The following is a 54977-nucleotide window of genomic DNA, read 5'->3' on the forward strand; positions in this document are numbered from 1 at the left end:
TCGGGGGCGAGGATGGGTTCGGGCATTTCCACACTCTTTCGCTAACAATCAAACTTCCGACTATCCCGGCGAAAGCCGGGACCCAGTGTCCACTCGCGGAGCGGGGCTGGCGCTGATCAGAGCGGACCCTTACGCGGCCTGCCAGCTGGGTCCCGACTTTCGTCGGGATGATCGGAATATTGGGGGGGCTTACAGAATATCCCCACCCGCCGCCGCCGCCGTGGTGCCGTCGCGTTCGAAGGCCTTGATGACGTTGCGGCCGACCGTCCAGCGGTGGACCTCGTCCGGCCCGTCGACCAGCCGTTGGCTGCGGATGTGGGTGTACCAGCGGGCCAGGGGCAGGTCGGTGGAGTAGCCCAGCGCCCCGTGCAGCTGGATCGCCGTGTCGACCACCTTGTGGACCATATGGGCCAGGAAGACCTTGGCGATGGAGTTCTCCTGCCGCAGGTCCATGCCCTTCTCGGCCTTGTAGGCGATGTGGATGAGCATCAGCCGGGCCATGTAGAGCTCGCTGGCGCAGTCGGCCAGCATCCACTGGACGCCCTGGCGGTCCTTCAGCTTGCGGCCGAAGGTCTCGCGGGTGACGACGTGCTCGGTGGCCATGTCCAGCGCCCGCTGGGCCATGGCGACGTTGTGCATGCCGTGGCGCAGGCGACCGTAGGCCAGGCGGTGCTGGCCCATGTTGAAGCCCTGCCCCTCCCCGCCCAGCAGGTTCTCGGCCGGGACGACGAGGTTCTCGATGGCGATCTCGCTGTGGCCGCCGCCCATGATGTGGCTGAGCGGGCCCTCGGCGGCCATGGTGCCGATGTCGCGGATGATGCGGTAGCCGGGATTGGGCAGCTCGACGATGAAGGTCGAGAAGCGCTGGTGGCGCGGGGCGTCGGGGTCGGTCTTGGCCATGACCACGGCGATGTCGGCGGCGCTGGCGGCGCTGCTGAACCACTTCTCGCCATTGAGGATGTAGTTCTCGTTGCCGTCCTTGACCGCCCGGGTCTGCATGCCGGTGGCGTCGGCCCCGGCGGCCTTCTCGGTCATCGAGTAGCAGACGCGCTTGTCGCCGTTCAGCAGGGGTTTGAGGAACTTCTCCTTCTGGTACTCGGTGCCGTGGGCCAGCAGGGTCAGCATGGTGGCGTCGTCAGGGCCCTGGCTGTTCATGCTGAGAGCGCCAAGGTGGCTTTTGCCGAGTTCCATCTGCACCAGGGCGTTGGCCAGGGGCCCAAGGCCCATGCCGCCGTATTCCTTGGGGATGAAGGGCAGCCACAGGCCCTGGGCGCGGGCCTTGCCGCGCAGGTCGGCGAGGACGGATTTATAGCTGTCCTTGTCGTGGATCAGCTTCTCGGCCGGGATGCACTCATCGGCGACCCACTGGCGGACCTTCTCGCGGACGGCCTTGGCTTCGGCGGGGATTTCGAAATCGATGGCCATGGGTGTGTTTCCTCGGGCGTTGTTCTGTTCTTGGTTCAAACAATCGTTCGAAGATGGGGTATGGCGCAAGGGCTGAGTTGCGGCCGGACGAGCCGGGACGTTGAACAATCCTGGATTGAGGGTTTCGTTTTTTCGTTGCATTATCACATCCTGGGATGGTGGGCGTCCCCGGGGGTGTCTCATGACGATAGCGCAGGTCTGTGCCGCCGTGGCCGTGACGATTCTTGTCGCCGGCTGCGGCCTGATGAAGTCGCCAGAAGATCGGATGAAGGAAGGCTGCGGCGACAAGGGCGGTGGATCGGCTACCGCCATCCTGGACCTGCGGACCGGAATGTCCCTGCCCGACGCGATCAAAATCCTCAAGTGCTACGATTCAGACGCTGCGATCGAACTTGGAACCGCCGGGAAATTCTACAGCGATGTCAACAAGTTCTTGAAGGAAACGGACTCGAACGGTCCCGGCTACAGCAATATGGTGATCTGGACTCGTGGGGAGGAACGGCCCTGCCCGGCCGCGGGGACGAGCGGCTCGGATGCGCTGTCGGATTCGATGAAACCCGACGATGAACGGTTCTCCGGCATGGTTGTCAGCGGCGCCAATGGCTTCAAATGTTTCAAGACGATCAAGGACCACATCGTCCTGCGACTTGCCGGGCCGCCGGACGCGCGGGCCGTGGTCGGCCTCTGGCGACTGACCCTGCCAGCCGAGGGCAGCCGGCCAATGATGACTGACCTGACCCAGACCCTGACGTCGAAATATCCTGCGATCGTCCTGCCGGAAGGCCCGCTGACCGCTGGCTTCTGGGCCTCCGGCTTCCAGGACCAGAGCGGCGCGGCGCTCAACGCGGCGCAGATTTACGAGGACTTCAGGTCTCTGAAAGCGCCCGTCGAACCCGCGCCGCTGAATCCCACGGAGCCCTGTGGCCTGTTGTGGCTGAGCAGCTGCCCACGCGATCCTACACAGGCCGAGATCGACGCCTATGAGTCCGCCAAGGCCAGATACGAGGAAGACATCAAGACCTATCAACCTCGCCGCGACCTTGCGGACAGGTTTGGCCCTTGCGTGTCCAGCCCGCCCCGCAATCCAGGAACGGCCCCCCTTGACGAAGGGGTCGACAATGCCTGTGGCCCCTCCTTTTTCGTCGCCGCATCGCCCTATCCCGGCGGCTTCGCGGAGAGCATCTATGTCGGCGTCTACGACCCGGCCGAGGAGAGGAAAGGCCGGGTGAAACTGGAGGACTATCTCAGGTCACGAGGCGGCGGGCCGGCCAGAGGCTCGACGCCGGCCCTGTAGGTCACGAAGCATTGGGCTCGCTGACAGCTGCGGCTCGGCGGCGGGGATCACGGCTCGGGCCACGGGCTGAGCCGCGGCCCGGCGGAGTCTGACGGGGCGGGAGCGGTCAGGGCCGGAAACCGCCAGCCGGCCCCCGCGGCATCCGCCATACATCCCCCCTCACAAGGAGATGGACAGATGGATGCGAAATCAGCGGCGATGGCGGTGTGGGCGGCGTTCGGGTCGCGGGACGAGGCGAAGATCCGGGCGGTGCTGACGCCGGACGCGACCTGGATCGCGCCGGCCGGCAACGCCACGGCGGTGGCCAGCGGGGCTTCGGCCGACATGCTGGAGACAGTGGACGGGATGGTGCAGTTCCTGACCCGCGACTTCCGCCGGCTGTTCCCGGACGGAGCCAAGTTCGAGTTCACCAAGGTGGTGGCCGAGGGCGACACGGTGGTGTTCGAGCAGCGGATGCAGGCCGTCACCATCGAGGGCCGGACCTACGACAATCGCTACTGCTGGGTGTTCGAGATGCAGGACGGTAAGGCCCGGATGATCCGCGAATACATGGACACCCTGGGCGGCCAGCGGATGATCTTCGGCGACGAGGCGCCGCGCAAACTGGTCGCCTGACGGGTCAGGCCCGGCCGATCGCGGCCAGGACGGCGGCGACCCGCCCGGCCGGCGGGCCGGGCGGGATGTCGACGAGGGTGAAGCCGAACTCGCGGTAGACCGCGCGGTGCAGCTCGCCGAACAGGCGGGCCTCGTCGAGGCTGATGCGGCGGGCGGCGGTGCCGACGATGAAGTCGAGGCCTTCGACGAAGAAGACCTCCGGCGCGTAGGCCTCGCGGGCCGCTTCGGCGGCGGCCTGCAGGGCTGGCGACGGGCTGTGGCCGAGCGCGCGGGCCAGGGCGACAGTGCAGACCGGCGAGCGGTCGAAGACGATGGGGCCGGCGGGGGCGGTGGCCGCCCGCTGCTGCTGCAGGGTCAGGATGAGGTCGGTGAAGTCCGGCTGTTCCCAGGGGGCGTCGACGCCGGTGGCCTGGGCCCAGGCGATGACGTCGGTCGCCGCCTCCTCGACGACGGCGAGGCCGGCGCGTTCGAGGCCGCGCAGGAGGACGGTCTTGCCGGCGCCGGGGGCGCCGGTGAGGATGTGACGGGGCATGGAGGTCCTTCTTTCAGTGGAATGATGATACGCCCGGCGCGGGCGGCATTCTGTCGCGCCTGACCGCCCATTCGTGGCCTCCGTCGTGCAGGCAACGGAAGAGCAACCTATGAGTTGTAGTAGAGTTGTTTCAATTTGACCGGGTTGGCGTCGCGAGACCCGCGTTCCGGTCAGCCCAGGAGATAACGATTTGCCCCGTCCCCAACACGCCGCGCCCGACCCCATCGACATCGCCGTCGGCGCCCGGATGCGCATGCGCCGCAAGGCGCTCGGCCTGACCCAGACCGACCTGGCCGAGGCCCTCGGCCTGACCTTCCAGCAGGTCCAGAAATACGAGCGCGGCGCCAACCGCGTCTCCGCCTCGATGCTGGTCCGCGCCGCCAAACGGCTGGAGTGCCCGGTCGCCTTCATGGTCGGCGAGGAGCCGGGCGGCTTCCCGACCGACGAGACCCTGCTGACCATGCTGGCCTACCCCGGCGCCATGGAGCTGCTGCGCGCCTATTCGACCATCGAGGAAGCGGCCTCGCGCAATGCGGTGGTCACGGTGGCCAGGGCCCTTGCGCCGGGCGGGAAGCAGGACATCGCGGCGGCGGCCTAGGCCGCCCTCCCCGTCCTCAGCCCATCGGCCGTTCGGCGCCCTCGACGCTCGGGCAGGCCCGCAGCGCCGCGATGATCGTCGTGATGTGGCGGTTGTCGGTGACGTCCAGGTCGACGTCGACGTCGAAGACGTCTTCCTGGCGATGGGTCATCTTCAGGCCGGTGATGTTGCCGCCGGCCTCGCCCATGATGGTGCAGACCTCGCCCAGCACGCCGGGCGTGTTGAGGATGGTGACCCGCAGCTTGGCGTGGCTGGTGGTATTGCGTTCGGCTTCCGGGGTCCAGGCGAGGTCCCGCCAGCGGTCGCCCTGGTCCTCGAACTGGGCAAGCGTGCGGCAGTCGATGGTGTGGATGTCCACCTCGTTGACGCCCTCGCGCATGATGCCGACGATGCGGTCGCCGGGCACCGGGGTGCAGCAGGGGGCGAAGTGCAGGGTGACGCCGGGGGCCAAGCCGGCGCCGCGCACGAAGATACGGGCCCCGACGCCGTCCTCGATGGCGCGGCGGGCGACGGCGGCGGCGCGGGCGGTGTCGTCCAGGCCCGGGAAGACCACCTCCATGACCTGCATCGGGATGATGCGGCCGCGGCCGATGGCGTCGTAGAGGTCGTCGTCCGTCGGGATGCCCAGCCGCTCCAGGGCGGGGCGCAGGGAGACGCCGGTGCGGCTCTTGCCGACCCGCTCGAAGGACTGGAACAGGGCCGCCTTGCCCAGCCGCAGGAACTCTTCCTTCTCGGTCTGGCGGATGTGGCGGCGGATGGCGCTGCGGGCCTTGCCGGTGACGGTCAGGCTGCGCCAGTCAGGGGGCACGGCCGGTTTCGCGCCCTTGATGATCTCGACCACGTCGCCGTTGACCAGCGGGGTGCGCAGGGGCTTCAGCTCGCCGTTGATCTTGGCGCCGATGGTGCTGTCGCCGACATCGGTGTGGACGGCGTAGGCGAAGTCGAGCGGCATGGCCCCGCGCGGCAGACTGACCAGCTTGCCCTTCGGCGTGAAGGCGAAGGTCTGGTCGAGGAACATCTCCAGCTTGGCGTGCTCGACCAGGTCCTCGGCGTCGCCGCCGTGTTCCAGCACCGCCACCAGCTGGCGCAGGTTGATCAGCGGGTCGCGGCCGCCCTCGGCCTCCATGTGTTCGGCGTCGAAGCCGTAGGACTTGTTCTTGTAGCGCCAGTGGGCGGCGACGCCGTCCTCGGCCACGCGGTCCATGGCCTCGGTGCGAATCTGCATCTCGATGCGCATGCCCTTGGGGCCGATCACCGTGGTGTGGATCGAGCGGTAGTTGTTGCGCTTGGGGGTGGAGATGAAGTCCTTGAACCGCTCCGGCACGCAGGGCCAGGCGCGGTGGATCAGGCCAAGCGCCCGGTAGCAGTCGGCCTCGGAGTCGACGATGACGCGGAAGGCATAGATGTCGGAGAGCTGGGAGAAGCCGACCGATTTGCGCTGCAGCTTGCGCCAGATCGAGAAGGGGTGCTTCTCGCGGCCGAAGACGCGGTTGGAGATGCCGTCGCCTTCCAGCAGGCGGGTGATCTCGCCGCTGACGGTGGAGACCGCCTTGCCCTGTTCGCCACGCAGCACTTCCAGACGGCGGATGATGGCGGTGCGGGCCATCGGGTTGAGCTGTTCGAAGGCCAGCTCCTCCAGCTCCGAACAGATGCGGTGACAGCCGATGTTGCGGGCCAGCGGGGCGTAGATGTCGAGCGTCTCGCGGGCGATGCGCTCACGCTTGGCCGGCTTCTGGATGAAGTGCAGCGTCCGCATGTTGTGCAGGCGGTCGGCGAGCTTGACCAGGAGGACGCGGACGTCCTTGGAGATGGCCAGGATGAACTTGCGCAGGTTCTCGGCCTGGCGGGCATAGTCGGCGGTCAGCTCCAGCTTGGAGAGCTTGGTGACGCCCTCGACCAGCTCGGCGACCTCGGCCCCGAACAGGTTCTCGATGTCCTGGCGGGTGGCGCTGGTGTCCTCGATGACGTCGTGCAGCAGGGCGGTGATGATCGAGGCGGTGTCGAGCCGGTATTCGGTGAGGATGCCGGCCACCTCGACCGGATGGGCGAAGTAGGGATCGCCGGAGGCTCGGGTCTGGCTGCCGTGCATGCGGACGGCATAGACGTAGGCCTTGTTGAGCAGCGCCTCGTCGGCGTCGGGCTCATAGGCGCGGACGCGCTCGATGAGCTCGTACTGGCGCATGTATTTGGGCCGCGCCGCCACCTTCTGGGCGGCGGTCGGTTCAGGCCTTGTAGGCGTGGAAAGTTCGGGGGCGGCCGTTTCGGCCGCCTCCAGAATGAGGGGTTCTGAGCCTTCGGGGCTCAGTACCGCTCCTCCTGACCGCCGTCGCGGTCGCTCTGCAGCGCGCGGATCAGTTCCGCCTCGCTCATCTGCATGTGGGTCGGATCCGACAGCAGGGCGACGGTTTCGGCCTCTTCCTCGGCCTCGGTCCGCTCATCGACGCGTTGCAGCGTGGTGATCAGATGTTCCTTCAGGCCGTCGTTGTCGACGACGTCGTCGGCGATCTCGCGCAGGGCGACGACGGGGTTCTTGTCGTTGTCGCGGTCGACCATCAGGGCCGCGCCGGCCGAGATGCCCCGGGCGCGATGGGCGGCCAGCAGGACCAGACCAAAGCGGTTGGGAACCTTCTCGATGCAGTCTTCGACGGTGACGCGGGCCATGGATATCTCTTCAGCGGTGCCGGTGGAACCGGGCTACATAGTGTTTTGCGCGCTATTGTGCAACGCCGCAAGGTGACAGGCGAAGGCGGCGGCAGTTGGGCGCGGTTCCTTCTCCCGCTTGTCGGGAGAAGGTGGCGGCCGCAGGCCGACGGATGAGGGCAGCGCCGGCCCTGGAGGATTGCTCTCAAATACGGACCAAAAAGCCTTCAACCGCTGGTGCTGCCCTCATCCGACCCCTTCGGGGCCACCTTCTCCCGACAAGCGGGAGAAGGGATTCGGTAGGCGTCGGCGCCCACCTTCGCAGAGTCGGCAAGGTCCGTCGCCGTCCGGCCAATGACCGGATGGGTCCAGTGCGGCGCAACATCGGCCAGCGGCCCCATGACGAATCGCCGCTCATGGGCGCGGGGGTGCGGGACCTGCACGCTCCCCTCCCCGGTCACCGTCCGGCCATGAGCGATCAGGTCGAGGTCCAGGGTGCGCGCCGCGTTGGCCTCATGCCGCACCCGGCCGAAGTCCGCCTCGATGGCGTGCAGGGCGGCCAGGGTCTCCGCCACCCTCGCCTGCGTCTCGACAATGACGACGCCGTTCGTATAGGCAGGCATCGCCGGATCGGGCCAGGCGGTCGAGCGCCACCAGCCTGACCTGGCGACCACGGTCAGGCCGTGGGCGGGGAACGCCTCCAGCGCCGCCTCCAGCAGGGCCGGAACGTCGGGATAGTCACCGGGAAGATTGCTCCCGAGGGCGACGATCACGGCGTCATCGAAGTCAGATATTTTATCCAAGGATTTGAAACCGTGACCTTTTATTCGACCGAGAAGCTGGCCCTGTTCATCGACGGCGCCAATTTCTACTCCCAGGCCAAGGCCCTGGGCTTCGACATCGACTACCGCAAGCTGCTGGACGAGTTCCGCCGGCGCGGGGTGCTGATCCGGGCCTACTACTACACCGCCATCGTCGAGGGCGACGACTACAGCCCCATCAAGCCGCTGGTCGACTGGCTGGACTACAACGGCTTCACCCTGGTGACCAAGACGGCCCGCAAGTTCACCGACAGCCAGGGCCGCGACCGCTGGCGCGGCGACATGGATGTCGAGATCGCCGTCGGCATGATGGAGATGGCCGAGAAGGCCGACCATCTGGTGCTGTTCTCGGGCGACGGCGACTTCCGGGCCCTGGTCGAGGCCATCCAGCGCAAGGGCGTGCGGGTCAGCGTCGTCTCGACGGTGAAGAGCCAGCCGCCGATGATCAGCGACGACCTGCGCCGGCAGGCCGACCACTTCATCGACCTCGCCGATCTGGGCGACGTCATCGGCCGTCCCTCGCGCGGCCCCGCGCCACGCGGCGGCGGCTACGACAACCGCACCCGGGCGGAGATCGAGGCCGAGGACGAGCTGTAGGTTCCTCCCCCATCGGGGGAGGGGGACCGCGCGCGAAGCGCGTGGTGGAGGGGGTCCCCACCGACAGGGGCCTCATCGTTTACCCGCCGACCGTTGCGGTAACCCCCTCCGTCAGCCGCTTCGCGGCTGCCACCTCCCCCGAGAGGGGGAGGAACTGCCGCTCCACGACTCGCGCTAGGTGAAGCCATGTCCACCGTAGACCTGACCTCCCCCGAGCCGCCGCGCGACTGTCCGCTCTGTCCCCGGCTGGTCGAGTACCGTCGCGAGAACCAGCGGCAGAACCCCGACTGGTACAACGGCCCCGCCCCGTCGTTCGGCGACTGGAACGGCCGGCTGATGGTCGCCGGCCTGGCGCCGGGACGCACCGGGGCCAACCGTACGGGGCGGCCGTTCACCGGCGACCACGCCGGCTGGCTGCTCTACGAGACCCTGAAGAAGACCGGCTTCGCCACCGGAACCTACGAGGCGCGGCCCGACGACACGCTGCAACTCGTCGACTGCATGATCACCAACGCCGTCCGCTGCGCCCCGCCGCTGAACAAGCCGGCGACCTCGGAGGAGAAGGCCTGCCGGCCATTCTTCGTGAACACCCTGGCCGCCATGCCGAACCTGAAAGTCATCGTCACCCTGGGCGACGTCTCGCGGCGCAGCCTGTTGCGGGCGCTGAACCTGAAGGGCTCGACCGGGGCGCCGGGGCATGGGTCGGAGTTCGACGCCGGGCCCTACCGGGTGATCAACAGCTACCACTGCTCGCGGCTGAACACGAACACCGGGCGGCTGACGCCGGCCATGTTCGAGGACATCTTCAAGCGGGTGCGGACGCTGATCGACTAACCCTCGCTGTCATCCTTCGGTCGGCGTAGCCGATCCGGAGGACCCACCCGTAAGCCTGGCTGCTGGCGTGGAAGGTCGGGCGCGAGCGGGCGTGACGCTGTTCCGGCTCCAGCTGGTTCCGCCCTCTCCGTGGGTCCTCCGGATTCCGCTTCGCGGAACCGAAGGATGACATCGGATGGTCGATCTACCCGTGGTCCTTGAGCAGCCGGGCCTTGTCGCGCTGCCAGTCGCGTTCGGCCGTGGCTTCGCGCTTGTCGTGCAGCTTCTTGCCCTTGGCCAGGCACAGTTCCAGCTTCGCCAGGCCCTTGTCGTTCCAATAGAGCCGGGTCGGGATGATGGTGCGGCCTTCGCGCTGCACCGCCCCGATCAGCTTGCTGATCTGCTTGCTCTTCAAGAGCAATTTGCGGGGCCGCCTGGGCTCGTGGTTGAAGCGGTTGCCGCCGGCGTAGGGCGGGATGTCGGCGTTGATCAGGACGATCTCGTTGTTTTCGACCGCCGCGTAGGACTCGGCGATGTTGGCCCGGCCGTTGCGCAGGCTCTTCACCTCGGTGCCGAGCAGCATGATGCCGGCCTCGATCGGGTCCTCGAGGAAGTAGTCGAACTTGGCCCGCCGGTTCTCGGCGATCAGGCCTCCAGCTGTTGTCTTGGGGGCCATCAGAGCACGCCGGCGGCGCGCATACCGTCAAGAACGAGGCTGCGGGCGGCTTCCGAACAGGGGCTGATCGGCAGGCGGCACTCTTCCGAACACAGGCCAAGGGTCGCCAGGGCGAACTTGGTCGGGCTGGGCGAGGCGTCGGCGAACAGGGCCTTGTGCAGCAGGATCAGGCGGTCCTGCCAGTAGCGGGCGGTTTCGAAGTCGCCGCTCTGGCAGGCGTTGTACATGGCCGCGCAGGCTTCCGGCGCGACGTTGACGGTCACCGAGATACAGCCGTGGCCGCCCTGGGCGACATAGCCGACGCCGTTGGGATCATCGCCGGTCAGCATGATCCACTCTTCGCCGCAGGTGACCCGCTGGTGCGAGAGGCGGCCGAGGTCGCCGGTGGCGTCCTTGATGCCGACGATGTTGGGCAGCTTGGCGAGGCGCTCCAGCACCTCGTTGGACATGTCCGAGCCGGTGCGGCCGGGCACGTTGTAGACGATCACCGGCAGCTGCACGGCGTCGTTGATCGCCTTGTAGTGCTGGTAGATGCCCTCCTGGCTGGGGCGATTGTAGTAGGGCGAGACGATCAGGGCGGCGTCGGCGCCGACCGCCTTGGCATGCTGCGCCAGCTCGATGGCCTCGGCCGTCGAGTTGCTGCCCGCGCCGGCGATCACCGGCACCCGGCCGCGGGCGGTCTGGATGCACAGTTCGACGACCCGCCGGTGCTCCTCATGGCTGAGGGTCGCGGTCTCGCCGGTGGTGCCCACGGGCACGAGCCCGTGCACGCCGCCGGCGATCTGGCGCTCGACGAGCTCGACGAAGGCTTTCTCGTCGACCTCGCCATCGCGGAAAGGGGTCACCAGGGCGGGAAGGACGCCCTTGAAGGGGGATTGGAACATGGCGTGTAAAAAGGCCGTCAGATCGCCGCATTCGCTTGCGGCTATGGATTGGGGGCGGACAATATGAGCGGCCCTGTTGCTTCGCAATGGGCGGGGGACGTGATTGTTCGGGAGGAATTTGGTTGAGGTTCGGCGCAGGCAGGCTCTGGCTGGCGGGTGGATGCGCGATTCTGGCGCTGGCGACGGCTGGCGCGGCCCTGACCCAGGCGCCCGCGCAGCTCAGCGCCCCGCCCCTGCCCGGCTACCAGATGGCCAGCGAGGGCGACGCCCAATACCTGTCCATGGCCCTGACGGCGGCCAAGGCCGGCGATGGCGCCAGTGTCCGCACCGCCATGAGCGGCATCAACGATCCCCTGGCCCGCAAGATCGCCGTCTGGGCCCTGGCCGACGGCGCGCCCGATTCGATGAGCTTCTTCGAGGCCGACTCGGCGCGGCGTGACCTGGCTGGCTGGCCGCGGGCGCAGGGTCGGCAGATCGCCGCCGAGAAACGGCTGGAGACCAGCGGCCTGCCGCCGGCCAAGATCATCGACTGGTTCGGCGGGGCCGAGCCGATGACCGCCGAGGGGGCCATGGCCCTGGCCGGGGCCTACCGCGCGACCGGCTATGAAACCCAGGCCCGGGCCCTGATCCAGCGCTGGTGGAGCACCAGGCTGTTCGAGCTGGAGCCGCAGATCGCCATGCGGACGCGATTCGGCGGTTACATCAGCGAGACCGAGAACCAGGCGCGGGCCGACCTGTTGATGTGGGCGCCGCAGGGGCCTGCCGCGCAGGAGCTGGTCGGGGCGCTGACGGGGCCGGACAGGGCGCTGGCCGAGGCGCGGATGGCGCTGCGGTCGGGCCGCAGCGACGCCAACGACAAGGTCGCCCAGCTGACCGACGAGCAGCGGCGCCATCCGGGCGTGGTCTGGGAACAGGCGCTGTACTTCTACAAGCGCGGCATGACCTCGCTGGCCTTCTCGCTGTCGGCGGGGATCAAGGGGGCGCCGACCGAGGACGCCGCCGCGCGCAGCTGGCCCGACAAGCGCAGGATGATCGTCACGGCGCTGCAGGAGCGGAATTACCGGGCCGCCTACAACATCGCCCGCGACTGCGGCATGACGGTGGGGGCCGACGCGGCCGAGGCGGAGTTCTACGCCGGCTGGCTGGCGCTCACCAAGCTGAACGACCCGCAAGCCGCCGAGCGGCATTTTGCCAGGCTGGCCGGGGCCGGCGTCTCACCGATCACCCAGGGCCGCGCCCTCTATTGGCAGGGCCGGGCCGCCGAGGCGCTAGGCAAGACGGCCGAGGCCCAGGCCTTCTACAGGCAGGGCGCGCGGCACATCACCGTCTTCTACGGCCAGCTGGCGGCTGAGAAGGCCGGCCTCTCGACCATCACCCTTGGCAAGGACCCGCAGATCACCCAGGCCGACCGCAGCCGCTTCGATGGCCGCGAGATCGTCCGGGCCGCCCGGATGCTGAACGGATTTGGGCTGAAGGACCAGTTCCGCACCTTCGTGCTGCACATCGACGACGTGCTGCCAACGGCGGCGGAGTCGGCCCTGCTGGTCGACCTGGCGCGATCGGCCGGCGACCAGGACCTGGGCATGCGGGCGGTGCGGACGGCGGCCCAGCGCGGCTTCATCCTGCCCGAGCGCGGCTATCCCATCCTGCCGGTGCCCCAGGTTCCCGGCGCCGCCGAGCCGGCCTTCGTGCTCAGCATCGCCCGCCAGGAAAGCAACTTCGACCCCAAGGCCCGCTCCGGCGCCAAGGCCATGGGGATGATGCAGTTGCTCGACGGCACGGGGCGCGACACCGCCCGGCTGCTGGGCGAGACCTACGCCACCGACCGGCTGTACGAGGCTGAGTTCAACATGAAGCTGGGCTCGCGCTACCTCGGCGACATGACCGGCAATTTTGGCGGCAGCTACGCCATGGCCGCCGCCGGCTACAACGCCGGTCCCGGGCGGCCCGGCCAGTGGGTGACCAGTTGCGGCGATCCGCGCGGCGGCGATCCGCTGAACTACATCGAATGCATCCCGTTCAGCGAGACCCGCAACTACGTCATGCGCACCCTGGAGACCATGCAGGTCTACCGCGCCCGGCTGAACGGCGGCGCGACGCCCCTGATGCTGTCGGCGGACCTGCGCCGCGGCGGGTACGGGACGCCCTAGTGCTGGACGAAGCCACGCCTGTGACGCCGGGTTGGCGGCTGGTCGGCCGGATCATCGGCGACGGCGAGCCGATGCTGCTCGATGGCCTCGATCCGTGGAAACACGAATGGCATTCGGTGAAGGTTCCGCCCATCGTCGTGGCGCATCCGCAGTATCCCAGCCAGCGGCACAGCTTTTCGGTCAGTGAGATCCGCGCGGACCGCGTGGTGCGCTTCGCTGCCGGGGAGTTCTCGAACGGGGCCTGGGGCTTCTACTTGCCGGAATAGGGCTCAGGGCCTGACGCGGATTTCGTACAGCTTCGGCCACAGCTTGCCCGTCACCAGCACGCGCTTGCCCTTGGCGTCGTAGGCGATGCCGTTAAGCACGTCCTCTGCCCCCGTGCGGTCGGCGGCGGGCAGCAGGCCGGTCATGTCGATCCAGGCCTTCACCCTGCCCGTCCCTGGGTCGATGCGGGCGATGTAGTCGGTCTGCCAGATGTTGGCCCAGACCTCGCCCTCGATCCATTCGATCTCATTGATGTTGAACACCGAACCGCCGCCGTCGGTGACCCGCACCCGGCCGGTCTCCTTCAGGGTCTCGGGATCGAGGAAGCGCAGTTCGTCGGTGCCGTCGCTCATGATGAGGCGGGCGCCGTCATGCGTCAGGGCCCAGCCTTCGCCCTGATACGTAAAGGTGGACTTCGGCGCGAAGGTCTTGAGATCGTAGGTGAAACCGACCTGATCCTGCCAGGTCAGTTCGACCAGCTTGTCCTTCCAGGCGACGATGCCCTCACCGAAGTATCGCGCCTCGACGTCGCGTTTCTGCAGCACCTTGCCGGTGGCGGGTTCGACCTTGCGGATCGAGGAGCGGCCGTGCAGGCCGGTGCTCTCGTAGATGACGCCGTCCTGGAACAGCAGGCCCTGGGTGAAGGCGCCCGGGTCGTGCGGGAAGCTGGCGACGACCTCGTAGGACTGGATGGGCGCGCGAGCGGCTTGTGCTCTGGCGGCGGCGGGGACCAGAAGCAGCAGGACGGCGAGGACGCGGGCGAGCGGCAAGGGCGGATCCTTCAGGCGGCGCGGCGGGTGACCAGGACGGGGCCATCCTCGGTGTCGATGAAGGCGCCGTCGAGGCCGAAGACGACGCGCAGAGTGGCGGGGGTCAGCACCTCGCGCGGCGGGCCGTCGGCGGCGACACGGCCCTGGTGCAGGACGACGAGCCGGCCACAGACGCGGGCGGCCAGGGCCAGGTCGTGCAGGGTGAGGACGACGGCGGCGCCGCGCGCGGCCTCCTGGGCCAGCAGCTCGAGGGCCAGGAACTGGGCGTCGGGGTCGAGGCCGGCGGTCGGCTCGTCGGCGACCAGCAGGGGCGCGCGGGTGGCCAGCAGGCGGGCCAGCAGCACCCGGGCTCGCTCGCCGCCGGAAAGGTCGAGCACGCCCCTGCCCTCGAAGCCGGCGAGGCCGACGCGGGCCAGGCAGGCGGCGGCGAGCGCCTGGGCCTCGCCTTCGGGAAGATCGGGCGCGCCGAGTTCGACGATGCTCAGGGTCGCCAGGTTCCAGCCGACCCGGCGCTCCTGGGGCAGATAGCCGGCGGCGCGGGCCCGCTCGGCGGGCTTCAGGTCGGCGACGGGCTTGCCCGCGAGGCGAACCTGGCCGGCCTGCAGCGCCAACAGGCCGAGGCCGGCGCGCAGCAGGGTGGTCTTGCCGGCGCCGTTGGGGCCGAGCACCCCGACCATCTCCCCGGGGGCGACGGCGAGGCTGACGCCCTTGAGCACCGAACGGCCGGCCGGGCCGGCGTGGACGTCTGCAAAGGACCAGCTCATGCCCGCCAGCTCCGAGAGGCGCGCCAGGCGACCAGGGCGAACAGCGGGGCGCCGACCAGGGCGGTGACGACGCCGAGCTTAAGCTCCTGCTCGCTGGGCAGAACGCGGCTGATGAGGTCGGCGGCGGTCAGGAGGATCGCGCCGGCCACGGCCGAGGGGATCAGCAGCTTGCCGGGATCATCGCCGGCCAGGCGGCGGACCAGATGCGGCGCGGCCAGGCCGACGAAACCGACCACCCCGGCCGCGGCGACGGCGGCCCCGGTCATCAGGGCGGCGCCGGCGACGGCGGCAGTGCGCAGGGAGGCCATCGGCAGGCCACTGAGGGCGGCCGTTTCCTCGCCGAGGGTCAGCATGGTCAGGCCCCGCGCCGACCACAGGCAGAGGCCGGCGCCCAGCGCCATGGGAACGAGGGCCCGCAGGATGTCGCCGAAGTCGCGATTGGCGACCGAGCCGAGCAGCCAGTTCATCACCTCCGCCGTGGCCACCGGCGAGGGCGAGAAGTTGAAGATCAGCGCCGTCAGGGCCCCGCCGAGCGAGGACAGGGAGACGCCAAGCAGGATCAGCGCCTCCGGCTCACGGAAGCGGGCGGCCAGCCCCGAGACCAGCAGGCCGGCGGCCAGGGCCCCGACCAGGGCGCCCGCCTCGACCGCGCCGGTGACGGCCGAGAGGCCGAGCGCGATGGTCAGGGCGGCCCCGAGGCCGGCGAAGGCGGAGACGCCGAGCACGCCGGGGTCGGCCAGGGGATTGCGCAGCAGGCCCTGCAGCGCCGCGCCGGCCAGGCCCAGACCGCCGCCGATCAGGGCGGCCATCAGGGCGCGCGGCAGGCGGATGGTCCACAGCACTTCGCCCGGCGGCGAGGCCGGTTGGGCGAAGGCCTGGACGTACTGGGCGGCGCTGAGCGTCGTCTCGCCGAGCAGCAGGCCGGCGAGGAGAGCAAGGATCAGAAGGCCGCCGAGGGCGAGCGTTGCGGTGCGACTCATTTGGGCGCCGCCCTGGCCAGGGTCTCGACCCCCTCGGCGGCGAACCAGCCGGGGCAGCTCAGCACCGAGGCCGGCAGGCTGGCCAGGGTGCGGCCCGGCAGCCGCTTCTGCAGCGCCCGATGGCGGCCCATGCCCCAGCGCTCGAAGGCGGCCGACAGCTGGTCGAAGAAGCCCAGCACATAGCCGCGCGGCGGCCCGAGCACGACATCTTCCAGGCGAACGGGTGCGAACCCGGCCTGGGGCGCGGCATTGGCGATGCCGGCGGCGGCGAGGATGCGATCGATGAAGGTGCCCTGCCCGGCCGTGTAGCCGCTGGGCGTCAGGTAGAGGCCGGGCCGGCCCTTCCAGGCGTCCTTCGAGGCGGCCAGGCGGCCGTCCATGTCGGCGACGATGGCCTCGCCCCGCGCCGGCTGGCCAAGAGCGGCGGCCACGGCGCGGACATTGGCGCGGATGCCGTCGAAGTCGGTGGCGTCCTCGATCCTGACCACCTGGACGCCATGGGTCGCCAGGGCGGTTTCAAGCCGCGTGTCGCCGCCCCAGTAGCGGACCACCAGGGTCGGGCGGGCAGCGAGGATGCTTTCGGTGGTGATGCGGCGCTGCGGCAGGCCCTTGGCGAGCGCGCGCAGATGGGAGTCGGCGTCGTCGGCGCGGTAGCTCAGGCCGACGATGGTCTCGCGCGGGCTGAGGGCGAGGACGTACTGGTCGGCGCATTGGTCGAGGGCGACGACGCGGGGGGAGGCGCTGGCCGGCGTCATGCAGAGGATCGCAGCGGCGAAAGCCAATCCTCCCGCAGTCGCAGCTTTGCGCGCCATGGCTTCACCCCGAGGCCGGTATCGACCGGCTGCCTAGCCCCGGCTGATAGCCAAAGGATGGTCTGGCGTCACCTGTGGGATTTTCCCCCAGTCCGATCTCCCCGACGAAAGTCGGGGTCCAGTGCCCACTGGCCGAAGGGGCCCTGCTCTGAACAGCGCCGGCCCATCTTCTGGTTTGCCAGCTGGGTCCCGACTTTCGTCGGGATGATCGGATTTTGGGGATGAAGCGGGCTAGTCCGCCACCAACCCATGCAGCATGCCGTCGAGCAGCACCTGGCGCAGCTCGTCGTTGTCGGCCCAGTTGAACTTGGGCTTGGTGATGATCAGCGATGCCAGCCCATGGCAGGAGGCCCACAGCACCTGGGCGGCGCTCTTGGCCGAGCCGGTGCGCAGCCGCCCCGACGCGGCGATCTCGCTGACCACGTCGATAAACTTCTCGAAGCACCGGTCGCCCAGTTCGGCGGTGGCCTCCGTCTTCTCCTCGTTCATCAGACCGGTATTGGCGCAGAACACCAGCTGGTAGGTGTTGGGGTTCTCCAGCGCGAAACCCATGTAGGCGTCGAGCATCATCCGCACCCGCACCACCGGGTCGATCGGCCGGGCGGAAATCTCGCTGTTGATCTGCAGCAGGCGGTTGATGGCCCCGTCGCTGATCTCCAGCAGGATCTCGTCCTTGTCCTTGAAGTGCATGTAGAGGGCGGTCGAGGAGACCCCGACCTCATCGGCGATCTTGCGGATCGTCGCGCCCTGGTAGCCCTCGGCCAGGAAGATGCGCTGGGCCGCCTCGAGGATTTCTCCCCGGCGCATGTGCCCGTCGCCCTTGGGCTTGCGGGCGGACCGCTGCGGCTTCTTGAGCGCCGTCGTCATGTGCCTGTTTCCCCTCGCTTCAGTCCCCGAACCGGATACTAAACGGGAATCACTTAACGCGCGCAACATCTTGAGGATACTGGACCTTCCAACCCCCTGCGGCTAATGCCCGCCCATGAGCAACCCGCGCGTCGCCGACGCCCCCATCCTGCTGACCACCAAGGGCTGGGCGGACTATGGCCTGATCGACAGCGGCCACGGCCGCAAGCTGGAACGCTATGGCGCCTTCAAGGTGGTGCGGCCCGAGCCGCAGTGCCTGTGGGCCCCTCGCCTGCCGCAGGAAGAGTGGGAGAAGGCCGACGCCGTCTTCGACCCGACCGACGAGGACGAGAACGGCCGCTGGCAGTTCGCCGGCAAGCCGCCGGTGCTGTTCCCGCTGTCCTGGCGCGAGGCCAAGTTCAACAGCCGCTTCACCAACTTCCGCCACCTGGCCTTCTTCCCGGAGCAGGCAGCCAACTGGGAATGGCTGGACGCGCGCATCCGGAGCTCCAAGCGGCAGCTGACCATCCTCAACCTGTTCGGCTACACGGGCGTCGCCAGCCTGGTCTGCGCGGCAGCCGGGGCCAAGGTGACCCACGTCGACGCCTCCAAGAAGTCGGTGGCCTGGGCCCGCGAGAACGCCATCCTCTCCAAGCTCGACGAGAAGCCGGTGCGCTGGCTGGTCGAGGACGCTCGCAAATATGTGCAGCGGGAGCTGCGGCGCGGGGCGCTTTACGACGGGGTGATCCTCGATCCGCCGAAGTTCGGGCGCGGCCCGACCGGCGAGACCTGGCGACTGTTCGAGGACCTGCCGGAGCTGTCGCAGATGTGCGCGCAGCTGCTCAGCCCGGATGCCTCCTTCATGCTGATGAACGCCTATGCGGCGCGGATTTCCGGGGCCTCGCTGTCGGGCCTGATGGCCGACCAGCTCAAGGGGCGCGGCGGCGTCATCGACTGGGGCGAGCTGGCCCTGGAACAGGAAGACGGCGAGCGGCGGATCGGCCTTTCCTTCTTCGCGAGATGGGCGAAGTGAATTTCAGACAGGTCACCTCCCTGTCCAACGAGACGGTCAAGCACGCCCGGGCGCTGCACATGCGCAAGACCCGGGAGGAGAGCGGCCAGTTCCTCGCCGAGGGCCTGAAGATCATCACCGAGGCGGTCGACCAGGGCGTCGCGCCGCAGGTGCTGCTGTTCGGCAAGGCCGCCGCCAGCCACCCGCTGCTGATCCGCGCCGCCGAGGCGACGCTGGCGGCCGGCGGCGAGGTCATCGAGGTGACGCCGGAGATTCTTGAGAAGATCGCCCGGCGGGACAACGCCCAGCCGGCGCTGGCGATCTTCCAGCAGCGGTTTGTCGAGCTGTCGAGCCTGCGGCCGACCTCGAATGTCTGCTGGGTGGCGCTCGATCGGGTGCGCGATCCGGGGAACCTGGGGACGGTGGTGCGGACCGTGGATGCGGCCGGCGGCGGCGGGGTGATCCTGGTCGGCGACTGCTGCGATCCCTATTCGGTCGAGGGCGTGCGAGCGACCATGGGCTCGATCTTCGCCGTGCCGCTGGCGCGGGCGACGGTGGAAGAGTTCCTGGCCTGGCGCGGCGCCTGGCCGGGGTCGGTGGTCGGGACCTTGCTGACGGCGACGGTCAACCACCACAACGCCGACTATCGGGCGCCGACCCTGATCCTGATGGGCAACGAGGCGCAAGGCTTGCCGCCCGAGCTGGCGGGGGCCTGCGACGTGAACGTCAAGATTCCCATGCGCGGCCGAGCCGACAGCCTGAACCTGTCGGTGGCGACGGGGATCATGATCTACGCGGTGACGGACCGCCTCCTCTGATCCCTTCTCCCGCTTGTCGGAAGAAGGAACCGCGCTTACGTCCCTCGCGGCTTAGCCCGCGTCGTCGCCTGCGCCTTCCACGGCTCCTCCGGCCACACGTGGCGCGGATACCGCCCCTTCATATCCGTCCGCACGTCCTTCCACGACCCTCGCCAGAAGGCCGGCAAATCCCTCGTCACCTGGATCGGCCGATGGGCCGGCGACAGCAAGGCCAGCACCAGGGGGACGCCGCCGACGCTGGGGTGAACCTCGACGCCGTAGAGTTCCTGCACCCGCACCGAGATCGTCGGCCCCGCCTCAGCGGCGTAGTCGATGGCCAGGCGGGAGCCGGTCGGGGCGGTCCAGCGGGCCGGCGCGGCGGCGTCCAGGCGCTTCTGGACGTCCCAGGGAATGAGCGTCCGCAGGGCGTTTTCGAGGTCATTGTCGGTCAGGCTGGCGAGGGTGCGGCGGCCCTCCAGAATCGGGGCCAGCCAGTCGTCGAGGCCGGCGATCAGGGCCGGTTCGGAGAGGTCGGGCCAGGTCGCGTCCTGGGCGTGCAGGAAGCGCACCCGTTCGAGCAGGGAGCCTGCCCCCTCCCCGATCGGCAAGGCCGAGAGACCCTCGCGGCGGACGTGGCCGGCCAGGGCGGCGGCGATCATCGCCTTGTCGGGCTTGTCGACCAGGCGGTCCTCCAGCACCAGGCGGTCGAGACGGACCAGGCGGCGGGCGCGGACCTTGCCGTCCGGCTCGATCTCCAGACGGTCCTCATTGGTCAGGCGCGCGGCGAAGGCGGTCCGCAACAGCTCCGGATCGAGGGGCGCGGCCAGCAGGATGCGGTCGCGGGCCGCGCCGCCGCCGAGTTCGCCGACCGCCAACCAGGGTTCGCGCGCCAGGGCGTCGGTCGGTTCAAGGTGGGCGCCCCGGCCGCTGGCCAGCTGATATTCGCCCCCCTTGCCACGCGCCTTGGCGACCCGCTCGGGGAAGGCCTCGGCCAGCAGCAGGCCAGGGTCGAGCGGCGGCTGGGCCGGCGGACGGCCGGCGGCGCGGGCCCAGCGGTCGGCCAGGGTGCGGGCGTCTCTGGCGCGAGGGGAACGGTCGCGCTCGAACTGTTCGAGGCGGTGGCGCAGGTCGGCGTCACGGCCGCCCAGGCCCCGCTCGGTCAGCAGGGCGGCGATGCGGGCCGCCAACGCTCCCTGCCCGCCGGCCGCGCCGCGGATGACCATGTGGGCCAGGCGCGGCGGCAGGGGCAGGTCCGACAGCAGGCGGCCGTGGGCGGTCAGGCCGCCGGTCTCGTCCAGCGCTTCGAGCCGGGCCAGCAGATTGCGCGCCTCGGCAAACGCCCCGGCCGGCGGCGGGTCGAGGAAGGCCAGGTCGCCCGGATCGCGGGCGCCCCAGCGGGCCAGGTCGAGGGCGAAGCCGGAAAGGTCTGCTTCGAGGATTTCGGGCCGGGCGAAGGGGACCAGGGCCCTGGTCTCCGGCTCCTCCCACAGGCGGTAGCAGACACCCGGTTCGGTGCGGCCGGCCCGGCCCCGGCGCTGGTCGGCGGCGGCCCGGGAGACGCGCACCGTCTCCAGCCGGGTCAGGCCGCTGGCCGGGTCGTAACGGGGCACGCGGGCGAAACCGCTGTCGATGACGACGCGGACGCCCTCGATGGTCAGGCTGGTCTCGGCGATGCTGGTCGCCAGCACCACCTTGCGACGTCCCGCCGGCGCTGGGCTGATGGCGGCGTCCTGCTCACGGGGGTCGAGCGCGCCGAACAGCGGGCAGAGGTCGACGTTGGCCGGCACGCCGGCCTCGGCCAGCCGGTCGCGGGTGCGCAGGATCTCGCCCTGGCCCGGCAGGAAGACCAGCAGGCTGCCGCTTTCCTCCGCCAGCGCCTTGCGCACGGCGCGGACGACCTGGTCCTCCAGCCGGGCGGCCGGGTCGCGACCGAGATATCGGGTGTCGACCGGCCAGGCGCGGCCCTGGCTCTCGATGACCGGCGCCCCGTCCAGCAGCCGGGCCACGGCCGCGCCGTCGAGCGTGGCGGACATGACCAGCAGGCGCAGGTCCTCGCGCAGCAGGCTCTGGCTGTCGCGAGCCAGGGCCAGGCCGAGGTCGGCGTCGAGGCTCCGCTCGTGGAACTCGTCGAACAGCACCGCCGAGACCCCATCGAGGCCCGGGTCGTCCTGGATCATGCGGGTGAAGACGCCCTCGGTGACCACCTCGATGCGGGTCTTCGCCGAGACCTTCGAATCCATCCGCACCCGATAGCCGACCGTCTCCCCCACCCGCTCGCCGAGCGTCGAGGCCATGCGGGCGGCGGCGGCGCGGGCGGCGAGCCGGCGGGGCTCGAGCAGAATCAGTTTGCCGCTCGCCCAGGGTTGATCGAGCAGCGCCAGCGGCGCGCGCGTGGTCTTGCCGGCCCCGGGCGGGGCGACGAGCACGGCGCTGGGCCCGTTAACCAGGGCCGCCTTCAGGGCGGGCAGGATTTCCTCGATCGGCAGCATTGTGCAGTGCGTTTAGTGCCCGAATGCCGCGCCGTCACCGCAAGCCGTTGCGCGAGCCAACTTTACTGCTAACGTCCGCCGCTTGTGACGCCGGCGGGGAGCCGGCCTTAGGGGAGCGAGACGCATGTCCGCAGAGGGCGCCCGACCGGGCAACCGGCTATTTCTGAAGAAGTCCATCGCCAACATTCAGAAGGAAGCGGCCAAAAGTGAGCTGAAACGCTCGCTCGGGCCGATCAACCTGATGAGTCTGGGCGTCGGCGCCATCATCGGCGCCGGTATTTTCGTACTGACCGGCCAGGTGGCTTCGGCCAACGCCGGCCCGGCCATCATGCTGTCCTTCGTGGTCGCCGGCATCGCCTGCGCCCTCGCCGGCCTCTGCTACGCCGAACTGGCCTCGACCATGCCGGTCTCCGGCTCGGCCTACACCTACGCCTACGGCACCATGGGCGAAGTCTTCGCCTGGATCATGGGCTGGCTGCTGCTGTTGGAATACGGCATCGCGGCCTCGACCGTGGCGGTCGGCTGGTCGGGCTATGTGGTCAGCATGCTGCATGATTTCGGGGTCAACTTCCCGTCCATCATGGTTCTCGGCAAGGAAGCCCCGCAGTGGGCGACACCGCTGATCCAGGCCGCGCCCAACGAGGCCGGCAACCTGGTGTTCTCGATGACGGGCACGCTCAACGCGGTCGCCGCCGTCGGCATCCTGATGGTCTGCGCCCTGCTGGTGCTGGGCGTTTCGGAATCGGCAAACGTCAACAACGTCATCGTGCTGATCAAGGTGATCGTGCTGTTCACCTTCATCGCCGTCGGGGTCACCTACATCAACCCCGACAACTGGCACCCCTTCATTCCGGAAGCCACCGGCAAGTCCGGCGAGTACGGCTACGGCGGCATCTTCCGTGGGGCGGCGATCATCTTCTTCGCCTACGTCGGCTTCGAGGCCGTCTCGACCGCCGCGGCCGAGGCCAAGAACCCCAGCAAGGATGTCCCCATCGGCATCCTCGGCGCCCTGGCCATCTGCACCGTGATCTACATGGCGGTCGCCGCCGTGATGACCGGCGTGGTGCCCTACAAGGAGCTGGCCAGCCCGGCCCCGATCGCCGTCGCCATCGACCGCATGGGCCTGGAATGGGCTGACATTCCCCTGGCCACGGCCGAGGGCGGCAAGCTCAACCTGATCGCCTTCCTGATCAAGGTCGGGGCCATCACCGGCCTCTCCTCGGTCATGCTGGTGCTCTGCTACGGCCAGACCCGCATCTTCTACACCATGGCCCGCGACGGCCTGCTGCCGAAGGTGTTCGCCGTCATCCACCCGAAGTTCCGCACCCCCTGGATGGGCACCATCCTGCTGGGCGTGGTCATCGCCGTGGCGGCCTCCTTCCTGCCGATCAGCCTGCTGGGCGACCTCGTCTCCCTGGGCACGGCGGTGGCCTTCTCGATCGTCTGTCTGTCGGTCATCTACCTGCGGGTGAAGCACCCCGACCTGCCGCGGCCGTTCAAGGTTCCGGGCGGCATCGTCACGGCGGTGCTGGGCATTCTCGCCTGCCTGTTCCTGGCCTGGCAGAACTTCAAGCCGATGATCGAACGGGCCATGAACGACGACCCGGTGCCGATGACCATCCTCGGCTGCTACGCCGTGGTCGGCGCCCTGGTCTATGCCCTCTACGGCTTCTGGCACTCCAAGCTGGCCAAGGGGATCGACATCACCGAGGACAGCAGCCTGCCGAGCCCGGCCGAGGCTTTCGCCCACGGCGTGGACGACGTGAAGGACTGATCGGTCCCTCCACAACGACGGAAAGGCCCGGGAGCGATCCCGGGCCTTTTTCGTATGCGGGGTTTCAATCGGCCGTTTGAACACCGATCATAGGGCGAAACCTCTTAGCCAGGAGCGCCCCTTGAGCGTCCCCCCAATCCAGGTGGCCATCGCCCCGGTCACCCCACTGCAGCAGAACTGCACCATCGTCTGGTGCACCAAGACCAAGAAGGCGGCGATCATCGATCCCGGCGGCGAGGTCGACCGGCTGATGAAGGGTCTGGAGACCTACGGCGTCACCCTGGAAAAGGTCCTCATCACCCATGGCCACATGGACCACGCCGGGGCGGCCGCTGCGATCAAGGAACGCACCGGCGTCCCCATCGAAGGCCCCCACCCCGACGACCAGTTCTGGATCGACCGCATCGAGGCCAGCGGCAAGCAGTACGGCATCCCCGACGCCAAGGTCTTCACCCCCGACCGCTGGCTGTACGACGGCGATGTGGTGACCTTGGGCGAGACGCAGTTCGAAGTCATCCACTGCCCCGGCCACACGCCGGGCCACGTGGTCTTCTTCCACCGCGAGGCGCGGTTCGCGCAGGTGGGCGACGTGCTGTTCAAGGGCTCGATCGGTCGCACCGATTTTCCGCGCGGCAACTACAACGACCTGATCGAGGCCATCGCGACCAAGCTGTGGCCGCTAGGCGAGGACGTCAGCTTCGTGCCCGGCCACGGGCCGATGAGCACCTTCGGCTTCGAGCGCAAGACCAACCCCTACGTCTCGGACCTGGCCCTGGCGTCGAACCGGGCCGAGCCGACCAGCGACCTGGCCGAACGCTTCAGCTAGCCGCCGCGATTGGCCCGCAGGGTCGCCTGCTCGGCGGCGTCCAGCTTGCCGTCGCCATTGGCGTCCGCCTGGTTGAAGCGGAAGTTCGTCGCCTTGACGAACTCCTCCTTCGACACCTTGCCGTCCTTGTTGAGGTCGGCGGGCGCCAGGATGTTCTTGCCGCCCATCATCTTGGCGATCCTGGCCTGTTCGTCGGCGCCGATGACCCCGTCCTTGTTGGCGTCCATGCGGGCAAACCCCCGGTCCGAGGCGGCCAGGTGCTCCGCCCGGCTGACGACGCCGTCGCCGTTGGTGTCCGGGTTGGGCCGCTGGGCGGCGGCGGCCGTCGCGCTGAGGGCCAGCAGAAGGGAGGCGACGGCGAGGCGGCGGATCATGTAGTCACTCACAAAGGTTTCTTCGGGCCGGCCTCTTTGAACGGCCCGCGGATTGCACCCGTATGTCGGCCCTGCAATCGTGTCGAGACAAGGGCCGGCCAGAATGCCGGGATGGAGCAGACCATGACCCTCGAGGCGCAGAACCCGTCTGAAGCGCCCGCCCGCATCCTGATGGTCGACGACGACCCGGGAATTCGTGATGTCGTGTCCGAATTCCTCGGCCAGCACGGCTATCAGGTGGACACCGCCGGCGACGCGCGCGGCATGGAACAGGCCCTGGCCAAGGGGCCGGTCGACCTGATCGTGCTCGACGTCATGATGCCGGGCGAGGACGGCCTCTCCATCTGCCGCCGCCTGACCGCCCAGCCCGGCGGGCCGGCCATCATCATGCTGTCGGCCATGGGCGAGGACACCGACCGCATCGTCGGCCTGGAGCTCGGCGCCGACGACTACCTGCCCAAGCCCTGCAATCCCCGCGAGCTGCTGGCCCGCATCCGCGCCGTGCTGCGCCGCCGGGCCGAGCCGCAGCCGAGCCTGGAGGACGGCCTGTCCGCCACCTGCCACTTCGCGGGCTGGAAGCTGGACCTGGTTCGTCGTGAACTGCGCTCGCCCGAAGGCGTGGTGGTCAACCTGTCGAGCGGCGAGTTCTCCCTGCTGCGCGCCTTCGTCGAGCGACCACAGCGCATCCTGACCCGCGACCAGCTGCTGGACATGGCCCGCGGCCGCGACTCCGACGCCTATGACCGCGCCATCGACGTGCAGATCAGCCGGCTGCGCAAGAAGCTGGACGACGGCTCCGGCGGCGGCGAGCTGATCCGCACGATCCGCAGCGAAGGCTATATGTTTGTGCCCAAGGTCACCCGCAGCTGATGCAGTCCCGCATACGCAGCGCGCCGCTGTTCGCTCAGGTGATGGCGCTGGCGCTCATCAGCCTGATCGCCGTGCCGGCGATCAGCGCCGCCATGCTGCTGGCCCTGCCGCCGCCGCAGCCGGAGGTCTATCGCCTCAGCGAGCTGGCCCATGCCCTGCGCCAACAGGGCGTGGTCGAGATCAGCGACGGCCGCCCGCTGGTGGTCAAGCTGAAGACCGAGGCGCCCGAGGAGTCCTTCCGCCGCTCGCGCTGGCGCGAGGACTTCCGGCGCATCCTGGCCCACGACCTGGGCGTGCCGACCGACCGCATCCGCATCGAGACGGTCGGGCCGGTGCGGGTGCTGCTGCGCACCGAACACCGGGTCGAGACCCGCATTTTCCGCATCGGTCCGCCGGGCGGCGAACCGCCGCCGCACGGGGGCCGGCCGCCCGGCGGTCCCGGCGCCCATGAGTTCCGGCCCGACGAGCGGGTCATCTTCGCCCCCTTCAAGGTCGGCGTTCGCCAACCCGACGGCCATTGGCTGGTGGTCAAGCCTAAGCCGACCTTCCGCTGGGACGCCTGGCAGACCCGGCTGATCTTCACCTTCCTGCTGTCGATCCTGATCATCGCCCCGCTGGCCTGGCTGCTGGCCCGGCGCCTGGCCGCCCCGATCGCCGCCTTCGCCGCCGCCGCCGACCGCCTGGGCCGCGACCCCCGCGCCGCGCCGCTGGAGATGCGCGGCTCGACCGAGATTCTCGCCGCCGCCACCGCCTTCAACCAGATGCAGGAGCGCCTGCGCCGTTACGTCGACGACCGCACGGCCATGGTCGGGGCCATCGCCCACGACCTGCGTACGCCGCTGACCCGACTGAAGTTCCGCATCGAGGCGGCGCCCGAGGACCTGAAAGCCAAGCTGGCCGCCGACATCGACCAGATGGAGGCGATGATCGCCGCCACCATGGGCTTCGTCTCCGACGCCACCCGGCCGCGCGAGCGGACCAGGCTGGAACTGGCCTCCCTGGTCGAGAGCATCGTCGACGAGATGGCCGAGACCGGCGCCGCCGCCACCGTCGACACCACCGAGAAGCTGGTTGTCGAGGGCGATCCCATCGCCCTGCGCCGGCTGGTCGCCAACCTGGTCGAGAACGCCCTGAAATACGGCGGCGCGGCCAGGGCCCGCGTCTACGCCAGTGGAGGCGACGCCGTGATCGAGGTCGACGACGACGGCCCAGGCATTCCCGACCATGAGCGCGAGCGGGTCTTCGAACCCTTCTTCCGCGGCGAGCCCTCCCGCAACCGCGAGACCGGCGGCATTGGCCTGGGCCTGGCCGTGGTCCGCTCGGTGGCCCGCGCCCACGGCGGCGACGCCGAGCTGGTCAACCGCGAGGGCGGTGGCCTGACCGCCCGGGTGCGCCTGCCGCTGTAGAGAAACACCGCCGCAACCGGCGCGCCTTATCCCGGCCACGCGCCGCCTCCAGACAGGTCCCCGGACCGGAGACCCCGATGATCGTACGCTTGGCCCTTCTCGCCGCCCTGCTGGCCGCTCCGGCTCCCCTCTCACTGGCATGGGCGCAGCCGCCGCCGGGTCCGCTGCCAGAGGGCGCCCCTCCGCCCGAAGGCGGGCCGGCCGGCCAGGAGCCGCCGCGCCGCCAGCAGCTGTTCATCAGCCCGGCCGGCGAGCCCTTCCGGACCCCGCGCGGCCAGCCCTATCCGGTCGCCGCCTGGTTCGCCCAGGCCGACGCCAACCACGACGGCGCGATCAGCGCTGAGGAGTTCACCGCCGACGCCCTGGCCTTCCACGCCCGCCTCGACGCCGACCACGACGGCCTGGTCGATGGCTTTGAGATCGCCGACTACGAAAAGAACGTCGCCCCGGAAATCCTCAGCCCGCTCGACCGGGGCGAAGAGGGCCCCAGAGCCGTCATGTACAACGAAGGCGAGACCAAGTTCATGGGCGGCCCAAGGCGCGTCGACAACGGCCCCTACGGCCGCACCCGCAACGGCGCCGGCCTCTACGGCCTGATCAACGAGGTCGAGCCGGTGGCGGCCCAGGACACCGACCTCGATCGCCGCTTCAACACCAAGGAGGTGCGCATCGCCGCCAAGGATCGCTTCTCCATCCTCGACAAGGATGGCGACGGCAAGCTGACCCTGGCCACCCTGCCCAAGACCCCGTTCCAGACCATCCTCGAGGCGCCGCCGCCCAAGGATGGCGGCAAGCGCGGCAGGCCGCCGCGCCAGCGGTGACCGATCTTGCCAGCGCCCCGGCGGAGGGGCACATCCGCCTCTTCTAAGTTGGAAAGGTCAGTCATGAAGCTTCGCCTGGTCCTCGCGCTCAGCCTGATCGCCCTGCCGGCCCCCCTCTCGCTGGCATGGGCTCAGCCCAGGCCCGACCTGCAGATCTTCATCAGCCCGGCCGGCGAGCCGTTCCGCCAGCCGCTGGACCAGCCCTACCCCGTCGCCGACTGGTTCAAACAGGCCGACGCCAACGCCGACGGCGCCCTCACCCGAGATGAACTGGTGGCCGATTCCCTGGCCTTCTTCGACAAGCTGGACGCCAACAAGGACGGGACCGTCGACGGCTTTGAGAACGGCGACTACGAGACCAAGGTCGCCCCCGAGATCATGTCGCGCGCGGCCATGGGCGTGGCCAAGCCCAACGAGGGCGCCCGCCCGCTGGGGGGACGGCGCCGGCCCAACCTGCCGCCCAACGACCTGGCCCAGTCCAACGGCGTCAAGCAGACCTACGACCAGGGTCGCGCCGGGGCCGGCCTCTATGGCCTGGTCAACGAGATCCAGCCGGTCATGGGCCAGGACGGCGACTTCAACCGGCGCATCTCGAAGGTCGAGGCGACCGCCGCCGCCAAGGACCGTTTCGCCATCCTCGACAAGGACAAGGACGGCAGGCTGACCCTCGAAACCCTGCCCAAGACGCCTTTGCAACGGGCGCTCGAAGACGCGCGTTGATTGCAGGCGAAAGCCGCCGCCTGCAAAACAGTGAAATGCGCCTGCAAACTGGCGCCGGTACCTGACGTGGCCTGCAGACGAGTCACGTGAGTCCCATGAGCCTGAACACCGCCCCGCGTAAGACGTCGAAATTTCCCTGGGTCCCCGTGGCCTGGGCCGTCGGCGCCGCCGTGGTGCTGGGCGGGGGCGGCTACATGCTGTTCAAGCCCAAGGCCGACAAGGACCCCTACCGCACCGAACAGGTGACGCGCGGCGACGTCACCAAGTCGGTCTCGGCCTCCGGCTCGCTGCAGGCGCTGGTCACCGTCCAGGTCGGCTCGCAGATTTCCGGCCAGATCACCAAGGTGCTGGTCGACTTCAACGACACGGTGAAGGCCGGCCAGATCATGGCCGTGCTCGACCCGCAGACCTATGTCAGCCGCGCCCAGCAGGGCCAGGCCCAGGTGGCCTCCAGCCAGGCCAACGTCGCCCAGCTGCAGGCGCAAGCCGACGTCGCCCGCGCCAACTACAACCGCACCAAGACCCTGTTCGACAAGGGCATCACCGCCAAGGCCGCCCTCGACGCCGATCTGGCCACCTGGAAGGCGGCTCAGGCCAGCGTCGCCGCCGCCAAGGCCAACGTCACCTCGGCCCGCGCCTCGCTCAGCGCCAACGAGGTCGATCTGGGCCGCACCAACATCATCGCCCCGATCAGCGGCGTGGTCACCGACCGCCAGATCGAGCCCGGCCAGACGGTCGCCGCCAGCCTGTCGGCCCCGGTCCTGTTCCAGATCGCCCAGGATCTGAACCGCCTGGAGGTCAAGATCAGCGTCGACGAGGCCGACATCGGCAGCGTCCGCGAAGGCCAGCGGGTCAAGTTCACCGTCGACGCCTTCCCGGACGATAACTTCACCGGCGTCGTCACCCAGGTGCGCAAGCAGCCGGAAACCAGCAACAACGTCGTCGCCTACACGGTGATCGCCGAGGCCGACAATCCGGGCGGCAAGCTGCTGCCGGGCATGACTGCCAACGCCGACATCGTGCTGGAAGAGCGCCGGAACGTCCTGCGTGTGCCGGCCGCCGCCCTGCGCTGGAGCCCGCCCGACACTTCGGCCAGCAGCCAGCGCACCACCATGGGCGGCCCGCCCGGCATGGGCGGTCCTCCCGGCGGCGGCGGTGGCGGCCAGCGCCAGCAAGGCGGTGGACGCCAGGGCGGCGGCGGCAACCGCATGGCCCGCATCGCCGAGCAGCTCGACCTCGACGCCGGCCAGAAGACCAAGGCCGACGCCATCTTCGCCGAGGCCCGCACCAAGGCGGCCGCCGCCGAGGGCCCCGAACGGCGCAAGATCATGGACGAGGCCTTCGCCAAGCTGGATCCCATCCTCAAGCCGGACCAGAAGACCAAGCTGGTCGCCCTGCGCGCCCGCATGGGCCAGGGCGGACGCGGCGGCGGCCAAGGCGGCATGACCAGCGGCGTGGTCTGGATCCTCAAGGACGACAAGCCGACCCCCGTGCCGGTCATGGTCGGGGCCACCGACGGCAGCTTCACCGAAGTCGTCGACCGCTCGGGGACCATCAAGGAAGGCGCAACCGTCATCACCGGCGGCGGCCCCAAGGCCAAGGTCAAGGCGCGCAATCCGATGACCGGCGGCGGCGGCGTCCGGGTTCGGGGGCTCTAGTGATCCAGTTCGAAGGTCTGACCAAGACCTACGTCATGGGCGAGGAGACCGTCCACGCCCTGGCCGGCGTCTCCCTGACCATCGACCGGGGCGAGAGCGTCGCCATCATCGGTCCTTCGGGGTCGGGGAAGTCGTCGCTGATGAACATCCTCGGCGGCCTCGACCGGCCCTCGGCCGGCCGCTACCTGTTCGAGGGCGATGATGTCGGCGCCTTCGACGACAACGCCCTGGCCGCCTTCCGCAACGAACGGATCGGCTTCGTCTTCCAGTCCTTCCAGCTCTTGCCGCGCCTGACCGCCCTGCAGAACGTCGAGCTGCCGATGATCTACGCCGGCATAGAGCCGCGCGAGCGCCGCGACCGCGCCGCCGCCCTGCTCGACAAGGTCGGCCTGGGCGCGCGCATGGGTCACCGTCCGACCCAGATGTCCGGCGGCCAGCAGCAGCGGGTGGCCATCGCCCGCAGCCTGGCCAACCAGCCCGATCTGCTGCTGGCCGACGAGCCGACCGGGGCGCTGGACACCCAGACCGGCCAGGACGTGCTGACTCTCTTCAAGGAGCTCAACGCCGAGGGCCTGACCCTGGTCATCGTCACCCACGACCTGGACGTCGCCGCCGAGACCCGCCGGCGGGTGGCCTTCCGGGACGGCCATATCGTCAGCGACGACCACGGCGCCCCAGCTCCCGGCGGGGCCGCGTCATGATGAAGCCCATCGAGCTCGCCCGCTTCGCCACCGGGGCCATCGTCGCCCACCCGATGCGCAGCGCCCTCACCTCCCTGGGCGTGGTCATCGGCGTCGCCGCCGTGGTGATGATGACCTCCATCGGCCTGGGCGCGCAGCACATGGTGACCAGCGCCATCGGCGGCCTGGGCTCCAACATGCTGATCGTCAGCCCTGGCGCCGCGCGCGGCGTCGGCGGCGGCTTCGTCAGCCAGGGGGCCGGCACCGGCGTCTCCCTGACCGACGAGGACGCCGAGGCCATCAAGGCCCAGGTCGAGAACGTCGCCGCCGTCGCCCCGGCCGTGCGCGGCGGGGCCCAGCTGACCGCCGAGGGCGCCAACTGGAACACCCGCGTCGAGGGCGTCACCCCCGACTACCTGACCGCCCGCGACCTCACCATCGCCTCGGGCCGCATGTTCGACGACCGCGAGGCCCGCCAGGGCAAGAAGGTGGTCGTCATCGGCGAGACCATCGTCAAGGAGCTATTCGGCGACAGCGACCCGATCGGCAAGCGCCTGCGGGTCGGCACCGTGCCGTTTGAGATCGTCGGCGTGCTGGCCTCCAAGGGCCAAAGCGGTTTCGGCCAGGACCAGGACGACATCGTGCTCGGGCCGCTGCAGGCGGTGCGCTCGCGCATCGTCGGGCGGCGGGTGCGCGGCGACAACGTCCAGACCATCTATGTGAAGGCCGCCACCGCCGACGACCTCGACACCGTGCAGGAGGATGTGACCAACCTGCTGCGCGAACGCCACCGCATCCGCCAGGGGGCCGACGACGACTTCAGCGTCCAGAACATGGCCTCGATCATGGAGGCCATGAGCGCCTCGACCAAGACCTTCACCGGCCTTCTGGCGGCGGTGGCGGCGGTGTCGCTGCTGGTCGGCGGCATCGGCATCATGAACATCATGCTGGTGGCCGTGACCGAACGGACGCGGGAGATCGGCCTGCGGATGGCGGTCGGGGCGCGGCGGGCCTGGGTGCTCTACCAGTTCGCCCTGGAGGCGGTGGTGCTCAGCTTCGCCGGCGGCGTCATCGGGCTGCTGATCGGCCTCGGCGGCGCCTTGCTGATGTCCACCCTGGCCGGCTGGCCCATGGCCATCGCCAGCTGGGCGGCGCCGACGGCGCTGGGGTTCTCGATGCTGGTCGGACTGGTGTTCGGGGCCTACCCCGCCTGGCGCGCGGCGCAGCTGGACCCGATCGAGGCGTTGCGCAGAGAGTAATCCTTCTCCCGCTTGTCGGGAGAAGGTGGCCCCCGAAGGGGGTCGGATGAGGGCAGCGCCAGCGTCAGCCGATCCGCCCCCTCAACCTTCAAAAGCCGGCGCCGCCCTCATCCGTCGGCCTCGGCCTGTCCTCGGGTCGGCCTTTGGCCGAACCCGGGGGCCGCCACCTTCTCCCGACGAGCGGGAGAAGGAACGGTGGGTGTCACACCAACCCCGCAATGATGTTGATCCCCAGCGCCAGGATCGCCGTGTTGTAGAAATACGCCGCCGCCGCGTGCGCCGTGATCAGGTTCCGTAGCCGCGTGGTGTTCACCGTCATGTCCGACACCTGGAACGTCGCCCCGATACAGAACGACAGGTAGACGAAGTCCAGGTAGCTCTTCGGCGGATCGCCCGAGAAGCCGAACACTTCCTTCTTGGCCCCGCCGAAATGCCGGTGCGCATAGTGGATGACGAACACCGTCTGCAGCACCAGCCAGCTGCTGACCAGGGTCAGGCCGGCCAGCCCCGCCACCAGGCTCTTTTCGAACGTCGTGCCCGATTTGCTCTCGATCATCGCCATGACAATGCCGGCCAGGCTGGCCAGCACGGCGGCCAGGATGACCACCAGGATCACCGGCGTCTTCTCGTCTTCCAGCGCCGCCCGGGCCTTCACCCGCGCCTCGTCGGCGGTGAGGAACAGTCGCCAGGTCAGTCCCAGGAACACCACCGCCCCGCTGACCCAGGCGGTCAGCAACGGCGTCGCCCCCGGCCAGGCGATGCGGGACGCCGCCAGCCAACCGGCGATCCCGCCAACCACCCCCGCCCCAAGCCGCCAGTGCCGGGTTATGCCACTCGCGTCCATGTCGCCTCTCCTGCGCCGGCTGGAAGTCTAGGACCAATCGACGGTCACAGCAGGCGCTTTGTGAGTTCGCCTCTGGGCTCCCTTCTCCCCTTGTGGGAGAAGGGACCTCTCACGGCGGCTGACCCAATCTTGGACGCCCGCTCCGACGGTCGATAGCTCGAACCCTGAACGGAGAGGAGCCCCGGGCCACCCCCTTTTTTGGGCTTTTGGCAAAACGCCGGTCCCCTCAAAACAGGCACAGTCAGCCGGGGAGTGGGCGGATGCGTATCTGGATTTGTGTTCTGACGGCCGCCGCGATGCTGATCGCCGCGCCAGCCATGGCGGCGTCGAAACAGCCTTCCGCCTACGACGGAGTGCGCGACGGCTTCCTCTACAACGGCAAGCAGAACATGCCGTTCAAGCTGCACGGCGTCGCCAACGACTGGCACCGCGCCTGCCTGCAGGGCAAGGTCCCCATGTGCCTGAAGATGGCCGACGTCTTCGAGAAGGGGGCCGGCGACATGGCCCCCGACATGCGGGTGGCCATCGCCTACCTCCTGAAGTCCTGCGAGCTCGGCTCCGGCCCCGCCTGCGCCCGCGCCGCCGCCGTGCTGCGCGAGGGCAGCGCCAACTTCACCAACACCGACCTGGCCCAACAGGTCGCGGAGCGCGGCTGCAATGTGCTGAAGGACCAGTCCGCCTGCGCCGCCTCGGCCAGCGGAACCAAAGACCCGACCCGGAAGGCCGAGTTGATCGAGACCGCCTGCGCTTCGGGCGCCGACGACGGCTGCCGCCAGAAGGCCAACCGGCTGTTCTACGAGGTCGCCGACGCCGCCTTGCGAAGCCAGGCGCTGACGATGTACGACCAGGCCTGCAAGGCCAAACGCGCCTGGGGCTGCCTGGGCGTCGCCGACGCCTATGGCCAGGGGATCGGCGTCGCCAAGGACCCGGCCCGCGCCAACGACGCCGCCCGCATCGGCTGCACCCAGGCCCAGGGCGACCGCCTGCGGCTCTGCACCCTGCACGGCATGACCCTGGCCCGGGCGACCAACGACAAGGCCAGCCTCAACAAGGGCGAGCTGTTCCTCGACACCAGCTGCAAGGGCGGCGACGCGATCGCCTGCAACCGCATCGGCATGATCGGCCTCAACCAGCTGCCGAACGCCACCACCACCCTGGAGGAAGGCCTCTACTACCTGCGCCGGGGCTGCGACTTCGACTTCGGCGAGGCCTGCGCCAACCTCGCCTGGGCCTACGTCGGCGGCATGAACGTCAATACCGACAACGCCGTCGCCCTGGCCCTGTTCGACAAGGCCTGCCGCCTGAAGGACGCCGGCGGCTGCACCGAGGCCCGCAAGCTCAGCGGCGAGCGCGGAAGCATCCCCTCCATCGATCCCTCCTGGACCGTCGAGAAACAGCTGCGCCTGGCCAAGGCGGCGGCCGAGGGCGGCGACAAGATGACCGGCGTCGGCGCCGTCGTCCGCCTGATGCAGGAGGGCAACGAGGACGCCGCCTGGCTGCTCGGCGGCTGGCTCTACTATGGCCTGCCGGGGGTGTTCGACACCTCGCGCCGGGCCGACGGCCTGATCCTGTTCGAGAACGCCGCCCGGGTCGGCCATGTCGAGGCCGCCATCTACATGGGCATGGCCTACTGGTACGGCGACGGCGTCGGCGAGGATCGCGCCAAGGGCGAGCGCTACATGCTGATCGCCGCCAACCGGGGCAGCCAGATGGCCGGGGCCATCTACCGCTCGATGAAGGCCGAGCCGATCCGCCAGGAGAACGCCCGCCGCCAGAAGGAATACGAGGAATGGGCCGCCGCCCGCCAGAACGACTGGTCCTCCAGCTGGGCCAGCTGGACCCCGAGCAGCTCGGCCTACTCGCCCAGCCCGCCGGCCTGGAGCGGCCCCAGCGTCTCCTCGATCATCGACAATTCCAACTGGAACCAGCGGATCAACTACCTGTCTGGGTCGACGACCGCCTGCCCGTCATCCAACCCCTACTGCTAGGAGTCTTCCCATGCGTATCGTCCTGCCGGCCACTGTCGCGGCCCTGAGCCTGGCCGCACTGGCCTCGTCGGCCTCGGCCCAGACCCAGTACAATTTCACCCCCAGCGAGCGGAACGGCGTCTGCTACGTCGAATTCCCCGGCCCCAACCTGCCGGGCGAGGACAAGCCCTTCTCCATCGAGTTCAGCTACCGGGTCCGCGACGGCAACCTCGGCGCGACGATCAAGGTCAACGGTTGGGACAAGGCCCAGAAGGCCGATCCCGAGAAGAAGATCCCGATGACCCTGGTGTTCGACACCGGCACGTCGGCGCCCTCGCGCTCTGGCGGCTACGAGAGCGGCTTCAACGACACCGCCTGGGCCGGCTTTGGCCCGGAGCCTTCCGTGCCGGTCTTCGCCCTGATGGAAAAGGCCAAGACCGTGAAGGTGAAGTTCGACGGCATGACCCTCGGCCCCGTCGACCTGCAGATGAAGGGCCTGGCCCACACCTCGCTCAGCATGTGCGCCGACCGGGTGCGGGCGGGCGGCTAGGCCCCCGCCGCCAAGCCTGCCGGCGTTTCCGGCGGGTTGATCAATATGTCTAGACATATTCATCGGAGGAAATGGGGACACATTGAATTGCCGCCGCTCCGGCGCGACCGCCCGCTCCGGCGGCGCGTGGCAATTCAATGTGTCCCCTCTGCGTAGACCCGTCCGCCTCACCGATCCGTCAACATTTCCGGCCCCAGCGCCTACGCCCTGTCAACGCCGGCGCCAACGTCCACAGCGCCCGCATCACCTGAAATGTCACGTCAGATCAGGGACTTGCCGCAAGCCAGCTCTTTCACGGCCCGCAACGCGGTATAATCGTTGACCGCTTCGATAGGCCTAGTACGGCCGGTCGCCGATGATGGTCGCCCGCTCCATCCTGCGCACCGCCGGCCAGTAGTCGCTGGCCGCATAGTGCTGGCTGGCGCGGTTGTCCCAGAAGGCGATGGAGTGCTGCTCCCAGCGGAAGCGGCACTGGTATTCCGGGATCGCCGCCTGGGCGTAGAGGTGGGCCAGCATGCGGGCGCTGTCGTCCTCGTCCCAGCCGACAATGTGCTGGGTGAAGGCGGCGTTGACATAGATGCAGCGGCGGCCGGTCTCCGGATGGGTGCGCACCACCGGATGCTCGACCATCGGGTACTGGGTGTTGAAGGCCTCGATCTGCTCCTCGGTCATGCCGCGCTTGCGCATGCGGGTGCGGAAGTGGGCGAAGTCGTGGATGGCGACGGCGTGGTCGATCCGCTCCTTCACCTCGTCGCTCAGGCCGTCGTAGGCGGCGTACATGTCGGCGAACAGGGTGTCGCCGCCGACCGGCGGGACCTCGATCGCCCGCAGCACCGAGCCCAGCGACGGCTCCAGTCGCCAGGTGACGTCGCTGTGCCAAGTGTTCTCGCGGCCCTTGTTCTCACGGTTGTGGGTGATGGCGAGGATTTCGGGGTAGCCCGGCTTATGCGGCGCGAAGGGATGCACCTCCAGTTCGCCGAAGTTGCGGCTGAAGGCCAGGTGCTGGTCGGTGTCGATGTCCTGGTCCCGGAAGAACAGCACCTTCCAGTCGAGCAGGGCCTGGCGGATGGCGGCCACCTGCCCGGCCGGCAGCGGATGGCGCAGGTCCACCCCGCCCACCTCCGCCCCGATGGTCGGGGTCAGCGGCGTCAGGGTCAGGCTGTCGAGGGTGAGGCAGCGAACCAGTTCGGTCATGGAATCCTCCGCGCCGGCTCCGTCGCCGGATCGGGCAGTATGTTACCTTGCGGTTTCATTTGACAAGCCCCCATGCGAAAGGCCCCCTTACGCCGATGGCAGACGGTTCCGCCCCGCAACGCAAACCCCGAGTCGATGTCGCCGCCCGGCGCGCCGAGTACATCGACGTGGCCGCCAGGGTGATGCTGGAAAAGGGTCTGCACGGCGCCACCATGCGCGACTTCGCCGAGGCGGCCGGCGCCGCCAAGATCCTGTTCTACCGGCTGTTTCCCTCGCGCGACGCCCTGGTCGACGCCGTCTTCCAGCGGGTTGAGGACGCCGTGCTGGCCGCCTACGCCGAGACCTGGCAGGGCTACGGCTCGATGGTCGCCCGGGTGCTGGAAACGGCCCGCAAGGACCCCGCCCCCTTCCTGGTGGTGCTCAAGAACTGCGGCGGCGGGGCCGACCGCTCCGACTGGGGCGACCGCCTGCGGGCCATCTTCAATGAGCGCTCGCGGCCGCTGTTCGAACCCAAGCCCGGCGCCCCCGAGGGGGCCGAGGACCGCGCCGGCCTGGCCGGGGGCAGCCTGTTTGGCCTGTGGGTCGACCGGATGATCGTCTGGCTGGAGGAGCGCGACGGCCTCGACGACGCCACCCGCATCCGCTGGTGGAGCCGCATCGTCCGCGAATGGCGCCTGGCCTCCCGCGAGGCCTTCCGGCTCGACCCGCCGCAAGACAATAGCGAGGAAGACCGCCCGTGATCCCCGGCCTGATGCAGACCACCCCGTTGGTCATCACCTCCATCCTCAGGTTCGCCGAGACCGCCCACCCGCGCGTCGAGATCGTCTCCCGCACCGTCGAGGGCCGCATCCACCGCTATGACTATGCGGGCCTCGGCAAGCGCGTCCGCCGTCTGGCCCGGGTGCTCGAAAGCCTGGGCGTCAAGTCGGGTGACCGCGTCGCCTCCCTGGCCTGGAATACCCACCGGCACCTGGAGCTGTTCTACGCCGTCCCGGGCCTCGGCGCCGTGCTCAACACCGTCAACCCGCGCCTGTTCGACGAGCAGATCCTCTACGTCCTCGAACACGCAGAGAGCGGCGTCCTCTTCTACGACCGCACCTTCCAACCGGTGGTCGAGCGCCTCGCCCCCCGGATGTCGACGGTCAAGACCTTCGTCCTGCTGGCCGACGAGGCGGCCCACGACCCCGGCGCGGTCGGCGCCCTCAACTACGAGACCCTGCTGGCGAAAGAGGGAGAAGACCCCTTTCCCTGGCCGGCGCTGGACGAGAACGGCGGCGCCTTCCTCTGCTACACCTCCGGCACCACCGGCGATCCCAAGGGCGTGCTCTACAGCCACCGGGCGGTGGTCCTGCACGGCATGGCCGCGGGCCTCTCAAGCGCCTTCGGCCTGACCGCCTTCGACGTCGTCCTGCCCTGCTCCAGCCTCTACCACGCCACCGCCTGGGGCCTGCCGTTCACCTCGCTGATCAACGGCTGCAAGCTGGTGCTGCCGGCCGAGAAGATGGACGCGGTCAGCCTCGGCGAGCTCATTGCCAATGAAGGCGTCACCTTCTCCGGCGGCGTGCCGACCATCTGGACCATGTACCTGGCCCACCTCGATCAGACCGGCGGCAACGTCGGCACCCTCAAGCGCGTCATCATCGGCGGCTCGGCCGTGCCCCGCGCCATGGCCGAGACCTTCAAGAAGAAGCACGGCGTCCAGGTGCTGCAGATCTGGGGCATGACCGAGACCTGCCCGCTCGGCGTCGTCGCCACCCCGACGCCAAGCCTCGCCGCCGGCGGTGAGGACCACGTCGACGAGGTCATCTGGACCCGCCAGGGCCGGCTGCAGTTCGGCATCGAGCTGAAGATCGTCCAGGAGGACGGGACCCTTGCTCCCCACGACGGCGAGACCAGTGGCGCCCTGATGGTGCGCGGCCCCTGGACCATCCAGCGCTACTTCCGCAAGGACGAGGACGCCGCCGACGCCGACGGCTGGTTCGACACCGGCGACATCGCCACCCTCGACGCCGATGGCTTCATGCGCATCACCGACCGCGCCAAGGATGTCATCAAGACCGGCGGCGAATGGATCAGCTCCATCGACCTGGAGAACATCGCCGTCGCCTGCCCCGGCGTGAAGATCGCCGCCGTCTTCGGCGTGCCGCATCCCAAGTGGGAGGAACGCCCCCTGCTGGTCATTGAGGCGCATGAGGGCCAGAGCGTCACGAAGGAAGCCGTCCTCGCCTTCCTGGAACCGCGCATCGTCAAATGGTGGATGCCAGACGACGTCATCTTCGACGCCGTGCCCCTGACCGCCACGGGCAAGATCGACAAGAAGGTCCTGCGCGAGGCCTACAAGGACCGTCTAATCAAGGCTTAGCGCCAATGTCCTGGAGATATGGGCGAAGGGCGCCCCGCTCTCTTCGGCCCAGGCGCTGAACGCCTTCTGGATCGCCCGCTGCGCCGTCTTCGACGTCGTCGGCCCGTCGACAACCCCCGCCTGGATCAGCGCCCTGACCACGTCCGGCGACAGCACCCAGCCGTCCCGCCCCATGAACCGCATCGCCATCGCCCCCGCCCCGCCGCCCAGCCGGTCGCCCCGGCGCTTCAACAGCTCGAGGAGCCCCGCATAGTCGTCCGCCGGCCAATTGGCGAAACAGGCCGCCGCGCTGCCATGCTCGGCCGCCAGGTCCATCAGCAGCGCCGCGTTGAGCTGCACACTGCGCACCTTGGCCCCGTTGCGGATGATCCGGGTGTCCTTCAGCAGCCCGTCGAACGCCTCGTCGTCCATCGCCCGGCAGCGGGCCGGATCGAAGCCCCAGAAGGCCGTCTCGAAGCCCGGCCACTTCTTGTCGACCACGCTCCAGGAGAAGCCCGCCTGGAACACGCAGCGGCTCATCATCGACAGCCAGCGGTCGTCCGGGATCGCCGCCAGCTCGGCCGGCGTCTTGATCGCAGGCATCAGCGCGGCCAGGCCCTCTTCCCCGCCCTTGCGGGCGGCGGCGCGGGCGCGGAGGGTTTCGAAGGCGATCATGGCGGCGCTCCCCGTTTTCGCGGCAGGATGCCCGCCGCCACGCGCCGCTGCAAAGACTCTTGCCGTCTGCCCCCGCGGTTCGGCAAAGTCGGCGCCGGACATTGAGGGGGAAACCATGGAACGGACGATCGGCACACCGCGCCTGTGGGCCATCCTGGCCAGTGTGGCCGGCCTGGCCTCGCTGGCCGTCACTGTCGCCTTCCGGCTGCTGCCGCAGGTCACGGCCGCCGGCCAATGCATGACCGACGGCGCCGTCATCCTGTTCGAGTTCGCCCGCAAGGCCGAGGACCTGAGCATCATCTTCGGCCCGGCGGTCGATCCCTGCCGGGGCCAGATCATCGACGCCATGGACGCGGTGAACCAGCTGGATGTCATCGCCTACATCCCCAGCTACAGCCTGTTCGCCATCTTCGCGGCCCTGTTTGTGGCCGGCGGCCGGCTGCGCGCGCCCGTCCTGCTGGCCATCCTGGCGGCGGTCATCGCCCTGGTCGCCGACTATATCGAGACCTTCACCCTGCTGGAGATCACCCCCGGCCTGGAGGCCAAGGCCGCCCTGCTGCCGACCTCGTCGACCGCCGCCTGGGTCAAGTTCGGGGCCCTGGCCGCTCACGCCCTGCTGCTGGCCGTGGTCTGCCTGGAGCAGCCGCCGCGCCGCTGGATCCTCGGCATCCTGCTGATGGCCCCGACGGTCGGCGTCCTGGCCGCCTACACCAGCGCCGAGAGCCTGGGCCTGCTGACCCTGGGTTTCCTGCTCGCCTGGCTGCCGCTGCTGGGCCTGGCCATCTGGCGGTCGGTGCGGCCGGCCCCGTAGGAAACCTATGAAGGGAAGAGCGCCTGGCGGTGACGGAGGGATTCGAACCCTCGGTACGGCTTTAAACCGTACGTCGGTTTAGCAAACCGGTGCCTTCAGCCACTCGGCCACGTCACCCCAGGCGAGGGGCGCTGATAGCCGGTTCGGGGCGCTCATGCAATCGCTGCAAACATCGTCCTGGGTGAACCGTGTTAACCGGGTGATCAGGGGCGGCGTGGCAAGGTCGCGGGGTCATGACCTCTACCCCCGTTCCGCAGCCGGCTGATGAGCCCTGGGTCGCCGCCGCCAAGGCGTTGCGCGACGACCTGAGGCGCGGCGTCATCGCCGAACCCGAACCCGAGGACAGCGATCGCCGCGGGCCCCTGCGGCCCGGCCGGCTGACCTCGCTGCGCAACCGCATCCAGGGCCAGCTGATCGGACGCCTGTTCCGCGTCGTCGACGTCGCCTCGCTGATCGGCCTGGCGGTGGCGGGCGCGCATGTCGCCAGTCCGCAAGGCTGGATCAACGCCAGCCTGGCCCAGGTGACGCCCTATGCCGCCGGCGCCCTGGTGATGGCCTGGCTGCTGGGCGGGGTCGGCCTCTACCGCTTCCCGCGTTACGGACGGCTGTGGACCCGAATGGTGCGGCTGACGGCCGCCTTCGGGCTCGGCGGGGTGATGCTGACGGCCGCCGTCTGGCTGGCCGGCGGGACGCCGCCCTCTGCCGAGCTGGCCCTGTGGTTCACCCTGGCCTTCGTCAGCCTGGCCGTGCTGCAGGCGATCTGGTGGGGCATGGTCCGGCGCTGGAGAAAAGCGGGCCTGCTGACCCCCAACATCGTCATCGTCGGAGCCACCGAGGCCGCCGACAAGCTGATCACCGCCGCCCTCGAATCGCGGGAGCTCAACGTCGTCGGCGTGTTCGACGACCGGCTGGGCCGGGCTCCGCCGCGTATGCAGGGGGTGCCGGTGCTGGGCGACCTCGACGCCCTGATCGGCCACCGCATCATGCCCTATGTCGACCAGGTGGTGATCGCCGTCACCTCGGCGGCCAAGCCGCGGGTGCGGATGCTCACCGAGCGGCTGAGCGTGCTGCCCAACGACATCTGCCTGGTCGTCGACCTGGACGGCGAGGCGGCCCGCAACGCCGTCATCAGCCGCATCGCCGACGCCCCCCTGGCCCGCGTCTCCGGCGTCGCCACCGACGAGAAGCGCGCCGCCCTCAAGCGCCTGCAGGATCTCGGCATCGGCGCCCTGGCGCTGGTCCTGCTGGCCCCGGTGATGGCCATCGTCGCCGTGCTGATCAAGCTCGACAGCCCCGGCCCGGTCTTCTTCCGCCAGCGCCGCCATGGCTTCAACAATGAGGAAATCCGCGTCTGGAAGTTCCGTTCGATGAAGCATGAGCTGACCGACCACACCGCCAGCAAACAGGTCACCGGCGACGACGACCGCGTCACCCCCGTCGGCCGCTTCATCCGCCGCACCAGCCTGGATGAGCTGCCGCAGCTGTTCAACGTGCTGGCCGGCGAGATGAGCCTGGTCGGCCCCCGGCCCCACGCCGTGGGCATGAAGACCGGCGACACCGAGAGCTCGCGGCTGGTCATGGAATACGCCCACCGCCATCGCCTCAAGCCCGGCATGACCGGCTGGGCCGCCGTCAACGGCTCGCGCGGGCCGGTCGACACCCCCGAACTGGTGCGCCGCCGGGTGGCGCTGGACATCGACTACATCGAGCGTCAGTCCTTCTGGCTGGACCTCTACATCATGGCCATGACCATCCCCTGCCTGCTGGGCGATCGGCACGTGGTCCGGTAGCGCGATGTTCTGGCGCGGCGTCCTTGGCTATCTGCCGGTCAACCTGGCCCAGGGCCTGGTCGGGCTGCTGACCATTGTCGTCTTCACCCGCCTGCTGAGCCCGGCCGACTACGGCGTCTACGCCATCGCCTATTCGGCCATGGTGCTGGCCCACACGGGCCTGTTCACCTGGACGGAAGCGGCCATGGCCCGCTTCCAGGCCCAGGCCCGCGAGCGGGGCGAAACGGCCGACCACATGATGACCCTCTACCGGGCCTGGTCGCTGCTGGGCCTCGGTTTCCCGCTGCTGGCCGGCGCGATCGTCTGGCTGGCGCCGGTGCATCAGCCGCTGAAGGTGGCGATCAGCGCCGGGCTGGCGGCCATCCTGTTCCGCAGCTGCATCAAGCTGGTCCAGGAGCGGCGGCGGGCCGACGGCGAGGTCGCCTCAGCCGCCACCCTCGACATCGCCCAGACCATCGGCGGCTTCGCCATCGGCGCGGCCCTGGCGGCCATGGGCCTGGGCGGCGCCTCGCCCCTGCTGGGTTCGGCGGCCATCGCCGTCATCTGCCTGCTGTTCGTGCTGCCGGGCGAGCTGAAGCTGTTCAAGGGCGGCCACTGGCAGCCCGCGCGGGCCAAGGGCTACGCCGCCTACGGCGTGCCGATCTCGCTGTCGCTGATCCTGTCGCTGGTTATCGCCAGCACCGACCGCTTCGTGCTGGGCGCCTTCCTCGGCGAGGCCAGCGTCGGCGTCTACCATGCCGGCTACAGCCTCGCGAACCGCACCCTCGATGTGGTCTTCGTCTGGCTGGGCATGGCCGGCGGCCCGGCCCTGGTGGCGGCGCTGGAACGCGGCGGCAAGACGGCGCTGACCCAGACCGCCAAGGACCAGGTCAGCTTCATGGTGCTGCTGACCCTGCCGGCGACGGTGGGCCTGGCCCTTGTCGCCCTGCCGCTGTCTGAGCTCCTGATCGGCCCGGCCCTGGCCCAGGGGGCGGCCCGCGTCGTGCCGTGGATCGCGGTCGGCGGCTTCTTCTCGGGCATTACCACCTACTACCTGCACCAGGCCTTCACGCTGGGGCGCCGCACCGGCCTGCTGATGGCCGCCATGACCTTCCCGGCCGGGCTCAACCTGCTGCTCAACTTCGCCCTCGTTCCGCGCTTCGGCCTCGACGGCGCCATGTGGGCGACGACCGCCAGCTATGGCGTCGGGGCCCTGGCCTCCTGGCTGATGGGCCGCAAGGTCATCGCCCTGCCCCTGCCGCTGGACACCCTGCTGCGCGCCGGCCTGGCCTGTATTCCCATGGCTCTGGTGGTGCTGGCCCTGCCGGACATGGCCGAGATCCCGGAACTGGCTCTGAAAGCCGGCCTTGGCGCCATCGCCTATGGCGTAACCGCATGGCTGCTCGACGCCGGGGGCCTGCGCACCCACGGCCGGACCCTGATCCGGTCGCTGCGGCCAGGAGCGGCGACATGACCGCCCCGGCCGGCGACTGGATCGTCGACAACCCGCTGTGGGCGGCCGCCAAGCCGCGCCTGTCGGTGCTGATCCCCTTCCTCGGCGACGACCCGGCCCAGCTGGCCAGCGAACTGGCGGCGCAATCCTCCGACATCGAGATCATCCTGCTCGACGACGGCGGCAAGGACGCCGACCTCGCGACCCGCATCGCCGAGACCGTGCAGGCCCTGCCCTGCCCGGCCCGCTTCGTGCGGCTGGCGGCCAACGTCGGCCGGGCCAAGGGTCGCAACCGGCTGGCGGCCCAGGCGCGCGGACGGCACTGGCTGTTCCTCGACGCCGACATGCTGCCCGACAGCGAGCGCTTCATCGCCGACTGGCTGGCTGTGGCCGAGAAGGACGCCGCCGTCGCCTTCGGCGGCTTCTCCTTCCAGCGCACCCCGCTCGACCGCCGCTTCGCCCTGCACCGGGCCATGGCCCTGCGCAGCGACTGCCTGCCGGCCGAGCAGCGGGCCCTCAGCCCCGAGAAGCACCTCTTCACCTCCAACCTGCTGGTCCGCCGCGACGTCTTCGAGGCCGTGGCCTTCGACGAGCGCTTCACCGGCTGGGGCTGGGAGGACGTCGAATGGGCCATGCGGGTGGCCCAGCGCTGGCCCATCCTCCACCCCGACATCCCGGCCAGCCACCTGGGCCTCGACACCGCCCCCGCCCTGGTGGCCAAGTACCGCCAGTCAGCCGCCAACTTCGCCCGGGTGGTCGAGGCGCACCCGGCGGTCGTCAGCGGCTACGCCAGCTTCAAGGTGGCCCGGATGATCCGCCGCCTGCCGGCCCGCGGCCTGCTCCGCGAGACCGCCCGCCTGGCCGCCCTCAGCGACGCCCTGCCTGCCGGTCTGCGCGCCTTCGCCATGCGCCTCTACCGCGCCGGCCTCTACGCGGAGGTGGTCTGATGGAGGCCTATTCCGCCGACCGCTCCCTGCGCGGCAAGCTGCGCCGCCGCTACACCCGCCTGGCCTTCCGCAAGCCGCTGCGGCTGGCGCTGGACCGGCCGATGATCACCTTCAGCTTCGACGACGTGCCGGCCACCGCCGCCCTGGCCGGCGCCCAGGCGCTGGAAGCGGCCGGCCTGCGCGGCACCTTCTACATCTGCGCCGGTCTTGAGGACGGCGACGGCCCAATGGGCCGCTACGGCTCCTCGGAAGACGCCCACCGGCTGGCCGCCGCCGGCCACGAGGTCGCCTGCCACACCTATTCCCACCTCGACTGCGGCCAGGCCGACCGGCCGACCATCGCCGCCGACGTGGACCGCAATGGCGTAGCGCTGGCCGAGCGCGGCGCGCCTGACCCCGTCAGCTTCGCCTACCCCTACGGCGACGTCTCCTTCGCCGCCAAGCAGGCGCTGGGCGGCCGCTTCAAGACCCTGCGCACCGTGCAGGCCGGCCTGGTCACTGACGGCGCTGACGCCAACCAGCTGCCCGCTGTCGGCATCGAGGGCGAGGACGGCGAGGCCAAGGCCCTGCGCTGGATGGACGAGGCGGCGCGTCGCAAGGCCTGGCTGATCCTGTATACCCACGACGTCGCGCAAGCGCCGTCGGCCTGGGGCTGCACGCCGCCGGCGCTGGCCCGGCTGGCGGAGCGGGCGAAGACCGGGTTCGAGGTGGTGACGATGGCGCAAGGGGCTGTGAGGGCGGGGCTGTAGGGCACGCTTATCGAAGCGCCATTATAGCAGGTTTCGAAACTTCGGTTTTGTTCAATCTGTTGTTTTAACACGTTTTTTGGATGGGGATGACGCCTGTGCGGCGTAGGGGTCGCAGCCGTAATGTGTTGTGGTCGCATGGGGGTTGTGTGGTGGTGGCGTCGGTATTTTGTCGCGGTTTAGCCTGATCGATCGGGCGAGACGGGCGTCACCATCAGACGCAGAGGGGACACATTGAATTGCCGCGCACCGCTGGGAGCCCGCGTTGGCGCCGGCGCCTGCGGCAATTCAATGTGTCCCCGTTCCTTCCGATCCGGCAAGATGAATATGTCTAGACATATTCATCGCGGCCCTAGTCCTGATCCCGGTCCGGCAAGGCCAGTTTCACCGCCAGGGCCACGAAGATCATCCAGCGCATGTCGTTGTAGGAGACCGCGAAGCTCTCGGTCAGGGTGGTCAGGCTGTAGATGATCAGGAACGGCAGGGCGAGGTAGGCGCCCTTCTCGCGGAAGACGGCGACGATCGCCGCCCCCATGGTCTGCAGGTAGAACAGGGCCCAGGCGATCAGGCCCGGATAGCCCATGCCCAGCCACTGCTCGAGCCAGGCGTTGTGGGCGTGGCTGGCCTTGAAGCCGGCCTCCTTGGTGATCCAGGCCAGCGGGCCCCAGCCGGACTTGTCGTCCCAGACGGCGCTGTAGCCATAGCCGGTCCAGGGCCGCTCCTGCACCTGGCGCCAGACGGCGGCCCAGATCTTGGTGCGGCCGGTCAGGGTGGCGTCCTTGCCGAGCAGGCCGAGGAAGACGTCGGAGGCGACCAGCAGGAAGCCGGCCAGCAACATGGCCCCGAGCACGGCCGCCCAGGTGGCCGCCACGGCGGAGGCGGCCCCCCGGCGCACGACCCAGATGAAGGCCAGGCCGCCGGCCCCGAGGACCAGCGAGACCAGCGAGGTCTTGGAGGTCGACATGACGACCAGGAACAGGGTCAGGACGGCGGCGCCATACCACAGCCAGGCCCGGCGCGGGTTGAGCAGGCCGGCGGCGGCGCAGACACCGAAGCCCATGGCCATCATGCCGCCCAGGCCGTTCTTCTCGACCCAGACGCCGCGCCAGGCGCCGGGGAACAGGGTCTGCATCTTGCCGATCGAGGGCGCGCCGACGGCCAGCAGGAAGGAGACCACCGCCAGGATCAGGAAGGAGGCGCCGATGACCTCGGCCAGGGTCGACCAGCGGTAGCGGGCGGCGATGACGATGCCGCCCAGGGTCGTGGCGTAGAGGGCGATCATCCGGCGCAGGGTGGCGTCGGGGGCCAGCGACCACAGCATGGAGGCGGCGACGACCAGCATGATCAGCACCAGGAAGGGCTGGCGCAGCGTGCCCTTGACCACCTCGCCGAGGTTCATGGCCATCATCACGATGGCGGCCCCATAGGCCGGCAGGTAGGCGTTGCGGACGACGCCGGAGGCGGCGGCGTCGAAGGTCGCGCCGAAGATCGGCATGATCCAGCCCTGGCTGAAGATCAGCAGCATGAAGACCGACATGCCGAAGGCCAGCCAGTCGAACAGGTCGGCGCGGGGGCGTGGGGGGGCGACAGGCCTGGGCGGCGGTCGATGGCCGGGCGGCGGCGGAGGCCGGGTCCAGGCCTCGTGCGCTAACATCTTCTACCGCTCATCCCGCACCCGGCGGCCATCGCGCTCGAGTACAGGTTTCCAAAACGGGGTCAGCCGCCGTGAGAGGTCCCTTCTCCGTCGGCGGTGGGAGAAGGTGGCCCGAAGGGCCGGATGAGGGGTCGATAGGTCTTCAAGCTGCGCAGAGGTGGTGGCGACAGGCTGTGTCGGAGGCCGGGGAGCCCCCTCATCCGTCGGCTTCGCCGACACCTTCTCCCACGAGGGGAGAAGGGAGCCCAGAGGCGAACCCACAAACGCTTGTGGGCGGCAGGAACCGACTGTTTCGGGGCCAAGCGGGAGCCGGGCGCTCACGGCAGAATCCGCCGCAGGAAGCCGGGGGGCTCGACCTCGGCGCGGTTGAAGAAGACCCCGGCCACCCGGCCGCCAGCGGTGGCGATGGCGTCGCGCAGCTGGGCCGGGGCGCGGACGTCGGGCTGGTCGGCGGAAACGACCAGCACGGTCTGGTCGATGAAGGGGGCCACCGTCAGGGCGGCCTGCGAGCGGTCGGCCGCGGGGCTGTCGATGACGATCAGGTCGGCGTGCTTGCGCAGGGCGTTCCAGTAGTCGGCGCCGGGCAGGATGTGGACGGTCTGGCGGCCCTTGAGCACTTCGCGGCGGAAGCGGGTGACCCACCAGCGGGCCTCGCCGACCTGGTGGGCGGCGACGTAGCGGGCGTCGGGAATCTGGCCCTGCGCATTGGCCTGGGGCGGCTGGACGGTGAGGAAGCAGGAGCCGTCGGGACTGGCCGACACCTGCTTGCCTAGCGCGCCGTAGTGGGCCGGGTCGGCGGCGATGGCGGCGTGCTGTGGCGAGGCCTGCAGGTCGAGGTCGACGAGCCAGACCGACTTGCCGGCCCGGCGGGCGGCGAAGCGGGCGAACTCACGGGCGACGGTGGAGGTCCCCTCCCCCTGACGGGCGGCGGCGAACTGGATGACGCGCGCGCGACCGGGAGCAGGCGCGCCAAGCGTCGCCCACAGCCCCCCCATCTCGCCGTTCAAGTCCACCATCCGTCGAATCGCCACGCACGCACTGCGAACTGCAGCCTACTGTATCCCGGGACTCAACGCGCCTTCAGCGGCGCCGCACCCAGCACGGGCAGATCCAGGGTGCGCGAGGCCGAGGCGGCGGTCGGCATGCCGGGCCGCAGGAACATGCGCAGCAGACCGGCGCAGAGGGCCGAGAAGGCGGCGAACAGGAAGGCCAGGATCAGCACCGGCTTCTTCAGGCTGGCGCCCTTCGGCGGCGGGCTGGCGCGCTCGACGATGCGGATGTTGTCGTTGCTCTCGCCGGCCATCATGCGGGCGGCGTCGTCCTGCTGTTCCTTGACCGTGTAGTCGCGCACCGAGCTCTGCAGGATGTCGCGGTCGCGGGTCAGTTCGGTGAACCGCGGCTCCAGCTCGGCCAGCTGCTGCAGCTTCTCGGTGGCCTCGGCGTACTGGGCGGTGTTGGCGTCGCGGGCGCTCTTCAGGGAGGCGATCTCGGCGGTCAGCTGGACCTTGTCGGTCACCAGCGTCTGGTAGACCGGGTTGGGGCCCATGCGGCGGGCGCCCGGCGCGGTGGTGCGGCCGGCGGCGACAGCGGCCTCCAGGGTGCGGATCTGGGCGTCGATGTTCTGCATGGTCTGGGAATCGGGCGTGTAGCGGCTGCGCAGGTCCTCGCGCTGGACCTTCAAGGTCGCCAGCTTGTCGGTGTCGGCGGTGTTGATGTCGCTGTAGAGGTTGGTGGTCGGGGCGAACCCGGCGAGTTGCGCTTCGAGGCTGGAAAGCCGCCCCTGGCGCTCCTGGATGCTGGCTTCCAGGGTGTAGCGCTGGCCCTCCAGCTGGCCGATCAGCTGGGTCATGCTGGCCTTGGTGGCGGCGAAATCGCCCAGGTTATTGTTCTGCAGAAACTCCTGGTAGGCGGTGTCGGCGTCGGCCAGCCGCTCCTCGAACAGCACCCGCTGGCGCTCCAGGACCGGCGAGGCCGACTGCACCAGCACGGTGCGGCGGTAAAGGAGGTATTCCTCAAGAAAGGCGTTGAGCACCCGGGCGGCCGTGGCCGGGTCCTCGTTCTCGTAGGTGATGCGCACCACCGGGTTCTGCGGCGTGGAGGCGACGTTCATCGCCTCGCCCATCTCCTGCACCGCCTTGGACATGATCAGCGGCTTCTCGGCGGCGGGGGCGGCGTCGTACTGGGCGCCGAGGGCCGGATAGACGGTGGAGAGGCCGAGCTTGCGCAGGGTGCGCTCGCGCAGCTGGCTCGACAGCAGAATTTCGGTTTCCGAAGCGACCAGGCTGTCGGTGTCGGGCACCGCGCCGCGGGCGGCGTCACCGGCCCGGGGCTCGTAGACATATTCCTGGCCCAGCTGGACCAGCACGCTGGAGCCGGCGGTGTAGGACTTCTTGAGGGTCAGGGCGAAACCGGCGCCGACCAGGAAGAGGACGAGGAAGACGGCCAGCATCAGCCCCTTCTCGCGCCACAGCAGGGTGACGAAGTCGCTGGGGGCATAGCGCGGCCGGCCGGCCCAGTCGGCGCGGGCCGGCGGGTCGTGGGGCACGCTTGTCCAGGCGCCTGCGTAGGCCATGCGAATCTTCTAACGCCCTCTCTTGCAGGGCACCCTGGCGCGGCCGCCATTAACGGTCCGTTACCCATTCTGCTTAACGTTTGGACCATGTCTCGCGCGCGCACCGTTGTTGCTGCCTTGAGCCTTCTCGCCATCGCGGCGGGCGGGCCCGCCAGCGCGCAGGGCTGGTGGCCGTTCGGGGGCAAGGACAAAGAGCGCGCCGCACCCGCCCCGAAATCGCAGGGTTTCCCCGATATCGCCTACGCCGACTGGAGCGATGCGGAGCCGGCCTACCGGGTCTATCCGGGCGATGAGCTGGAGATCTTCATCGCCTCGGCGCCGGAGCTGAACAAGACCGGTTTCATCCAGCCGGACGGGCGAATCGCCCTGCCCCTGGTCGGGCCGGTGATGGTCGCCGACCGCACCCTGCCGGAGATCGAGGCGGCGCTGGCCAATGCCTATTCGCGCGAATTGCTGCGACCACTGGTCACGGTCGGGGTGAAGACGGCGCAGCCTCTGAAGGTGTTCGTCTACGGCGAGGTGTCCAAGCCGGGCATCTATGACATGCCGGGCGACATCAACTCGCTGCAGGCGGTGGCCATGGCCGGCGGCTTCAATGTCACCGCCAAGCGCAAGCAGGTGGTCATCCTGCGGCGGACGGCCGATGGCCGGTTCATGCGGCGGACGGTGGACCTGCTGAAGGGCTCGAACCAGGGTGGGGCTGACCTTGTGCCGCTGCGCCGTTTCGACCTGGTCTATGTGCCGCGCAGCGACATCGCCGAGGCGAATCTGTTCCTGCAACAGTATTTCCGGGACCTGATCCCGATCAGCTTCGGCCTCAGCTACGACCTGAACCCGCGGAACAATAATTAGGATTCTATGCGGTCCTTCTCCCGCTTGTCGGGAGAAGACCATCCCCCCGAAGGGGGTCGGATGAGCGCAGCGCCAAGGCTTGCCGAGTCATCCGCTCAAAGGACATTCACCGTCGGTCGGCGCTGCCCTCATCCGGCGCTTCGCGCCACCTTCTCCCGACGAGCGGGAGAAGGGTCAGCTCTCTACGCCCGGGCCAGCCACTCGCGCGCCTGGCGCTGGGCTTCGGCGACCTCGTCGGAGGCCATCTCCTGGCTCAGTTCCTTGCGGTAGAGCTTGGCTTCCATCGAGCCGCGCATGGCGGCCAGATTGAACAGCATGTGGGCCGAGACGTAGTCGAGCGGCGCGCCGCCCTGACCGGTGGAGTAGAGCATGCCCATGCGGAACAGCTCGTCGCCCGAGGAGTCCGGCCCCGGCAGGGGCATCAGGCTGTCGGTATGCTGGCTCATCATCATGATGCCGTATCCCGTTGTTTGGCGCCGTTCTGGCGACCGGTTCGTGTTGATCACAGGTACGAGCAAAGAGCCGCGCTGCTGAATCCAAGGTTAACCGGAAGAGCCCATGCGACAATTTGAGCGTTTTTATCCGGAATACTTTCAGCCTGTTAGGATGCCGGTAAGGGACTGGTAGAGTTGCGTTTACAGCCCTTGCGAGGGCGTGAACGCCGGCTCGGTCCGGTAAGGATTTGGAGGGGTGTGGGCAGAGGCGCTGATCGCGCCAGAACGCTTCCTGCTTCCGACAGGCCGGCGCTGCCCCCTCCACCACCCGCTTCGCCGGCGGTCCCCCTCCCCCGCGCTTCGCACAGGGGAGGAACGACAATCCTGACACGGCCGTTCAGCCACGGTTCAGGCAGTGTGATTCACCTTGATCGCCTGTCGAGGGTAAATCGAGCGGCTCCTCCTGTCCCGGACCGCTCAGTCGATCACAAGGAGGACGTCGACCATGAAACGTCTGATATTGGCTCTCACCGTCGCGGCCTGCGTCGCCGGCCCGATGGCGATGGCGGCCACCGAAGCTTCCGCCCAGGGCCGGGGCGACCGCTACGATCGCCGCGATGATCGTCGTGACGACCGCCGTCACGACCGCTGGGATCGCCGCGACGACCGTCGCGACTATCGCCAGGACCGGCGTCATGACCGCCGCGAAGCCCGCTGGGATCGCGGCCGCCACAACGGCTACTACTACCGCAACCGCTGGTACTACGGCCCGCCGCCGAGCGCCTACTACAGCGACCCCTACTACCGTCCGGGCTACGCCGCCTGGCGCCGGGGGGCCTATCTGCCGAGCTACTACCGCTCGAACGACTATCGGATCTACGACTACGGCCGCTACCGGCTGCGCCCGCCGCCGCGCGGCTACTACTGGTACCGCTCGGGTGACGACTATCTGCTGGCCGCGATCGCGACCGGCCTGATCTTCGAGGTCATCACCCGCTAGGCTGACGCCAGATACGGAAACGCCCCGGAGGAAACTCCGGGGCGTTTTTCTATTCCTCCCCCAGGGCCGAAGGCCCGGTCCGGGGGAGGTGGCAGACGCCGATAGGCGGCTGACGGAGGGGGTCCGCTCCCCAGGCCGGCGGCAGTTTACCGAGGTTCGGCCACCACCGCCGGTGGGGACCCCCTCCACCATCGCTGCGCGACGGTTCCCCTCCCCCGATGGGGGAGGAACTGGGGTCAACGAATGACCCGCGCGCCCTTGCCGTGCATGACAGCCTCGACCTCGCTCGCCCGCACCATCGAGGTATCCCCCGGCGTGGTCATGGCCAGCGCCCCGTGGGCCGCGCCGTACTCGACCGCCGCCTGCGGACCCTTGCCTTCCAGGAAGCCGTAGGCCAGCCCAGACGCGAAGCCGTCGCCGCCGCCGACGCGGTCGTAGATCTCCAGGTTCTCGCGCATCTGCGAGGCGTAGAACTCGCCGCCCGCCCAGAGGATGGCCGACCAGTCGTTGAAGGTCGCGGTCTTGGCGTTGCGCAGGGTCGTCGCCGCCACCTTGAAGTTGGGGAACTCGCGCACCGCCGTGGCGATCATGGTCTTGAAGTTGGCCGGGTCGATGGCGCTGATGTGCTCATCCAGGCCCTCGACCTCGAAGCCGAGGCAGGCGGTGAAGTCCTCCTCGTTGCCGATCATCACGTCGACATACTGGGCGATCTCGCGGTTGATCTTCTGGGCCCCGGGCTTGCCGCCCTGGCTCTTCCACAGGCTGGCCCGGTAGTTGAGGTCGTAGGAGATGATGGTGCCGTACTTGCGGGCGACCTTGACCGCCTCGATGACGGCCTGGGCGGTGTTGGGCGACAGGGCCGCGAAGATGCCGCCGGTGTGGAACCAGCGCACGCCTTCCTCGCCGAACAGCTTCTCCCAGTCGACCTCGCCCGGCGCGATCTGGCTGGCCGCCGAGTTGGCGCGGTCCGAACAGCCGAGGGCGGCGCGGACGCCGAAGCCCTTTTCCGTGAAGTTCAGGCCGACGCGGGTGTTGCGGCCGATGCCGTCGAACTCGCGCCAGATGACATGGCTGCTGTCGACCCCGCCCTGCATCATCAGGTCCTCGACCAGCCAGCCCAGGTCGTTGACCGGCAGGGCGGTGACCGCCGCCGCGCGCTTGCCCCAGCATTTGCGCATGGCGCGGGCGACATTGTACTCGCCGCCCCCCTCCCAGACGTTGAACTGACGGGCATTGCGAACCCGGCCGAAGCCGGGGTCGAAACGCAGCATCACCTCGCCGAAGGAGACGCAGTCCCAACGGCAGTCTTCGGCCGGGCGGAGGTTGAGGATATCGCTCATGTCTTCCTGTGCTTCTCGATCAACTGGACGGTCTCGCGGACCTTGGTTTCGATGCCGCCCCAGTCCTTGGCGTCCAGCATGGCCTGGGTGATCAGCTTGCTGCCCATGCCGGCGGCGACGATGCCGGCGCCGAACCAGGCCTTGACGCTGTCCTCGGTCGGATCGACGCCGCCGGTCGGCATGATGCGCGTCCAGGGCATGGGGCCCAGCACCGCCTTGACGAACTCCGGCCCGCCGACCTGCGTGCCCGGGAACACCTTGACGATCTCGCAGCCCAGCTCCTGGGCGTAGGAAATCTCCGAGGCCGAGCCGCAGCCAGGACTGTAGGGCACCATGCGCCGGTTACAGACCTTGGCCACATCGGCGTTGAGGATTGGCCCGACGACGAAGCGGGCCCCGTTGGCGATGTAGATGCCGGCCGTCGGCGCATCGACGATCGAGCCGACGCCCATGACCACCCGCGGGTCGGCCTTGGCGAAGTGGCGGGCGACGTCGAGGAAGACGTGGGAGGCGAAATCGCCGCGATTGGTGAATTCGATGCAGGGCGCGCCGGCGTTGGCGCAGGCCTGGATGACGTGGACGCAGACCTCGGGGTCCGGGTGGTAGAAGACGGGGATCACCCCCTGCTTCATCATGGCCGTCAGGACGGACATGCGGTCGTGACTCATCGCGCGCTCCTTTGAACTGCTGGGGCGCCAACCTAGACGAAAAAGGTGGGCGCCGGGTCATATCCCGGCGCCCAGTTTGCGCAAGGAGGTAGGTTAGAAGTTGTAGCGGAAGCCCACGAAGAACTGCCGGCCGGTGTGGTGGTAGACGCTGGACCGATCCCCGGTGGAGGAGACGTACTGGTCGTTGTACTCATCCGTCAGGTTGAGACCCTCGGCCGTCAGCGTCAGCTTGTCGGTGACCTTGAAGGAGGCGGAGGCGTCGACATTGAGCGTCGCCTTCTTGCCTTCGACGTCGTTAAGGTTGGTCGCCCCAGCCGCGGCGCTGCTGTTCCGCCCCGGCACCGTCTGCAGATAGTTGTCACGGTAGGCGGCGGAGACGCGGGCGCTGAAGCGGTCGTCCTCATAGTAGAGGGTGGCGTTGTAGGCCGTGGGCGACAGGTTCACGAGGTCGTCGGTCACCGTCAGGGCCGAGGTGGCCGAGACCTGATACTCGATCTCCGATTCCACATAGGTGTAGTTCAGCACCACCCCGGTGTGGGACAGCGGGCCCGGCAGGAAGGTGAAGGGCTGCTGGTAGCTGATCTCGAAGCCCTTCAGCGGACCGCCCTTGGTGTTGATCGGGCTGGTCACGTCATAGGCCGTCGAGCCGTCCTGCCCGGGGGGCAGCAGGGTGAGCGGCAGGCCGGTGGTGTCGTAGGGCCGGTTTTCCCGCAGCGTCTGGATGAAGCTGTCGATGTCCTTGTAGAAGACCGCGAAGGACAGCAGGGATTCCGGGGCGAAATACCATTCGAAGCTGAGATCGTAGGTCGTCGCCTCGAACGGATCGAGCAGCGGGTTGCCGGAGACCACCGTGCGGGCCGCGGTGTTGACGGTGCCGCCCGGTGACAGGTTCTGCAGCTGCGGCCGCGCCATCACCTTGGCGGCGCCGAAGCGGATCATGAACTGGTCGGTAGCGTCGAACGCCAGGTTCAGCGAGGGCAGAACGTCACTGTA

54 protein-coding genes and 1 tRNA gene (2 of these 55 running past the window's edge) are annotated in these 54977 nt (G+C 69.2%); 29 read left to right on the forward strand and 26 right to left on the reverse strand.

Features of this window, described 5'->3' with window-relative positions; genetic code table 11:
* A protein-coding gene (locus AC1RSK_RS06285) for an amidohydrolase family protein (RefSeq protein WP_492906563.1) crosses the window boundary here: on the reverse strand, positions 1–26 show its 5' end (the start). The gene continues 1006 nt to the left of window position 1, outside the view; the window shows 26 of its 1032 coding nt (coding positions 1–26); its start codon is at positions 24–26; its stop codon lies off the left edge, out of view.
* Between the two features lie 163 nt (positions 27–189).
* Complete coding sequence (locus AC1RSK_RS06290) at positions 190–1425, reverse strand: acyl-CoA dehydrogenase family protein (protein WP_492906565.1); 1236 nt, start codon at positions 1423–1425, stop codon at positions 190–192.
* 181 nt (positions 1426–1606) lie between these two features.
* On the opposite strand from AC1RSK_RS06290, the gene AC1RSK_RS06295 reads away from it, so the two are divergent.
* Positions 1607–2719 (forward strand): hypothetical protein, encoded by a 1113-nt coding sequence (locus AC1RSK_RS06295; protein WP_492906567.1) that lies wholly within the window; start codon positions 1607–1609, stop codon positions 2717–2719.
* Positions 2720–2896: 177 nt separating this feature from the next.
* On the forward strand, positions 2897–3334 hold the full coding sequence (locus AC1RSK_RS06300; protein ID WP_492906568.1) for a nuclear transport factor 2 family protein: 438 nt from the start codon (positions 2897–2899) through the stop codon (positions 3332–3334).
* A gap of 4 nt (positions 3335–3338) precedes the next feature.
* Here AC1RSK_RS06300 and AC1RSK_RS06305 read toward each other — a convergent pair whose 3' ends face one another.
* Positions 3339–3866 (reverse strand): AAA family ATPase, encoded by a 528-nt coding sequence (locus AC1RSK_RS06305; protein WP_492906569.1) that lies wholly within the window; start codon positions 3864–3866, stop codon positions 3339–3341.
* A 190-nt stretch (positions 3867–4056) separates the two neighbouring features.
* Here AC1RSK_RS06305 and AC1RSK_RS06310 point away from each other — a divergent pair, with 190 nt between their 5' ends.
* Positions 4057–4464: a helix-turn-helix domain-containing protein gene (locus tag AC1RSK_RS06310; protein ID WP_492906571.1), complete on the forward strand. Its 408-nt coding sequence runs from the start codon at positions 4057–4059 to the stop codon at positions 4462–4464.
* 16 nt (positions 4465–4480) lie between these two features.
* Here the strand turns inward: AC1RSK_RS06310 and AC1RSK_RS06315 are convergent, their stop codons facing one another.
* From AC1RSK_RS06315 to folK, 3 genes are all read right to left on the reverse strand, one after another.
* Complete coding sequence (locus tag AC1RSK_RS06315) at positions 4481–6646, reverse strand: RelA/SpoT family protein (RefSeq protein ID WP_492906573.1); 2166 nt, start codon at positions 6644–6646, stop codon at positions 4481–4483.
* Positions 6647–6765: 119 nt separating this feature from the next.
* Entirely contained in the window at positions 6766–7125 is a 360-nt protein-coding gene (rpoZ, locus tag AC1RSK_RS06320) for a DNA-directed RNA polymerase subunit omega (protein ID WP_487300170.1), read from the reverse strand.
* A gap of 206 nt (positions 7126–7331) precedes the next feature.
* On the reverse strand, positions 7332–7877 hold the full coding sequence (folK, locus tag AC1RSK_RS06325) for a 2-amino-4-hydroxy-6-hydroxymethyldihydropteridine diphosphokinase (protein WP_492906575.1): 546 nt from the start codon (positions 7875–7877) through the stop codon (positions 7332–7334).
* Positions 7878–7919: 42 nt separating this feature from the next.
* Between folK and AC1RSK_RS06330 the strand changes: the two genes are divergently transcribed.
* Together AC1RSK_RS06330 and AC1RSK_RS06335 are read left to right on the forward strand one after the other, a co-directional pair.
* Complete coding sequence (locus tag AC1RSK_RS06330; protein ID WP_492906576.1) at positions 7920–8522, forward strand: LabA-like NYN domain-containing protein; 603 nt, start codon at positions 7920–7922, stop codon at positions 8520–8522.
* Between the two features lie 186 nt (positions 8523–8708).
* Positions 8709–9356 carry a uracil-DNA glycosylase gene (locus AC1RSK_RS06335; RefSeq protein ID WP_492906578.1) on the forward strand — a complete coding sequence of 216 codons (648 nt, stop codon included), beginning with the start codon at positions 8709–8711 and terminating at the stop codon, positions 9354–9356.
* A gap of 184 nt (positions 9357–9540) precedes the next feature.
* Here AC1RSK_RS06335 and smpB read toward each other — a convergent pair whose 3' ends face one another.
* Together smpB and dapA are read right to left on the reverse strand one after the other, a co-directional pair.
* Positions 9541–10011: an SsrA-binding protein SmpB gene (gene smpB, locus AC1RSK_RS06340; protein ID WP_492906580.1), complete on the reverse strand. Its 471-nt coding sequence runs from the start codon at positions 10009–10011 to the stop codon at positions 9541–9543.
* The gene (gene dapA / locus AC1RSK_RS06345; RefSeq protein ID WP_492906582.1) at positions 10011–10895 is read right to left on the reverse strand and encodes a 4-hydroxy-tetrahydrodipicolinate synthase; all 885 of its coding nucleotides are present in this window, start codon (positions 10893–10895) and stop codon (positions 10011–10013) included. Before dapA ends, smpB begins: the two co-directional genes overlap by 1 nt.
* A 122-nt stretch (positions 10896–11017) precedes the next feature.
* Between dapA and AC1RSK_RS06350 the strand changes: the two genes are divergently transcribed.
* Positions 11018–13045 carry a lytic transglycosylase domain-containing protein gene (locus tag AC1RSK_RS06350; RefSeq protein WP_492906584.1) on the forward strand — a complete coding sequence of 676 codons (2028 nt, stop codon included), beginning with the start codon at positions 11018–11020 and terminating at the stop codon, positions 13043–13045.
* The gene (locus AC1RSK_RS06355; protein ID WP_492906586.1) at positions 13045–13311 is read left to right on the forward strand and encodes a hypothetical protein; all 267 of its coding nucleotides are present in this window, start codon (positions 13045–13047) and stop codon (positions 13309–13311) included. Before AC1RSK_RS06350 ends, AC1RSK_RS06355 begins: the two co-directional genes overlap by 1 nt.
* 3 nt (positions 13312–13314) lie before the next feature.
* Here the strand turns inward: AC1RSK_RS06355 and AC1RSK_RS06360 are convergent, their stop codons facing one another.
* The 5 genes from AC1RSK_RS06360 to AC1RSK_RS06380 all read right to left on the reverse strand — a co-directional run bounded on the left by AC1RSK_RS06360 (position 13315) and on the right by AC1RSK_RS06380 (position 17502).
* Positions 13315–14079, reverse strand: coding sequence for a glutaminyl-peptide cyclotransferase (locus tag AC1RSK_RS06360; RefSeq protein ID WP_492906588.1), 765 nt, complete (start codon positions 14077–14079; stop codon positions 13315–13317).
* Between the two features lie 11 nt (positions 14080–14090).
* Positions 14091–14843, reverse strand: a complete 753-nt coding sequence (locus tag AC1RSK_RS06365; RefSeq protein ID WP_492906590.1) for an ABC transporter ATP-binding protein — start codon at positions 14841–14843, stop codon at positions 14091–14093.
* Positions 14840–15823: a FecCD family ABC transporter permease gene (locus tag AC1RSK_RS06370; RefSeq protein ID WP_492906591.1), complete on the reverse strand. Its 984-nt coding sequence runs from the start codon at positions 15821–15823 to the stop codon at positions 14840–14842. The genes AC1RSK_RS06365 and AC1RSK_RS06370 overlap by 4 nt, the downstream gene beginning before the upstream one ends.
* Positions 15820–16605, reverse strand: coding sequence for an ABC transporter substrate-binding protein (locus tag AC1RSK_RS06375; RefSeq protein WP_492906593.1), 786 nt, complete (start codon positions 16603–16605; stop codon positions 15820–15822). The genes AC1RSK_RS06370 and AC1RSK_RS06375 overlap by 4 nt, the downstream gene beginning before the upstream one ends.
* Positions 16606–16866: 261 nt before the next feature.
* On the reverse strand, positions 16867–17502 hold the full coding sequence (locus AC1RSK_RS06380) for a TetR/AcrR family transcriptional regulator (RefSeq protein WP_492906595.1): 636 nt from the start codon (positions 17500–17502) through the stop codon (positions 16867–16869).
* A 115-nt stretch (positions 17503–17617) separates the two neighbouring features.
* On the opposite strand from AC1RSK_RS06380, the gene AC1RSK_RS06385 reads away from it, so the two are divergent.
* Together AC1RSK_RS06385 and AC1RSK_RS06390 are read left to right on the forward strand one after the other, a co-directional pair.
* Positions 17618–18514: a class I SAM-dependent methyltransferase gene (locus AC1RSK_RS06385; protein WP_492906597.1), complete on the forward strand. Its 897-nt coding sequence runs from the start codon at positions 17618–17620 to the stop codon at positions 18512–18514.
* Entirely contained in the window at positions 18511–19311 is an 801-nt protein-coding gene (locus AC1RSK_RS06390) for a TrmH family RNA methyltransferase (RefSeq protein ID WP_492906599.1), read from the forward strand. The genes AC1RSK_RS06385 and AC1RSK_RS06390 overlap by 4 nt, the downstream gene beginning before the upstream one ends.
* A gap of 35 nt (positions 19312–19346) precedes the next feature.
* On the opposite strand, the gene hrpB is transcribed toward AC1RSK_RS06390, so the two are convergent.
* Positions 19347–21779 carry an ATP-dependent helicase HrpB gene (gene hrpB / locus AC1RSK_RS06395; protein WP_492906601.1) on the reverse strand — a complete coding sequence of 811 codons (2433 nt, stop codon included), beginning with the start codon at positions 21777–21779 and terminating at the stop codon, positions 19347–19349.
* Between the two features lie 124 nt (positions 21780–21903).
* Here hrpB and AC1RSK_RS06400 point away from each other — a divergent pair, with 124 nt between their 5' ends.
* Positions 21904–23553, forward strand: a complete 1650-nt coding sequence (locus tag AC1RSK_RS06400) for an amino acid permease (RefSeq protein WP_492906603.1) — start codon at positions 21904–21906, stop codon at positions 23551–23553.
* A 121-nt stretch (positions 23554–23674) separates the two neighbouring features.
* Positions 23675–24379, forward strand: a complete 705-nt coding sequence (locus AC1RSK_RS06405; protein ID WP_492906605.1) for an MBL fold metallo-hydrolase — start codon at positions 23675–23677, stop codon at positions 24377–24379.
* Here AC1RSK_RS06405 and AC1RSK_RS06410 read toward each other — a convergent pair.
* Positions 24376–24753, reverse strand: coding sequence for an EF-hand domain-containing protein (locus AC1RSK_RS06410; protein ID WP_492906607.1), 378 nt, complete (start codon positions 24751–24753; stop codon positions 24376–24378). The genes AC1RSK_RS06405 and AC1RSK_RS06410 overlap by 4 nt on opposite strands.
* Before the next feature lie 123 nt (positions 24754–24876).
* Here AC1RSK_RS06410 and AC1RSK_RS06415 point away from each other — a divergent pair, with 123 nt between their 5' ends.
* The 7 genes from AC1RSK_RS06415 (at position 24877) to AC1RSK_RS06445 (ending at position 32167) form a co-directional block, all read left to right on the forward strand.
* Positions 24877–25623 (forward strand): response regulator, encoded by a 747-nt coding sequence (locus AC1RSK_RS06415; protein WP_492906609.1) that lies wholly within the window; start codon positions 24877–24879, stop codon positions 25621–25623.
* Entirely contained in the window at positions 25623–27029 is a 1407-nt protein-coding gene (locus tag AC1RSK_RS06420) for an ATP-binding protein (RefSeq protein ID WP_492906611.1), read from the forward strand. Before AC1RSK_RS06415 ends, AC1RSK_RS06420 begins: the two co-directional genes overlap by 1 nt.
* Before the next feature lie 77 nt (positions 27030–27106).
* A complete protein-coding gene (locus tag AC1RSK_RS06425; RefSeq protein WP_492906613.1) occupies positions 27107–27850 on the forward strand; it encodes an EF-hand domain-containing protein in 744 nt (247 codons plus the stop codon).
* 63 nt (positions 27851–27913) lie between these two features.
* On the forward strand, positions 27914–28570 hold the full coding sequence (locus AC1RSK_RS06430; protein WP_492906615.1) for a hypothetical protein: 657 nt from the start codon (positions 27914–27916) through the stop codon (positions 28568–28570).
* 95 nt (positions 28571–28665) lie between these two features.
* Complete coding sequence (locus tag AC1RSK_RS06435; RefSeq protein WP_492906617.1) at positions 28666–30228, forward strand: efflux RND transporter periplasmic adaptor subunit; 1563 nt, start codon at positions 28666–28668, stop codon at positions 30226–30228.
* A complete protein-coding gene (locus AC1RSK_RS06440) occupies positions 30228–30929 on the forward strand; it encodes an ABC transporter ATP-binding protein (RefSeq protein WP_492906618.1) in 702 nt (233 codons plus the stop codon). The genes AC1RSK_RS06435 and AC1RSK_RS06440 overlap by 1 nt, the downstream gene beginning before the upstream one ends.
* Complete coding sequence (locus AC1RSK_RS06445; RefSeq protein WP_492906620.1) at positions 30926–32167, forward strand: ABC transporter permease; 1242 nt, start codon at positions 30926–30928, stop codon at positions 32165–32167. The genes AC1RSK_RS06440 and AC1RSK_RS06445 overlap by 4 nt, the downstream gene beginning before the upstream one ends.
* Positions 32168–32369: 202 nt before the next feature.
* Here AC1RSK_RS06445 and AC1RSK_RS06450 read toward each other — a convergent pair whose 3' ends face one another.
* Positions 32370–33011: a DUF1345 domain-containing protein gene (locus tag AC1RSK_RS06450; protein WP_492906622.1), complete on the reverse strand. Its 642-nt coding sequence runs from the start codon at positions 33009–33011 to the stop codon at positions 32370–32372.
* Between the two features lie 260 nt (positions 33012–33271).
* Here AC1RSK_RS06450 and AC1RSK_RS06455 point away from each other — a divergent pair, with 260 nt between their 5' ends.
* Positions 33272–34999 (forward strand): tetratricopeptide repeat protein, encoded by a 1728-nt coding sequence (locus AC1RSK_RS06455; RefSeq protein ID WP_492906623.1) that lies wholly within the window; start codon positions 33272–33274, stop codon positions 34997–34999.
* A 10-nt stretch (positions 35000–35009) separates the two neighbouring features.
* On the forward strand, positions 35010–35528 hold the full coding sequence (locus AC1RSK_RS06460; protein ID WP_492906625.1) for a hypothetical protein: 519 nt from the start codon (positions 35010–35012) through the stop codon (positions 35526–35528).
* A 336-nt stretch (positions 35529–35864) separates the two neighbouring features.
* Here the strand turns inward: AC1RSK_RS06460 and AC1RSK_RS06465 are convergent, their stop codons facing one another.
* Positions 35865–36722 (reverse strand): TauD/TfdA dioxygenase family protein, encoded by an 858-nt coding sequence (locus AC1RSK_RS06465; RefSeq protein ID WP_492906627.1) that lies wholly within the window; start codon positions 36720–36722, stop codon positions 35865–35867.
* A gap of 95 nt (positions 36723–36817) precedes the next feature.
* Between AC1RSK_RS06465 and AC1RSK_RS06470 the strand changes: the two genes are divergently transcribed.
* Positions 36818–37462, forward strand: coding sequence for a TetR/AcrR family transcriptional regulator (locus tag AC1RSK_RS06470; RefSeq protein WP_492906629.1), 645 nt, complete (start codon positions 36818–36820; stop codon positions 37460–37462).
* Positions 37459–39084 carry a long-chain fatty acid--CoA ligase gene (locus AC1RSK_RS06475; RefSeq protein WP_492906631.1) on the forward strand — a complete coding sequence of 542 codons (1626 nt, stop codon included), beginning with the start codon at positions 37459–37461 and terminating at the stop codon, positions 39082–39084. The genes AC1RSK_RS06470 and AC1RSK_RS06475 overlap by 4 nt, the downstream gene beginning before the upstream one ends.
* Here the strand turns inward: AC1RSK_RS06475 and AC1RSK_RS06480 are convergent.
* Positions 39070–39738 (reverse strand): DNA-3-methyladenine glycosylase I, encoded by a 669-nt coding sequence (locus AC1RSK_RS06480; protein WP_492906633.1) that lies wholly within the window; start codon positions 39736–39738, stop codon positions 39070–39072. The genes AC1RSK_RS06475 and AC1RSK_RS06480 overlap by 15 nt on opposite strands.
* 115 nt (positions 39739–39853) lie before the next feature.
* On the opposite strand from AC1RSK_RS06480, the gene AC1RSK_RS06485 reads away from it, so the two are divergent.
* Entirely contained in the window at positions 39854–40549 is a 696-nt protein-coding gene (locus AC1RSK_RS06485; protein ID WP_492906635.1) for a hypothetical protein, read from the forward strand.
* Positions 40550–40573: 24 nt separating this feature from the next.
* Here AC1RSK_RS06485 and AC1RSK_RS06490 read toward each other — a convergent pair.
* A tRNA-Ser gene (locus AC1RSK_RS06490) sits at positions 40574–40666 on the reverse strand.
* 116 nt (positions 40667–40782) lie between these two features.
* Between AC1RSK_RS06490 and AC1RSK_RS06495 the strand changes: the two genes are divergently transcribed.
* The 4 genes from AC1RSK_RS06495 to AC1RSK_RS06510 are packed head-to-tail and all read left to right on the forward strand — an operon-like array spanning position 40783 to position 45467.
* The gene (locus AC1RSK_RS06495; protein ID WP_492906637.1) at positions 40783–42339 is read left to right on the forward strand and encodes an exopolysaccharide biosynthesis polyprenyl glycosylphosphotransferase; all 1557 of its coding nucleotides are present in this window, start codon (positions 40783–40785) and stop codon (positions 42337–42339) included.
* A 4-nt stretch (positions 42340–42343) separates the two neighbouring features.
* Positions 42344–43792 carry a polysaccharide biosynthesis protein HfsF gene (gene hfsF / locus AC1RSK_RS06500; RefSeq protein ID WP_492906638.1) on the forward strand — a complete coding sequence of 483 codons (1449 nt, stop codon included), beginning with the start codon at positions 42344–42346 and terminating at the stop codon, positions 43790–43792.
* Positions 43789–44718: a glycosyltransferase family 2 protein gene (locus AC1RSK_RS06505; protein WP_492906640.1), complete on the forward strand. Its 930-nt coding sequence runs from the start codon at positions 43789–43791 to the stop codon at positions 44716–44718. Before hfsF ends, AC1RSK_RS06505 begins: the two co-directional genes overlap by 4 nt.
* Complete coding sequence (locus AC1RSK_RS06510; RefSeq protein ID WP_492906642.1) at positions 44718–45467, forward strand: polysaccharide deacetylase family protein; 750 nt, start codon at positions 44718–44720, stop codon at positions 45465–45467. Before AC1RSK_RS06505 ends, AC1RSK_RS06510 begins: the two co-directional genes overlap by 1 nt.
* Before the next feature lie 349 nt (positions 45468–45816).
* Here the strand turns inward: AC1RSK_RS06510 and AC1RSK_RS06515 are convergent, their stop codons facing one another.
* From AC1RSK_RS06515 to AC1RSK_RS06525, 3 genes are all read right to left on the reverse strand, one after another.
* On the reverse strand, positions 45817–47118 hold the full coding sequence (locus tag AC1RSK_RS06515; protein WP_492906644.1) for an O-antigen ligase family protein: 1302 nt from the start codon (positions 47116–47118) through the stop codon (positions 45817–45819).
* A gap of 317 nt (positions 47119–47435) precedes the next feature.
* Complete coding sequence (locus AC1RSK_RS06520) at positions 47436–48134, reverse strand: P-loop NTPase family protein (RefSeq protein ID WP_492906646.1); 699 nt, start codon at positions 48132–48134, stop codon at positions 47436–47438.
* 53 nt (positions 48135–48187) lie between these two features.
* Positions 48188–49690: a GumC family protein gene (locus AC1RSK_RS06525; RefSeq protein ID WP_492906647.1), complete on the reverse strand. Its 1503-nt coding sequence runs from the start codon at positions 49688–49690 to the stop codon at positions 48188–48190.
* A 117-nt stretch (positions 49691–49807) separates the two neighbouring features.
* On the opposite strand from AC1RSK_RS06525, the gene AC1RSK_RS06530 reads away from it, so the two are divergent.
* On the forward strand, positions 49808–50542 hold the full coding sequence (locus tag AC1RSK_RS06530) for a polysaccharide biosynthesis/export family protein (protein ID WP_492906649.1): 735 nt from the start codon (positions 49808–49810) through the stop codon (positions 50540–50542).
* A 182-nt stretch (positions 50543–50724) separates the two neighbouring features.
* Here AC1RSK_RS06530 and AC1RSK_RS06535 read toward each other — a convergent pair whose 3' ends face one another.
* The gene (locus tag AC1RSK_RS06535) at positions 50725–50994 is read right to left on the reverse strand and encodes a sel1 repeat family protein (protein ID WP_492906651.1); all 270 of its coding nucleotides are present in this window, start codon (positions 50992–50994) and stop codon (positions 50725–50727) included.
* Between the two features lie 487 nt (positions 50995–51481).
* Between AC1RSK_RS06535 and AC1RSK_RS06540 the strand changes: the two genes are divergently transcribed.
* The gene (locus tag AC1RSK_RS06540; RefSeq protein ID WP_492906653.1) at positions 51482–51976 is read left to right on the forward strand and encodes an RcnB family protein; all 495 of its coding nucleotides are present in this window, start codon (positions 51482–51484) and stop codon (positions 51974–51976) included.
* A gap of 236 nt (positions 51977–52212) precedes the next feature.
* Here AC1RSK_RS06540 and AC1RSK_RS06545 read toward each other — a convergent pair whose 3' ends face one another.
* The 3 genes from AC1RSK_RS06545 to AC1RSK_RS06555 all read right to left on the reverse strand — a co-directional run.
* Positions 52213–53316: a PfkB family carbohydrate kinase gene (locus tag AC1RSK_RS06545; RefSeq protein ID WP_492906655.1), complete on the reverse strand. Its 1104-nt coding sequence runs from the start codon at positions 53314–53316 to the stop codon at positions 52213–52215.
* Positions 53313–53984, reverse strand: a complete 672-nt coding sequence (locus tag AC1RSK_RS06550; RefSeq protein ID WP_492906656.1) for a bifunctional 4-hydroxy-2-oxoglutarate aldolase/2-dehydro-3-deoxy-phosphogluconate aldolase — start codon at positions 53982–53984, stop codon at positions 53313–53315. The genes AC1RSK_RS06545 and AC1RSK_RS06550 overlap by 4 nt, the downstream gene beginning before the upstream one ends.
* 93 nt (positions 53985–54077) lie before the next feature.
* Positions 54078–54977 carry the final stretch of a TonB-dependent receptor gene (locus tag AC1RSK_RS06555; protein ID WP_492906657.1) on the reverse strand. 1875 nt of this gene lie beyond the right edge of the window, so only the last 900 of its 2775 coding nucleotides appear in the window; the start codon falls outside the window, past its right edge — the gene reads right to left on this strand; it ends in the stop codon at positions 54078–54080.

It is taken from the genome of Caulobacter sp. GW821-FHT11A05 (assembly GCF_058809015.1).

Bases quoted from the DNA above. Each gene is read 5' to 3' on its own strand.
- dapA (WP_492906582.1), bottom strand. From the start codon at position 10,895: ATGTTCCAATCCCCCTTCAAGGGCGTCCTTCCCGCCCTGGTGACCCCT.
- hfsF (WP_492906638.1), top strand. From the start codon at position 42,344: ATGTTCTGGCGCGGCGTCCTTGGCTATCTGCCGGTCAACCTGGCCCAG.
- AC1RSK_RS06415 (WP_492906609.1), top strand. From the start codon at position 24,877: ATGACCCTCGAGGCGCAGAACCCGTCTGAAGCGCCCGCCCGCATCCTG.
- AC1RSK_RS06460 (WP_492906625.1), top strand. From the start codon at position 35,010: ATGCGTATCGTCCTGCCGGCCACTGTCGCGGCCCTGAGCCTGGCCGCA.
- AC1RSK_RS06550 (WP_492906656.1), bottom strand. From the start codon at position 53,984: ATGAGTCACGACCGCATGTCCGTCCTGACGGCCATGATGAAGCAGGGG.
- AC1RSK_RS06470 (WP_492906629.1), top strand. From the start codon at position 36,818: ATGGCAGACGGTTCCGCCCCGCAACGCAAACCCCGAGTCGATGTCGCC.
- AC1RSK_RS06545 (WP_492906655.1), bottom strand. From the start codon at position 53,316: ATGAGCGATATCCTCAACCTCCGCCCGGCCGAAGACTGCCGTTGGGAC.
- AC1RSK_RS06525 (WP_492906647.1), bottom strand. From the start codon at position 49,690: ATGGCCTACGCAGGCGCCTGGACAAGCGTGCCCCACGACCCGCCGGCC.
- AC1RSK_RS06305 (WP_492906569.1), bottom strand. From the start codon at position 3,866: ATGCCCCGTCACATCCTCACCGGCGCCCCCGGCGCCGGCAAGACCGTC.
- AC1RSK_RS06295 (WP_492906567.1), top strand. From the start codon at position 1,607: ATGACGATAGCGCAGGTCTGTGCCGCCGTGGCCGTGACGATTCTTGTC.
- AC1RSK_RS06450 (WP_492906622.1), bottom strand. From the start codon at position 33,011: ATGGACGCGAGTGGCATAACCCGGCACTGGCGGCTTGGGGCGGGGGTG.
- AC1RSK_RS06335 (WP_492906578.1), top strand. From the start codon at position 8,709: ATGTCCACCGTAGACCTGACCTCCCCCGAGCCGCCGCGCGACTGTCCG.
- AC1RSK_RS06300 (WP_492906568.1), top strand. From the start codon at position 2,897: ATGGATGCGAAATCAGCGGCGATGGCGGTGTGGGCGGCGTTCGGGTCG.
- AC1RSK_RS06430 (WP_492906615.1), top strand. From the start codon at position 27,914: ATGAAGCTTCGCCTGGTCCTCGCGCTCAGCCTGATCGCCCTGCCGGCC.
- AC1RSK_RS06495 (WP_492906637.1), top strand. From the start codon at position 40,783: ATGACCTCTACCCCCGTTCCGCAGCCGGCTGATGAGCCCTGGGTCGCC.
- AC1RSK_RS06370 (WP_492906591.1), bottom strand. From the start codon at position 15,823: ATGAGTCGCACCGCAACGCTCGCCCTCGGCGGCCTTCTGATCCTTGCT.
- smpB (WP_492906580.1), bottom strand. From the start codon at position 10,011: ATGGCCCCCAAGACAACAGCTGGAGGCCTGATCGCCGAGAACCGGCGG.
- AC1RSK_RS06535 (WP_492906651.1), bottom strand. From the start codon at position 50,994: ATGATGATGAGCCAGCATACCGACAGCCTGATGCCCCTGCCGGGGCCG.
- AC1RSK_RS06315 (WP_492906573.1), bottom strand. From the start codon at position 6,646: ATGCGCCAGTACGAGCTCATCGAGCGCGTCCGCGCCTATGAGCCCGAC.
- AC1RSK_RS06480 (WP_492906633.1), bottom strand. From the start codon at position 39,738: ATGATCGCCTTCGAAACCCTCCGCGCCCGCGCCGCCGCCCGCAAGGGC.
- AC1RSK_RS06420 (WP_492906611.1), top strand. From the start codon at position 25,623: ATGCAGTCCCGCATACGCAGCGCGCCGCTGTTCGCTCAGGTGATGGCG.
- AC1RSK_RS06510 (WP_492906642.1), top strand. From the start codon at position 44,718: ATGGAGGCCTATTCCGCCGACCGCTCCCTGCGCGGCAAGCTGCGCCGC.
- AC1RSK_RS06465 (WP_492906627.1), bottom strand. From the start codon at position 36,722: ATGACCGAACTGGTTCGCTGCCTCACCCTCGACAGCCTGACCCTGACG.
- AC1RSK_RS06365 (WP_492906590.1), bottom strand. From the start codon at position 14,843: ATGAGCTGGTCCTTTGCAGACGTCCACGCCGGCCCGGCCGGCCGTTCG.
- AC1RSK_RS06435 (WP_492906617.1), top strand. From the start codon at position 28,666: ATGAGCCTGAACACCGCCCCGCGTAAGACGTCGAAATTTCCCTGGGTC.
- AC1RSK_RS06540 (WP_492906653.1), top strand. From the start codon at position 51,482: ATGAAACGTCTGATATTGGCTCTCACCGTCGCGGCCTGCGTCGCCGGC.
- AC1RSK_RS06290 (WP_492906565.1), bottom strand. From the start codon at position 1,425: ATGGCCATCGATTTCGAAATCCCCGCCGAAGCCAAGGCCGTCCGCGAG.
- AC1RSK_RS06520 (WP_492906646.1), bottom strand. From the start codon at position 48,134: ATGGTGGACTTGAACGGCGAGATGGGGGGGCTGTGGGCGACGCTTGGC.
- AC1RSK_RS06455 (WP_492906623.1), top strand. From the start codon at position 33,272: ATGCGTATCTGGATTTGTGTTCTGACGGCCGCCGCGATGCTGATCGCC.
- AC1RSK_RS06380 (WP_492906595.1), bottom strand. From the start codon at position 17,502: ATGACGACGGCGCTCAAGAAGCCGCAGCGGTCCGCCCGCAAGCCCAAG.
- AC1RSK_RS06515 (WP_492906644.1), bottom strand. From the start codon at position 47,118: ATGTTAGCGCACGAGGCCTGGACCCGGCCTCCGCCGCCGCCCGGCCAT.
- AC1RSK_RS06385 (WP_492906597.1), top strand. From the start codon at position 17,618: ATGAGCAACCCGCGCGTCGCCGACGCCCCCATCCTGCTGACCACCAAG.
- rpoZ (WP_487300170.1), bottom strand. From the start codon at position 7,125: ATGGCCCGCGTCACCGTCGAAGACTGCATCGAGAAGGTTCCCAACCGC.
- AC1RSK_RS06485 (WP_492906635.1), top strand. From the start codon at position 39,854: ATGGAACGGACGATCGGCACACCGCGCCTGTGGGCCATCCTGGCCAGT.
- hrpB (WP_492906601.1), bottom strand. From the start codon at position 21,779: ATGCTGCCGATCGAGGAAATCCTGCCCGCCCTGAAGGCGGCCCTGGTT.
- AC1RSK_RS06425 (WP_492906613.1), top strand. From the start codon at position 27,107: ATGATCGTACGCTTGGCCCTTCTCGCCGCCCTGCTGGCCGCTCCGGCT.
- AC1RSK_RS06410 (WP_492906607.1), bottom strand. From the start codon at position 24,753: ATGATCCGCCGCCTCGCCGTCGCCTCCCTTCTGCTGGCCCTCAGCGCG.
- AC1RSK_RS06400 (WP_492906603.1), top strand. From the start codon at position 21,904: ATGTCCGCAGAGGGCGCCCGACCGGGCAACCGGCTATTTCTGAAGAAG.
- AC1RSK_RS06445 (WP_492906620.1), top strand. From the start codon at position 30,926: ATGATGAAGCCCATCGAGCTCGCCCGCTTCGCCACCGGGGCCATCGTC.
- AC1RSK_RS06505 (WP_492906640.1), top strand. From the start codon at position 43,789: ATGACCGCCCCGGCCGGCGACTGGATCGTCGACAACCCGCTGTGGGCG.